The sequence below is a fragment of the Streptomyces noursei genome, assembly GCF_016917755.1.
Taxonomy (GTDB): Bacteria; Actinomycetota; Actinomycetes; order Streptomycetales; family Streptomycetaceae; genus Streptomyces; species Streptomyces yunnanensis.
Genome location: NZ_CP070326.1, coordinates 8683370 through 8739805, shown reverse-complemented (window position 1 = coordinate 8739805; position 56436 = coordinate 8683370). Strand labels below are relative to the sequence as shown.

Annotated in this window: 56 protein-coding genes and 2 pseudogenes (2 of these 58 only partly in view); 34 read left to right on the top strand and 24 right to left on the bottom strand. The window is 69.2% G+C overall.

The window, feature by feature from the left end; translation table 11 throughout:
• The 13 genes from JNO44_RS38040 to JNO44_RS37980 all read right to left on the bottom strand — a co-directional run.
• On the bottom strand, positions 1–137 hold the beginning of the coding sequence (locus JNO44_RS38040; protein ID WP_205368560.1) for a PP2C family protein-serine/threonine phosphatase. Its footprint begins 1117 nt before the window's first position; 137 of the gene's 1254 nt are visible here — the first part of the coding sequence; the start codon lies at positions 135–137; the stop codon falls past the left edge of the window.
• Between the two features lie 7 nt (positions 138–144).
• A complete protein-coding gene (locus tag JNO44_RS38035) occupies positions 145–609 on the bottom strand; it encodes an ATP-binding protein (protein ID WP_205368559.1) in 465 nt (154 codons plus the stop codon).
• A 13-nt stretch (positions 610–622) separates the two neighbouring features.
• Complete coding sequence (locus tag JNO44_RS38030) at positions 623–934, bottom strand: STAS domain-containing protein (RefSeq protein ID WP_205368558.1); 312 nt, start codon at positions 932–934, stop codon at positions 623–625.
• A 75-nt stretch (positions 935–1009) separates the two neighbouring features.
• Positions 1010–3115 (bottom strand): glycogen debranching protein GlgX, encoded by a 2106-nt coding sequence (gene glgX, locus JNO44_RS38025; protein ID WP_205368557.1) that lies wholly within the window; start codon positions 3113–3115, stop codon positions 1010–1012.
• Complete coding sequence (locus JNO44_RS38020) at positions 3112–3459, bottom strand: STAS domain-containing protein (RefSeq protein WP_240167853.1); 348 nt, start codon at positions 3457–3459, stop codon at positions 3112–3114. Before JNO44_RS38020 ends, glgX begins: the two co-directional genes overlap by 4 nt.
• On the bottom strand, positions 3456–5312 hold the full coding sequence (locus tag JNO44_RS38015; RefSeq protein ID WP_240167852.1) for an AGE family epimerase/isomerase: 1857 nt from the start codon (positions 5310–5312) through the stop codon (positions 3456–3458). Before JNO44_RS38015 ends, JNO44_RS38020 begins: the two co-directional genes overlap by 4 nt.
• Positions 5305–5775: a VOC family protein gene (locus JNO44_RS38010; protein ID WP_205368556.1), complete on the bottom strand. Its 471-nt coding sequence runs from the start codon at positions 5773–5775 to the stop codon at positions 5305–5307. Before JNO44_RS38010 ends, JNO44_RS38015 begins: the two co-directional genes overlap by 8 nt.
• Positions 5775–6377, bottom strand: a complete 603-nt coding sequence (locus JNO44_RS38005; protein ID WP_205368555.1) for a DJ-1/PfpI family protein — start codon at positions 6375–6377, stop codon at positions 5775–5777. Before JNO44_RS38005 ends, JNO44_RS38010 begins: the two co-directional genes overlap by 1 nt.
• Entirely contained in the window at positions 6370–7923 is a 1554-nt protein-coding gene (locus tag JNO44_RS38000; RefSeq protein WP_205368554.1) for a GMC family oxidoreductase, read from the bottom strand. Before JNO44_RS38000 ends, JNO44_RS38005 begins: the two co-directional genes overlap by 8 nt.
• Before the next feature lie 29 nt (positions 7924–7952).
• Positions 7953–8327, bottom strand: a complete 375-nt coding sequence (locus JNO44_RS37995) for a nuclear transport factor 2 family protein (protein WP_240167851.1) — start codon at positions 8325–8327, stop codon at positions 7953–7955.
• Positions 8328–8340: 13 nt separating this feature from the next.
• Positions 8341–8793, bottom strand: coding sequence for a nuclear transport factor 2-like protein (locus JNO44_RS37990; protein WP_205368552.1), 453 nt, complete (start codon positions 8791–8793; stop codon positions 8341–8343).
• A gap of 22 nt (positions 8794–8815) precedes the next feature.
• Entirely contained in the window at positions 8816–10453 is a 1638-nt protein-coding gene (locus JNO44_RS37985) for a thiamine pyrophosphate-binding protein (RefSeq protein ID WP_205368551.1), read from the bottom strand.
• 91 nt (positions 10454–10544) lie between these two features.
• On the bottom strand, positions 10545–11402 hold the full coding sequence (locus JNO44_RS37980; protein WP_205368550.1) for a type 1 glutamine amidotransferase domain-containing protein: 858 nt from the start codon (positions 11400–11402) through the stop codon (positions 10545–10547).
• A gap of 201 nt (positions 11403–11603) precedes the next feature.
• Here JNO44_RS37980 and JNO44_RS37975 point away from each other — a divergent pair, with 201 nt between their 5' ends.
• The 9 genes from JNO44_RS37975 (at position 11604) to JNO44_RS37935 (ending at position 19683) form a co-directional block, all read left to right on the top strand.
• On the top strand, positions 11604–12674 hold the full coding sequence (locus JNO44_RS37975) for an ankyrin repeat domain-containing protein (RefSeq protein WP_240167849.1): 1071 nt from the start codon (positions 11604–11606) through the stop codon (positions 12672–12674).
• A gap of 12 nt (positions 12675–12686) precedes the next feature.
• Entirely contained in the window at positions 12687–12995 is a 309-nt protein-coding gene (locus tag JNO44_RS37970; protein WP_205368548.1) for a muconolactone Delta-isomerase family protein, read from the top strand.
• Between the two features lie 31 nt (positions 12996–13026).
• A complete protein-coding gene (locus tag JNO44_RS37965) occupies positions 13027–13719 on the top strand; it encodes an EthD domain-containing protein (protein WP_205368547.1) in 693 nt (230 codons plus the stop codon).
• On the top strand, positions 13716–14174 hold the full coding sequence (locus JNO44_RS37960) for a nuclear transport factor 2 family protein (protein WP_205368546.1): 459 nt from the start codon (positions 13716–13718) through the stop codon (positions 14172–14174). Before JNO44_RS37965 ends, JNO44_RS37960 begins: the two co-directional genes overlap by 4 nt.
• A complete protein-coding gene (locus JNO44_RS37955; protein WP_205368545.1) occupies positions 14171–14593 on the top strand; it encodes a nuclear transport factor 2 family protein in 423 nt (140 codons plus the stop codon). The genes JNO44_RS37960 and JNO44_RS37955 overlap by 4 nt, the downstream gene beginning before the upstream one ends.
• Positions 14590–15486: an alpha/beta hydrolase gene (locus JNO44_RS37950; RefSeq protein WP_205368544.1), complete on the top strand. Its 897-nt coding sequence runs from the start codon at positions 14590–14592 to the stop codon at positions 15484–15486. Before JNO44_RS37955 ends, JNO44_RS37950 begins: the two co-directional genes overlap by 4 nt.
• Before the next feature lie 115 nt (positions 15487–15601).
• Positions 15602–15895, top strand: a complete 294-nt coding sequence (locus JNO44_RS37945; protein ID WP_205368543.1) for a UBP-type zinc finger domain-containing protein — start codon at positions 15602–15604, stop codon at positions 15893–15895.
• Entirely contained in the window at positions 15892–17646 is a 1755-nt protein-coding gene (locus JNO44_RS37940; protein WP_205368542.1) for an NAD(P)/FAD-dependent oxidoreductase, read from the top strand. Before JNO44_RS37945 ends, JNO44_RS37940 begins: the two co-directional genes overlap by 4 nt.
• A 198-nt stretch (positions 17647–17844) precedes the next feature.
• Complete coding sequence (locus JNO44_RS37935) at positions 17845–19683, top strand: APC family permease (RefSeq protein ID WP_205368541.1); 1839 nt, start codon at positions 17845–17847, stop codon at positions 19681–19683.
• Positions 19684–19739: 56 nt separating this feature from the next.
• Here the strand turns inward: JNO44_RS37935 and JNO44_RS37930 are convergent, their stop codons facing one another.
• The 8 genes from JNO44_RS37930 to JNO44_RS37895 form a co-directional block, all read right to left on the bottom strand.
• A complete protein-coding gene (locus JNO44_RS37930; RefSeq protein WP_338058619.1) occupies positions 19740–20561 on the bottom strand; it encodes a DUF6585 family protein in 822 nt (273 codons plus the stop codon).
• A 259-nt stretch (positions 20562–20820) separates the two neighbouring features.
• A complete protein-coding gene (kdpC, locus tag JNO44_RS37925; protein WP_205368539.1) occupies positions 20821–21462 on the bottom strand; it encodes a potassium-transporting ATPase subunit KdpC in 642 nt (213 codons plus the stop codon).
• An 18-nt stretch (positions 21463–21480) separates the two neighbouring features.
• Entirely contained in the window at positions 21481–23610 is a 2130-nt protein-coding gene (gene kdpB / locus JNO44_RS37920; protein ID WP_205368538.1) for a potassium-transporting ATPase subunit KdpB, read from the bottom strand.
• Positions 23610–25274, bottom strand: a complete 1665-nt coding sequence (gene kdpA, locus JNO44_RS37915) for a potassium-transporting ATPase subunit KdpA (protein WP_205368537.1) — start codon at positions 25272–25274, stop codon at positions 23610–23612. The genes kdpB and kdpA overlap by 1 nt, the downstream gene beginning before the upstream one ends.
• Complete coding sequence (kdpF, locus tag JNO44_RS37910) at positions 25274–25363, bottom strand: K(+)-transporting ATPase subunit F (RefSeq protein WP_205368536.1); 90 nt, start codon at positions 25361–25363, stop codon at positions 25274–25276. Before kdpF ends, kdpA begins: the two co-directional genes overlap by 1 nt.
• A 589-nt stretch (positions 25364–25952) precedes the next feature.
• The gene (locus JNO44_RS37905; protein WP_240167848.1) at positions 25953–26702 is read right to left on the bottom strand and encodes a DUF4118 domain-containing protein; all 750 of its coding nucleotides are present in this window, start codon (positions 26700–26702) and stop codon (positions 25953–25955) included.
• Between the two features lie 635 nt (positions 26703–27337).
• Complete coding sequence (locus JNO44_RS37900) at positions 27338–27871, bottom strand: GNAT family N-acetyltransferase (protein WP_205368535.1); 534 nt, start codon at positions 27869–27871, stop codon at positions 27338–27340.
• Positions 27868–29145 carry an NsdA family TPR-like regulatory protein gene (locus tag JNO44_RS37895; RefSeq protein WP_240167847.1) on the bottom strand — a complete coding sequence of 426 codons (1278 nt, stop codon included), beginning with the start codon at positions 29143–29145 and terminating at the stop codon, positions 27868–27870. Before JNO44_RS37895 ends, JNO44_RS37900 begins: the two co-directional genes overlap by 4 nt.
• 200 nt (positions 29146–29345) lie before the next feature.
• Between JNO44_RS37895 and JNO44_RS37890 the strand changes: the two genes are divergently transcribed.
• The 21 genes and pseudogenes from JNO44_RS37890 (at position 29346) to JNO44_RS37790 (ending at position 48902) form a co-directional block, all read left to right on the top strand.
• The gene (locus JNO44_RS37890; protein ID WP_240167846.1) at positions 29346–29756 is read left to right on the top strand and encodes a hypothetical protein; all 411 of its coding nucleotides are present in this window, start codon (positions 29346–29348) and stop codon (positions 29754–29756) included.
• Positions 29757–30254: 498 nt separating this feature from the next.
• On the top strand, positions 30255–31187 hold the full coding sequence (locus JNO44_RS37885) for a radical SAM protein (RefSeq protein WP_205368534.1): 933 nt from the start codon (positions 30255–30257) through the stop codon (positions 31185–31187).
• A 17-nt stretch (positions 31188–31204) separates the two neighbouring features.
• Entirely contained in the window at positions 31205–32338 is a 1134-nt protein-coding gene (locus JNO44_RS37880) for a methyltransferase domain-containing protein (RefSeq protein ID WP_205368533.1), read from the top strand.
• A gap of 676 nt (positions 32339–33014) precedes the next feature.
• Positions 33015–33323, top strand: coding sequence for a PadR family transcriptional regulator (locus JNO44_RS37875; RefSeq protein ID WP_205368532.1), 309 nt, complete (start codon positions 33015–33017; stop codon positions 33321–33323).
• A gap of 1 nt (position 33324) precedes the next feature.
• Positions 33325–33684: a DUF1048 domain-containing protein gene (locus JNO44_RS37870; RefSeq protein ID WP_205368531.1), complete on the top strand. Its 360-nt coding sequence runs from the start codon at positions 33325–33327 to the stop codon at positions 33682–33684.
• A 415-nt stretch (positions 33685–34099) separates the two neighbouring features.
• Positions 34100–35497 (top strand): serine hydrolase domain-containing protein, encoded by a 1398-nt coding sequence (locus tag JNO44_RS44140; RefSeq protein WP_240167845.1) that lies wholly within the window; start codon positions 34100–34102, stop codon positions 35495–35497.
• Positions 35498–35783: 286 nt separating this feature from the next.
• Positions 35784–35987: pseudogene (locus JNO44_RS37855) on the top strand (helix-turn-helix domain-containing protein); the annotation flags it as partial.
• Positions 35988–36143: 156 nt separating this feature from the next.
• Positions 36144–36516: pseudogene (locus JNO44_RS45375) on the top strand (transposase); the annotation flags it as partial.
• 471 nt (positions 36517–36987) lie between these two features.
• Complete coding sequence (locus tag JNO44_RS44930) at positions 36988–38190, top strand: ATP-binding protein (protein WP_338058599.1); 1203 nt, start codon at positions 36988–36990, stop codon at positions 38188–38190.
• 350 nt (positions 38191–38540) lie between these two features.
• Entirely contained in the window at positions 38541–38951 is a 411-nt protein-coding gene (locus JNO44_RS37845; RefSeq protein ID WP_205368528.1) for a hypothetical protein, read from the top strand.
• Positions 38952–39058: 107 nt separating this feature from the next.
• On the top strand, positions 39059–39820 hold the full coding sequence (locus tag JNO44_RS44925) for a hypothetical protein (protein ID WP_338058598.1): 762 nt from the start codon (positions 39059–39061) through the stop codon (positions 39818–39820).
• A 199-nt stretch (positions 39821–40019) separates the two neighbouring features.
• The gene (locus JNO44_RS37835; protein WP_205368527.1) at positions 40020–40598 is read left to right on the top strand and encodes an SAF domain-containing protein; all 579 of its coding nucleotides are present in this window, start codon (positions 40020–40022) and stop codon (positions 40596–40598) included.
• On the top strand, positions 40595–41419 hold the full coding sequence (locus JNO44_RS37830; RefSeq protein WP_205368526.1) for a MinD/ParA family ATP-binding protein: 825 nt from the start codon (positions 40595–40597) through the stop codon (positions 41417–41419). The genes JNO44_RS37835 and JNO44_RS37830 overlap by 4 nt, the downstream gene beginning before the upstream one ends.
• Positions 41404–42756, top strand: a complete 1353-nt coding sequence (locus JNO44_RS37825) for a TadA family conjugal transfer-associated ATPase (RefSeq protein WP_205368525.1) — start codon at positions 41404–41406, stop codon at positions 42754–42756. Before JNO44_RS37830 ends, JNO44_RS37825 begins: the two co-directional genes overlap by 16 nt.
• Positions 42735–43664 (top strand): type II secretion system F family protein, encoded by a 930-nt coding sequence (locus tag JNO44_RS37820; RefSeq protein WP_205368524.1) that lies wholly within the window; start codon positions 42735–42737, stop codon positions 43662–43664. The genes JNO44_RS37825 and JNO44_RS37820 overlap by 22 nt, the downstream gene beginning before the upstream one ends.
• A complete protein-coding gene (locus tag JNO44_RS37815) occupies positions 43661–44560 on the top strand; it encodes a type II secretion system F family protein (protein WP_205368523.1) in 900 nt (299 codons plus the stop codon). Before JNO44_RS37820 ends, JNO44_RS37815 begins: the two co-directional genes overlap by 4 nt.
• A 40-nt stretch (positions 44561–44600) precedes the next feature.
• The gene (locus tag JNO44_RS37810) at positions 44601–44795 is read left to right on the top strand and encodes a hypothetical protein (RefSeq protein ID WP_205368522.1); all 195 of its coding nucleotides are present in this window, start codon (positions 44601–44603) and stop codon (positions 44793–44795) included.
• A 2-nt stretch (positions 44796–44797) separates the two neighbouring features.
• The gene (locus JNO44_RS37805; protein WP_205368521.1) at positions 44798–45205 is read left to right on the top strand and encodes a TadE/TadG family type IV pilus assembly protein; all 408 of its coding nucleotides are present in this window, start codon (positions 44798–44800) and stop codon (positions 45203–45205) included.
• Between the two features lie 50 nt (positions 45206–45255).
• Positions 45256–45636: a TadE/TadG family type IV pilus assembly protein gene (locus JNO44_RS37800; RefSeq protein ID WP_205371252.1), complete on the top strand. Its 381-nt coding sequence runs from the start codon at positions 45256–45258 to the stop codon at positions 45634–45636.
• Entirely contained in the window at positions 45633–46082 is a 450-nt protein-coding gene (locus JNO44_RS37795; RefSeq protein WP_205368520.1) for a pilus assembly protein TadG-related protein, read from the top strand. The genes JNO44_RS37800 and JNO44_RS37795 overlap by 4 nt, the downstream gene beginning before the upstream one ends.
• A gap of 39 nt (positions 46083–46121) precedes the next feature.
• Positions 46122–48902: an AfsR/SARP family transcriptional regulator gene (locus tag JNO44_RS37790; RefSeq protein ID WP_205368519.1), complete on the top strand. Its 2781-nt coding sequence runs from the start codon at positions 46122–46124 to the stop codon at positions 48900–48902.
• 294 nt (positions 48903–49196) lie between these two features.
• Here the strand turns inward: JNO44_RS37790 and JNO44_RS37785 are convergent, their stop codons facing one another.
• Positions 49197–49565, bottom strand: a complete 369-nt coding sequence (locus tag JNO44_RS37785) for a hypothetical protein (RefSeq protein ID WP_205368518.1) — start codon at positions 49563–49565, stop codon at positions 49197–49199.
• Between the two features lie 608 nt (positions 49566–50173).
• On the opposite strand from JNO44_RS37785, the gene JNO44_RS37780 reads away from it, so the two are divergent.
• From JNO44_RS37780 to JNO44_RS37765, 4 genes are all read left to right on the top strand, one after another.
• Positions 50174–51253 (top strand): AAA family ATPase, encoded by a 1080-nt coding sequence (locus JNO44_RS37780; protein WP_205371242.1) that lies wholly within the window; start codon positions 50174–50176, stop codon positions 51251–51253.
• 121 nt (positions 51254–51374) lie between these two features.
• Positions 51375–53195, top strand: coding sequence for a VWA domain-containing protein (locus JNO44_RS37775; protein ID WP_205368517.1), 1821 nt, complete (start codon positions 51375–51377; stop codon positions 53193–53195).
• Positions 53196–53205: 10 nt separating this feature from the next.
• Positions 53206–53994, top strand: coding sequence for a DUF317 domain-containing protein (locus tag JNO44_RS44680; RefSeq protein WP_338058597.1), 789 nt, complete (start codon positions 53206–53208; stop codon positions 53992–53994).
• A gap of 162 nt (positions 53995–54156) precedes the next feature.
• Positions 54157–54501, top strand: coding sequence for a hypothetical protein (locus tag JNO44_RS37765; protein WP_205368515.1), 345 nt, complete (start codon positions 54157–54159; stop codon positions 54499–54501).
• Positions 54502–54597: 96 nt separating this feature from the next.
• Here the strand turns inward: JNO44_RS37765 and JNO44_RS37760 are convergent, their stop codons facing one another.
• Together JNO44_RS37760 and JNO44_RS37755 are read right to left on the bottom strand one after the other, a co-directional pair.
• Complete coding sequence (locus JNO44_RS37760; protein WP_205368514.1) at positions 54598–55566, bottom strand: helix-turn-helix domain-containing protein; 969 nt, start codon at positions 55564–55566, stop codon at positions 54598–54600.
• Positions 55567–55911: 345 nt separating this feature from the next.
• Positions 55912–56436, bottom strand: partial view of an extensin gene (locus JNO44_RS37755; protein ID WP_205368513.1) — the 3' portion only. It continues 351 nt past the right edge of the window; 525 of the gene's 876 nt are visible here — the last part of the coding sequence; its start codon lies off the right edge, out of view; the stop codon is at positions 55912–55914.

Below are 56436 nucleotides of genomic sequence, written 5' to 3'. Positions count from 1 at the left end.
TGCTCGTCTCCGGCGGCGCCGAGTGCTGCGTCCGGGGTGCGCACCGTGAAGGCGACCTTCTCATGAGCGAGGGCGCTCAGCAGGTCGGGGGGCGGGTTTCCCTCCGGGTGTACCAGGAGGGCTGTGGCATCGGACATGTCCGCCTCACTTCGGGGTGGGGTCGTCGCCGCACCGGTCGTCGGGACGGTCGTCGTGGTCATGGCGCCGGATCACCAGGGTGCTGCTGTTGTGATCGTCGGCGTAGCTGTGGCTGAAGTCGTCCAGGGAGGTGAGGGCCAGATGGATTCCCAGGCCCCCGATGGTGCGCTGTGCCAGGGGCAGCTGGGTCTGCGGTGGCACGCGGTTGGCGCCGGGGTCGAAGCGGGGCGCGTCGTCCTCCATACGGATCCAGACGGTGTCCTCGTCCATGCCGCCGACGATGCGCAGTTCGCCCGGGCTTTCGCGGTAGCCGTGCATGACCACGTTGGTGGCCAGTTCGTCGGCGGCCAGGCGTAAACGGTAGGAGGGCTCGTCCGGGAGCCCGGCCTGCCCGGCGAGGTCCAGCACGTAGCACGCGATCTCGTCGAGGGAGGCCAGTGTGGCCGGCAGGCACAGGGCGTTCAGCTGCATGGCCGGTTCGCCGTCACTCGTCGACGAGGGTGACGCTGCGGTCGAAGCCGGCCTGCCGGATCGTGCGGGCCACGGGCGCGGTGGCGCCGGCCACGGTGATCCGCACGTCTTCGCCCATCTTCTGCCGGGCGAAGACGAGGGAGCGCAGTCCGGCGCTGGCCATGTAGGTGAGGTGGTGGGCCTTGATGGCTACGTGCCCGACGCCGGCGGCCGCGGCCTTCTCGATCGTGTCGTGGAAGGCGGGCGCGCTGGCGGCGTCCAGTTCACCGCTGAGTTCGATGGTCGCGGTATCGGCCGAGGTGGTGACTGAAACGGAGAAGGGCATGGCGGGTCTGCGCTTTCTGTGCGGGCCGGTGGGGTTGTCCTCGGTACGGGTGAGGTCAGTGCGTCGGGGTCGTGGTCAGGGACGGGCGAGCAGGATCACCGTCGAGCGCGGCGCGATCCGGTAGTGCCCGGGGACCTCCAGGGGCATCTCCTCGCCCGGATCGCGGATGTCCTGCGTAGGCTCGGCGGCGGTGTCCACGACCAGGTGCCACTCCGTTCCGGGTTCCGGCCGCGGCAGTTCGAGGTCGTGGGGTTCCCAGTGGGCGTTCATCGCCACGTAGATCTGCTCGTCGCCGGAGCGCATCAGTGCCAGCAGCCGGCTCTCCGCGGACCAGTCGGGTTGCCAGGCCCGTACGCCGTGCCAGCTGATGTCGGCGGGCCCTGCGGCGTCCGGAGCGGGCCCGCCTGGGTGGCAGGGGCTGCGCAGCAGCGGATGCGCGTGCCGGAAGGCGATCAGGCAGCGGACGAACCGGTGCAGCTCCGCATAGGTGTCGCGCCGGTTCCAGTCGAACCAGGACAGCTCGTTGTCCTGGCAGTAGGTGTTGTTGTTGCCGGACTGGGTGCGTGCCGTCTCGTCGCCCGCCAGCAGCATGGGAATGCCCTGGCTGGTGAGCAGGACAGCCATGGCGTTCTTCATCTGCCGTATGCGCAGTCGCAGGACGTCCGGGTCGTCGGTGGGCCCCTCGACGCCGCAGTTCCAGCTGTGGTTGTCGTCGGCTCCGTCGGTGTTGCCCTCCCCGTTGGCCTCGTTGTGCTTGGTGTCGTACGAGACCAGATCGTGCAGGGTGAAGCCGTCGTGCGCCGTGACGAAGTTGACCGAGGCAGTGGTGCCGCGACCGGTGTAGAGGTCGGGTGAGCCGGCGATCCGGGTGGCCAGCTCGCCGACGGTGCCCGGGTCGCCTCGGAGGAACCGGCGCACCGCGTCGCGGTACTTGCCGTTCCACTCCGCCCAGCGGCCGTAAGCGGGGAAGGCCCCCACCTCGTAGAGGCCGGCGGCGTCCCATGCCTCCGCGATCAGCTTGCAGTGGCGCAGGACGGGGTCGTGGGCGAGCTGTTCCAGCAGCGGCGGGTTGGCCAGCGGGGTGCCGTCGGGTGCCCGGTCGAGGATGGCCGCCAGGTCGAAGCGGAAGCCGTCGATGTGGTACTGGGAGACCCAGTGGCGCAGGCAGTTGAGGACGAAGTCGCGGACGACGGGGTGGTTGCAGTTGACGGTGTTGCCGGTGCCGCTGAAGTTGTAGTAGTCGCCGGCCGGCGTGAGCATGTAGTACGTGGCGTTGTCGAGGCCGCGGAAGGAGATCGTCGGGCCCTGTTCGTTGCCTTCCGCCGTGTGGTTGAAGACGACGTCTAGGACGACTTCGATGCCGGCCGCGTGCAACTCCTTGACCAGCGCCTTGAACTCGTCGGCCTGCATACCGAAGCGGCCGGTCGCGGCATAGCCGGCCTTCGGGGCGAGGAAGCCGATGGTGTTGTAGCCCCAGTAGTCGAGGAGGGGTTCGCCGGTCGCCGGGTCGCTGCGCGGGTTGTCGTGCTCGTCGAACTCGAAGACCGGCATGAGTTCGACGCAGTTGACGCCCAGCTCCTTCAGATACGGGATCTTCTCCCGTAGTCCCGCGTAGGTGCCCGGGGCGGTCACCCCGGACGACGGGTGGCGGGTGAAGCCGCGCACATGGAGCTCGTAGACGACCAGGTCGTGGGCCGGGAGGCGCAGGGGCGCGTCGTCGCCCCAGTCGAAGTCGTCGAGGACCGTCCGGGAGCGGTAGGGACAGGGGCGGTCGCGATCCGGTTCGGCACCCCACTCGTCGCGTCCAGAGATGAGCCGTGCGTACGGATCGGTGAGGACGCGGGTGGCGTCGAAGCGGTCGCCGCGCTCCGGGTCGAACGGGCCGTCGGCGCGGAACCCGTACTCCAGGCTCTCGGCGTCCAGCCCGAAGACGGTCATGGCGTAGACGCTGCCGATGCGGAACGAAGGGGGGAATTCCAGCTCGGCCAGCGGTTCCCGCGCGCCGGGCTCGAAGAGGACGAGCCACATCCGGGTGGCGCGGTCGGAGTAGACGGAGAAGTTGATCCCGCCGGGAACGAGACAGGCGCCGAAGGGCAGCGGGCTGCCGGCCCGGACGTGGTGGCCGGCGATGCGGTGGGTGGGGTAGGCGTCGATGCGTACACGGTTGTCGGCGGTGGTCATTCGCGCAGGGCTCCCGGGTCGCAGGCGGCCTTGTCGCGGATGTCGAAGAAGCCCAGGAATCCAGTGGAGGACATCACGAACCGGACCTCCTCCGACAACCCGACCAGGATGGTGCGGGTCTGCTCCCGCAGTGCCCGCCGGTGCACCAGGAGCAGGGTGCGCAGTCCGGCGCTGGAGATGTAGGGGACCTGGGAGAGGTCGATGAGGGTGGTGCGGCTGCGCCCGATGAGCGGCAGGATCCGCTCCTGGAGTGCGGCCGAGGTCACGCTGGTGATCTCGCCTTCGAGTTCCACGACCGTGACGCCGTCCTGGTCGGAGGACCGGACTGCCACCTCGTGCATCATGACCGCGACTCCGTGGCCCGGGCCGGCTGAGCCGGCTGGAGGCGCACGCGTACCTTGATCCGGTCCGCGGACTGCGGCAGGCGCACCGTGAGCGCATTGGCGTCGTAGTCGTAGTACGGGTTGCCATCGGTCTCGACCTCGGCGATCCGCACCGACCCCGGGGGCAGCAGATCGGGGGCGACGCGCAGCACTCCGCCTTCCAGTCCGGCCGGATCCGGCTTGAACCAGAAGTCCATCGGCTGGCCGTGGATGAGCAGGTTGTTGTAGACGGCGGCGAGGTAGCACAGCTCGGTGGTGTGGTACATGCACATGGAGTGGCTGCCCTTGAGCCGTTCCGTGCCAAGTAGATACGGCAGGCCGGAGGCGAGCACGTTGAAGTAGACGGCGCCCTCGTCGTGGTCGAGGAAGAAGGCGTTGTAGAAGGACTCCGCCCGGCGTGCTTCGGACAGGAAGTCGTCCCGCCCGGTGATCCCGTTGAGGATCAGGTAGGCGAGGATCGCCTGCTCCTGCTGCCACCACGCCTTGCGGTCGTGCCAGGCGAAGCGGTGGGACGTCTCGCCGGCTCGGAGGATCCGCTCCACGACGTCGTACCACCCGCCGCGTTGGCGGTCGCTGCCGACCGCGGGCATCAACTCGCCTATGGAGACGGCCGTGTCGACGTATGCGGGCTTGGGACGCAGCGAGTGCATCCGCATCAGGTTCCAGGCGATCTTGAGGTTGTGGCCGACGACCGCACGGTCCTGCTGCCAGCCGTGGGTGGTGTCGGGCGACCAGTCGCGGTGGAACCGCTCCTGCACGAAGGGGCTGTTCTTGCGGTCCGGGAAGCGCTCGACGATGGTGTCGAAGGTGTACTCCAGCATCTCGGCGTGCCGGTCCTCGCCGGTGGCCAGGTAGAGGTTGACCAGGTAGGCGGGGGCATGGTCGCCCACCGAGTTCCAGTTCTTGCGCGACGCGTTCGGCCCCAGGGACTCGTGGTCGGGGCGGAAGAGGATCGGGTCGATGTGCGAGAAGTACCCGCCCTGTTCCCGGTCGAGGAAGAACCGGTCGAACAGTCGCAGGGTCCCGTCGACGTCGCTCCTGATCCGGGGGTCGGCGGTGATCCGGTAGGTCTGCACAGGTCCGGCGAGCGCGTAGATCTGCTCGTACGCGGGAATGGCGTCGTAGTCGTCGGAGAACTCCGAGGTGTACAGCTTCTTCTCGGTGTCACCATCGACGCTGACACCGTGGTACCAGTAGACGACGTCTTCCTCGGGGTCGACCACGCGCATGTGCTCGCGCAGGTATTCGGTGCCGCGCTCCGCGATCTCCAGGTACTCGTCCCGGCCGGTCAGCAGGAAGACCGTGGCCATGCCGTAGACCATCCGGGAGATGGTGTCGGTCTCCTGGACGTGGCTGCCGGTCTTCTCGCCGCCGAGCTTCAGCATGGTCCGGTACTGGGCGTAGTCCACCGGTCCGTCGCCGAACTGGGCCCGGCGGTGGAAGTCGGCGATGCTCACCAACTGCCGTGTCCACCAGTCGGTTTCCTCGAACCGGTAGGTGCCGGAGCGCCGACCGGGGAAGATCAGCCGCTTCGCCTCGATCAGGGTCCGGTCGCCCTGGGGGTAGAAGATCGCGTACACGAAGAGGAAGCGGCCGGGTTCGAGCATCGCATCGAGGTGGCTGCCGGCGTCCGCGTACGGCTCCTCCAGATTGCGCAGGAGTTCGGCGACCACCTCGTCGGTGAGCGTGACGTCGACTTCCCGTTCGTCCGCGGTGGCCAGGCGAACGCGTCGGGCCTCGGGGTCGTACGCGACGACCCGGCCGGCGATGGTGTCGGAGAAGGTGAAGTTCACCGCGTCAGGTATGTCAGGCATGGAGTGAGCCGTCCCTTTCCTTGAGGGGTGCCGCATCGAGGTCGATCGCGTCCTGGTCCCGGAATCCCTGGCCGACCTCGACGATCACGCCGTCGGGGTCGCGCAGCCACACGGACCGCCAGCCCGGAATGACGTCGTCGAAGGCCAGTGGCCCGAGCGTCACCTCGGCCTCGTCGCCCAGGGCGGCGAGGAAGTCCTCGACGCTGTCGGTCTGGAAGGCGAGGTGGCGGATGCTGCCGGGATGCGGCGGCCCGTCGGCCCGGCCGGGGGCATTCTGGTCCTGGCCGGCGGATACCTCGCGGGCCGGGAAGAGTTCGAGGTAGGCGCCGCCGTTGCGGAGGAAGACGATCTGCCGGTCGCCGACCGGTACCACACGCGCCCGGTGGAAGCCGAACCAGCGGGTGTAGAAGTCCTCGGTCAGCTGCTGGTCGCGGCAGTTGAGGCCGACGTGTGCCCAGTGCATCAGCGGGGCTTCCTCTGGATCAGGAGATCGATAAGGGTCCGGGCGAAGAGGTGGTGGTGCTCGCCCGTGCGGCCGGTGACCAGGTCGCCGTCGACGACGACGTCCTGGTCCACGTACGCGGCGCCCATGTTCCGTACGTCGCCGACCAGGTTGTTGTGGCAGACGACCTTGCGGCCGCGCACCGCCTGCGGGATGGAGGAGGCCAGCCACAGGCCGTGGCAGATGATCCCCTTGACCACCCCCGGCTCGGCGAACGCGCGGCGCAGCAGATCGGCGGCGGGTGCCAGGCGGTCCACGTCCTCGGTGTAGCGCAGCCGGTCGGCCACCATGCCGGAGGGCACGATCACGGCGGCGTACTCGCTTAGCTCCGCGGCAGTGAGCCCTTCCAGACCCCGGTCGACGGTGAACGGGGCCCGGTACTCGTGGCCGGTGAAGGTCAGGCCGGGCTGCCCCCACAACCGGGTGAGGAAGTCGACCCTGGCTCCCTCCTCCGCGAACCGGTGGCGGTAGTAGAAGATCTCGGGCTCGTAGAAGTCGCTCTCCATCAGCACCGCGATCCGGGTGCCGGAGAGAGGTCCTTCCCTGAGCGCCACATCAGTCATGGGTCACTCCCCTGATCAGGTCGGCCGCCTTTTCGGCGATCATCACGACGGCGGTGTGCGGGTTGCCGGACGGCACCGCGGGCATCACGCTCGCGTCCGCCACCCGCAGCCCCCGCACGCCGTGGACGCGCAGCTGCGGATCCACCACCGAGAGGTCGTCGACGCCCATCCGGCAGGAGCCGGCTTGGTGGTGGTAGCTGTCCGCGGTGCGCCGGACGAAGGCACGGAGGTCGGGGTCGGAGGTGAGCGCGGGTCCAGGCCGGAGCTCCTGCTTGTTCCAGGGGGAGAAGGCCGCGGTGGCGGTGATCTCCCGGGCCAGCCGCACGCCCTGTACGAGACGCTCCACATCGGAGCGGTCGGCGAGGTAGTTGGGGTTGACCAAGGGCCTGGCGAGCGGATCCGCGTGGGGGAGCCGGACCCAGCCGCGCGAGGCCGGGCGCACCACGCCGGGCAGGATGCTCACCGTGTCGGGGTGCTCCCCGGCGACGGAGTTGTCGAACGGTGTGTGGACGAAGGCCAGTTGGAGGTCGGGGGCGGGCAGTCCGTCCGCGGAGGTGGTGAACAGCGCGCTCTCGGAGAGGTTCTGGCGGGCCGCCGGAACCGCGGTGCGGGACTCGGTCATGACGGCCGTGAGCACATGGTTGTGGAAGTTCTCCCCTACTCCGGGCAGGGCGGCCGTCACCTCGATGCCGACGTCTCGGAGGTGGTCCGGTCCGCCGAGGCCGGAGAGCATCAGAAGCTTGGGGGACTCGATCGCGCCTGCCGCGAGGATCACCTCGCCCGCGGCGCATGCCTGGTGCAGGCCCGGCCGGACCGGCTCGCCGTGCGCGTCCCGGACCTCCCGGCCGTCGGTGCCAGGCTGCTCCGGACGTTGGAGATACTCCACACCCATACAGGTGTCCCCCTCCACGACGAGCCCGACGGCCTGGGCGTTGCAGCGCAGAGTGAGGTTGGGACGGCCGAGGGCCGGCTCCAGGTAGGCGGCGAGGGCACCGTGGCGCCGCCCGTCGACGACATCGAGGTGGTGCCACCCGGCGCCCTGCATGACGCCTGCGCTGAAGTTGAAGTCCGCCACCGTCTCATGGCCCAGCTCGGCGCAGGCGTCGAGGAAGGCCCGGGAGGCAGGGTTGGGGTCGTGGTGGGCCGCGGAGGCGGACGAGGGGACCGCCAGCCGCTCGAAGTACGGCCGAACGTCCTGGTAGGCCCAGCCCGCGGCGCCCTGGTAGGCCCAGTTGTCGAAGTCCGAGGGGTGACCGCGGACGTGCATCATGAGATAGAGGTTGCTGCTGCCGCCCACCGCGCGACCACGCGGTTCCCGGGTCACCCGACCGCCCAGGCCCGGCTGCGGAGTGCTGCGGTAGCGCCAGTCGATCCGGCCGCCGAGCAGTCGGAGCCAGGCGGTGGGGTCGTCCACCTCCCAGGGGATACGGCCGGTGCCGGCCTCCAGCAGCAGGACGCGTACCTCGGGGTCCTCGGTCAGCCGGGCGGCCAGCACGCTGCCGGCCGTGCCCGCTCCGACGACGATGTAGTCGAACTCTTCCTTCATGGGCCTCTCCGGGCGTTCCCTGCACGGTGCTAGCTCTGGGAGAGCACCTGGAACGGCAGCGTGTCGTGGTGGTTGGCCAGGTAGGTGATGAGCCCGTTCTCGATCCGGAAGTAGTTCATGGCCGCCGCCTCGATCGGTGCTCCCGAGGCACTGCGTGCGGAGATGTGGGAGACCACCGCGGCCTCGTCGCCGTCGACCAGGAAGTGCGAGGGGATGTTCTCGAAGGAGGAGTACAGCTCCTCCATGCCGGCCATCATCGAGCGGAGCGTGTCGCGGCCCTCGATCCGGCCGGCGAGCTGCTCGTCCATCACCATGTCCGCGGCGAACAGGTCGCACCAGCGGTCCCAGTCACCGGCGTTGGCATACACGTAGTAGCGGGCCAGCACGTCCCGGGTGTCCTTCACGCGCCTCATCTCCTCACAGGGCGGCGGAGCCCGGCATCGGCTCCAGCACGTTGCAGATATAGGACTTGATCCGCGGAGCCTCTCCGTTGCGGCCGGCGACCACGATCCAGGTCTGGTCGGCGTCGAAGCCGAGCCACTCGCTCCTGGCGGCCGGCGGCTGCCACGTCCTGGCCTGCCAGTTGACGCGGACACGGATGCGGGCATGGGCACCGTCGATGACGGTCCGGGTGCCGGCCACCGTGTGCTTCTCGTCGAAGAACCGGTGCGAGACGGCGGCGTACCACTCGGCGAAGCCTGCCTGCCCCCGAAAGGTGCCCTCGGGGAACCGCATCACCAGTCCGTGATCGACGACGAACTTCGTCATCTCGCCCAACTCGTCGTGGCGGTCGAGAGCGGCGTACCACTGCTCGGCCAACGCACGGACGGCCTGTTCGGTGAGCCCGCGGGCGGCGGGGGCCTCCGGCATGACAGGACTCCTCGGGTGTCGGTCAGATCTGGAGGTCGACCAGGAAGGGCCCCGTGGCGGCGAGCATCCGCGCGACCGCGTCCGCGGCCTCCTCGGGTTTCTCGATGCGTACGCCGTCGGCGCCCAGGGAGCGGGCCAGGTCGGCGAAGCGGATGTCGGGGCGGGACAGGTCGAAGGAGGACGGGAAGTCGTGCCGGGGGATGTCCCGTTCTTTCCAGTACTGCGCGATGTTGTCGTCGAGCAGCTGGTACTTGCGGTTGTTGCAGACCACGAACTTCGCGTCGATGCCATACCGGGCCGCGGTCCACAGGGCCTGGTAGGTGTACATCGCCCCGCCGTCGCCGGTGAAGCCGACCACAGTGCGGCCGGGGTGGGCGAGCTTGGCCCCCACCGCGCCGGGGATGCCGACGCCGAGGGAGCCGCCGCGGGTGAGGAAGTAGTCGCCGGGCCGGTCGGGGGGCAGGTGCTGGACCACGGTGGGCGAGGAGGTGAGGGCCTCGTCGAACACGATCAGGTCGTCCCCCGCGCGGCGGGCGAGTTCCCGCACGAAGCACTCCAGCGTCGAGCCGCCGGGCGGCACTTCGCGCAGACTGAGCTGTCGCGCTTCCTTGCGAACGGCCAGCCGCTGGGCGGCCGCCTTGCGCTGGCCGGGGCTCAGCCGGCCGGGCAGCTCGGCGACGAGCGCCGCGAGAGCCGGCCGCGGGTCCGCGACCACGCCGAGGTCGACCGGGAAGTTCTTGGCGATCTCGTAGGCGTCGAGGTCGATGTGGACGATCCGGGCATCGGGCCGGAAGGGGCTGCTGAGCCGGGGAAAGACCTCGGGGAAGAGGTATGTGCCCACGATCAGCACGGCGTCCGCCTCCGCCACCGCGGCGGCGCTCCGCTCGCCGAACATATGGCCCAGCTGGCCGCGGTGGAGCGGATGCGAGGCCGGAAAGTTCACCTCGGACGAGTCGACGCACCAGACGTCTGCACCCAACAGCTCCGCCACATCGGTGAGTTGCCGCTGAGCTCCGGCGAGGGAGACGCCGTCGCCGGCCAGGATCAGCGGGCGCTGTCCGGCCGCGAGCAGTCGCGCGGCCCGGGTCACCGTCTCCGTCGGCGGGGCGGAGACGGTGACAGGGACGGTGGAGGCGACAACGGGCTCGTCATTGAGCTCGTCGAGCACGTCCATCGGCAGGGCGACGAAGACCGGGCCTCGCGGCGGGGTCAGGGCGGTCTTCACGGCCCGGCGCACCACCCGCAGCAGCGAGCGCGGATCGGTCACCCGGGTCGCGTACTTGGTCACCGGGCGCGCCATGGCGACGAGATCGGCCGCCATCTGGGAGTCCATGGCGTCGTATCGCACCCCGGCGTCGCCGGCGATGGCGACGAGCGGGGTGTGCCCGCGCATCGACTGGTAGAGCATGCCGATCGCGTTGCCCAGGCCGACCCCGCTGTGCAGTTGCAGCAGTGCCGCCCGGCCCGTCGCCCGGGCGTAACCGTCCGCGATGCCGGCCGCAACGGTCTCCTGGAGCGCCAGCACGTACTGGAACCCCGGGGTCTGTTCGGCCGCGTCGAGCAGACCCTGTTCCACGGTTCCAGGATTTCCGAACATAACATCGAGACCATCGGCTTTAAATTGCTCGATGAGTTTGACATTCCCAGACTTGCCTGCCATCGCATACTCCCGTGGTCCGTCTTCCGGGTCTCTTGCCAGGTTGTTACGAGCCCGTGAATTCTCAACGGCCCCGCCGCAGGTGTTCGGTCTGCTACCAGCCGAAACGAGTGAGTCCGTCCTCCAGAACCTCGACCATTTTCCGGCCGGTCAGGAAGGAGTCGGGAGTGGAACGGCCAGTGATGAACGGAAAATCGACGATCACCGAGAGCGGCTTTCCGAAATTCCCGTGGTAGGCGCCATCGGGGCCCGTCGCATCGCGCAGGATGTACTCCAGGGGGTACGGCGGCGGGCCCATCACGAAGTCGGTACCGAGGAATCCGGTGCCGTCCTTGTAGTCGTACTCCTTGCAGTGGCCGGTGACGTGTTTGCCCCAGATGATGCTCCTGCGGTCGTCCCAGTCGCGGGCGAAGGCGAGGCAGGCGACGCCGTAGCACTCGGCACCGACCGGCTTGCCGGCCCGCACGAACGCCAGGATCAGGTCGTGCAGCCGCTCGTTGTTGGCGAGGTCGACGATGGGCCCGCTGCCACCGACGATGAGCAGTGCGTCGTACTGGCCCGCACCGGTGGCGACCCGCTCCAGCGACTGGTGGTACCGCTCCAGTTCACGGAGGTAATCGGGGGCGCTGGTGTAGGGGCGTTCGGGGATCCACCCGGCGAGGCTCAGCGGATTGTCGAGCCGGTTTCCGCTCTCCACCTGCCGGCCCAGCGTGGCGACTTCGGCGGTGGTCACGGAGCGGCCGAGCGGCGGGTCGACGTACTCCTCGTCGAGGCTCGGCGGAAGGGCGTGGGCGCGCTTTCCGGTGGGCGTCGCGAAGGTGACCCGGTATCCGCGCTCATCGAACTCGCGGAGCGGTCCCACCAATTCCTCGGCCCAGTATCCGTACTCGGAGAGAACGATCAGAATGTGCTTCACGTGAATCCTCCGACGTGGTCGGTCGATGTCTGGCATCGACACTGGTCCAGTGGCGAACGGACTGTCAAAGGAAATCGTAAGCAGTTTGTGAGGTCGCCATGACTTGGTGAGGTCGTGACCGCCGCACGTCAAGACTCCGCAGTAACAAGCGGGAGTTTGTCAGGTTGCCGCATGGGATAGCGGGGCTCCCGGCTAGCCTCCGTTCGCCGACTCATGCCGAAAGAAGGCAGGAAAAGGATGACGACTCCAACCCGCGAGGAATTCATAGCCGCAGTGCAGGACGGCGACGCCGAAAGAGTCTCCGCCCTCCTCCGCCGCGGGGCCGATCCGAGCGCCCGTGACACCGCCGGCGGGCTGACCGCCTTGATGATCGCGGCGGGACGAGGTGACGCGGCAACCGTACGGCTGCTCCTGGCGGCCGGCGCCGACGTGTACACCGCGGACTCCCGCGGCGGTGGGACGGCCCTGCACAAGGCCGTCCAGGGTGGCGATTCCGACACCGTCCGCGTGCTGCTGGATGCCGGCGCTTTCGTGGACGCCGTGGCGGCTACCACGGGACACACCCCGCTGATGGACGCCCTCTGGTACAAGTGGCCGGACGTCGTGGCCGTGCTCCTGGACCACCACGCGGGCCTGAACTTGTCGACGCACTACGGCTTCTCGATGCGGGAGCACTTCGAGTACGAGCTGAACGTCAACACCCGCGGCAAGGACAAACTGCTCGCCGCCGAACGCCTGCTGAAGGACCGTAACCAGAGCGACGCGGCGGCGGCAGAGGCGCAGAAGCTGATGGGCGCGGTGGTCGCCGGCGACCTCGACGCCGTGCGGCGCAGGCTCTCCGAGGGCGCCGAGGTGGACGCCCGCTTCCCGGTGGTCAACGGCTTCAACGACGGCCACACCCCCCTGCTGGTGGCCTGCCGGGACGGCCACGAGGAGATCGCCCGGGAACTGATCGCCGCCGGCGCCGACGTCAACGCCACCGAACCGACCTTCGGCGCCGTACCGCTGCACAAGGCCGTCTACAACGGCCATGCCGGAATCACCGCCCTGCTGGTCGGCGTCCCTGGCATCGACCTGGACTTCCAGGGCATCACCAATGGCTACACCCCGCTACACGACGCCCTCTGGCACGGCTACGAGGAGTGCGCACGGGTCCTCGTCGTCGCCGGTGCACGACGGGATCTCGTCGGCCACGACGGCAAGTCACCGGCCGACATCGCCCGCGAGAGCCTCGGCGCGGATCATCCGCTCACCCGCGGCCTGTCCACTACCACTGAGACGGTCGCCGTGGCCGCCCATCCTGCCTGACGAGGAGTCACCGTGCTGTTCTACGTGCAGATGAAGTGGAACCACGAGGGACGCATCTCCCTGGACGAACTCTGGGACGTCGAAGCCGAGGAGACGCTGCACGCCAAGGAGACGATCGACTCCGGCATGGTCGTCGGCATCTGGAAGGTCGCCGCACAGAAGCGGGTCATCGCGGTCGTGGACTGCGAGTCGGCCGAGGAGCTCGACAGGACGGCGCTCGGGCGGCTGCCCATGCGCGAGTACCTGGAGTTCGAGGTGGTCTGGCCGCTGCGCGACTACCTGGGCTTCGCCGACGACGTGAACGCCCACTACCGGGTCTGACCCGCCCAGCCCATCCACCGAGGAGAACCACGTGATCCACCAGATCATCCTTGCCCACCCCAAGCCCGGCATGTCAGAAGAGGAGTTCCAGCGCTACTGGGTCGAGCAGCACGCGGTCCGGTACGCGGTCAAGATCCCGCAGATCAAGCGGTACTGCGTCGACACCCGCATCCCCCGGCCCGGCGACGAGGACGACCCGCTGTGGAGCGGGGTGGCCGAGATCTGGCTGGAGAACGAGAAGGAACAGCTCGCCTCCCTGCAGAGCCCGGAGTTCCTGGAGGGCGCGCGCCTCGACGAGCCCCGTTGGGCCGCCTTCTGGCGCACCGTGGTGCTGGACACCGACGCCCATGTCGTCATGCCCGGAGACGGCGCCGACAACGCCCTGACCAAGGTCCTCATCCTCGTCAAACGCCGGGAAGGTCTGCCGCTCAGCGGGTTCCGGGAGCGCAGCCTAACCCGGCACGCCCGGCTGACCGAGAAGATCCCGGGCCTGCGCAAGTACGCCCAGAACCACACCCGTGACGCCTTCTACGGCGTGGGCGAGGCCGTACTGGACGCCGCCTACCAGCTCTGGTTCGACGACGTGCCCGCCTTCGAGGCCGCGCGGGAGACGCCCGAGTACCGGGAGATGCTCGCCGACCTGAGCCTGTTCACCGAGCCGCGTTACGTCCACACCCTGCTGCTCAAGGAGAACTGGATCACCGGCCGCGAGGGAGCCCGGTGAGCGACCTGGAACTCCTCGACCGGCTCGACATCATCGAGGTCTGCACCCGGATGTGCTGGCACACCGACAAGCGCGAATGGGAGCTGCTGCGGTCGGCCGTCTTCGCCGAGATGGTCCACGTCGACTACACCAGCCTCAACGGCGGCAAACCGGCCGACATGGCAGCGGACGAACTGATCGACGTCTGGCGGGCGTTGCTCTCCGGCCTGGCCTCGACCCAGCACCTGATCACCAACCACCTGGCGCGGATATCGGGCGACACCGCCGTCGCCACCGCGGACTTCCAGGCCACCCACCTGCTGCCCAACGCCCTCGGCGGCCCCCTGTGGACGCTCGGGGGGCACTACCGGTTCACGCTGCGGCGCACCCCCGAGGGGTGGCGGATCGACGGGCTGACGATGACCGCCGACTGGGCCAAGGGCAACCGGCAGATCATGGAAAGGACCATGCGATGACCCGCACCACCCGGGAGACCGCCACCGGCTGGTTCTCCGCACTCACCAGCGGCGACGCCGAACGCGCGCTGACCTACCTCGCCGACGATGTCGAATGGGTCAACTACGCGCCGGTGCCCGGCTACAACGACCGCATGCCGTGGATCGGCACCTATCACGGACCGGCGGCGGTGCTCGCCAGCCTGAAGGTGTTCCTGGACGTCGTCGCCGTCGGAACCGAGGAACTTGTGGACCTCGTCGTCGAGGGCGACCAGGCCATCGGCGTCCTCTACGAGAAGTCCGCGGTCAAGAAGACCGGCCAGTCCTTCGAGATCGAGTTCATCCAGCGCCTCACCGTGCGCGACGGGAAGATCGTGCGCTGGAAGTCCTACACCGACCCGTCCCAGATCCTGCGGGCGATCGACGGGAGGGCGGCATGACGCACACCGTACGGACGGAGCGGGTCACCTTCGACAGCGACGGCGAAACCCTGGTCGGCACCCTGTACCGGCCCGACGGCCAGGACCTCCGCCCTGCGATCGTCGTCACCGGCTCCTGGACGACAGTCAAGGAGCAGATGGCCGCGGTATACGCCCGACGGATGGCCGAGGCCGGTTTCCTCGCGCTCGCCTTCGACTTCACCGGTTTCGGCGAATCCGAGGGCCGGCCCCGCCAACTGGAGTCGCCGGTCCGGAAGATCGGCGACATCCGCAGCGCCGTCACCTACCTCGCCCGGCACCCGGCCGTGGACTCCGGACGCATCGGTGCCCTGGGCGTCTGCGCGAGCAGCGGGTACACCGCCGTCAACGCCGCGGACGACCCGCGGGTACGGAGCCTGGCGCTCATCGCGCCCTGGCTGCACGACGCCAACCTCGTACGGGACATCTACGGAGGAGCCGATGAGGTGCAACGGAAGACGGCCCTCGGACTCGACGCCCTGGCCCGGTACGAGAAGGGGGAGGCCGCGCAGTACGTGCCGGCTGTCAGTGTCACGGACCCCCAGGCCGCGATGTTCGGCCCCTTCGACTACTACCTGGACGAGAAACGGGGGGCCGTGCCCGCCTGGACCAACCGGTTCGCCGTGATGTCCTGGCCGCATTGGCTGACGTTCGACCCGCACCCGGCGGCGGCCCGTATCAACGTACCCACGGTGCTCGTGCACAGCCGGGACGGCGCGATCCCGCAGGGCGCGGAGAAGTTCTTCGCCGCTCTCGCCGCCCCGAAGCGGCTCGTCTGGACCAGCGGCACCCAGTTCGACTTCTACGACCAGGACGCCAAGGTCACCGAGGCCGCCGGCCTCGCGACCCGGCACTTCACGGAGACCCTGACGTAGCACGGCGGACCGGCCACCTCAGCGGGGCACAGCGGCGTTCGGCACGACACACACCGCTGTGCCCCGCTCCCTTGCCTTGCCCTCACCCCACCCCGCGGCTCTGCCGGAGGCCACCATGCCCACCTGCGCACACCTCGATCGGATCGCCCCCGTGGCGGCCACCGCGTCAGCGGAAGGCTGCCAGGAGTGCCTACGCTCCGGCGACGACTGGGTCCATCTGCGCCGCTGTCTCACCTGCGGCCACATCGGCTGCTGCGACTCCTCCAGGAACCGGCACGCCAGCCGCCACTACGAGTCCACGCGTCACCCCGTCGTCGTCTCCCACCAGCCGGACGAGACCTGGGGCTGGTGCTTCCCCGACCAGCTCTTCCTAGAGTTCACCGAGTCCACCGAAGGGACGTCCCGATGACGCCGGCCCCCGCTCCGGGGACGGCCACGAATGCGGCTGCGGCACCCACCGCGTCCGGAGAACTGCGCAAACCGGTGATCCTCGCGGTGGACGACGATCCCCAGGTGCTCCGCGCGGTCCGCCGCGACCTGCGCGGCGCCTACGCCGACCGCTATCGGATCCTGGGCGCGTCCTCCGCCGGCGAGGCACTGAAGGTCCTGGACACACTGGACGAGCGAGGCCACGATCCGGCACTCTTCCTCGTCGACCAGCGCATGCCCGACATGACCGGGGTGGACTTCCTGCTGGAAGCGGTGAGCCGTTTCCCCGATGCCCGCCGGGTGCTCCTCACCGCCTACGCCGAGACCGACGCAGCGATCACCGCCATCAACAAAGTGCGGCTCGACTACTACCTGATGAAGCCCTGGGACCCGCCTGCCGAACGGCTCTTCCCCGTCCTCGACGACCTGCTATCCGACTGGCTCGCCGCCTACCGCCCCGCCTATCAGGGCATCCACGTCGCCGGCCATGTCGTGTCGGCCCGCACCCACGCCGTACGCGACTTCCTCACCCGCAACGGCCAGCCGTTCCGCTTCCTGAACGTCGCAACCGACCCCGAGGGGCAACGGCTGCTCGCCCAGCACGCCACCGCCAGCACCGAACTGCCACTCGTCGCATTCCCCGACGGCACCGTGCTCCCGGCCCCCGGTAACGCCGAACTCGCCACCCAGCTCGGCCTCGCCACCACCGCCTCCCGCCCGCACTACGACACCGTCATCATCGGCGCGGGCCCGGCTGGCCTCGCCGCCGGCGTCTACGCCGCCTCCGAAGGGCTCTCCACCCTCCTCCTGGACGCCGACTCGCCCGGCGGACAGGCCGGTACCTCCAGCCTCATCGAGAACTACCTGGGCTTCCCGTCCGGCCTCTCAGGCGGCGACCTCACCCGGCGCGCGGTCAGTCAAGCAGGCCGCTTCGGAGCGGAGTTGCTGCACCCCGTAGAGGCCGTCGGACTGCGCCCGGCCGGCCCGGCCCGCATCATCACCCTCGCGGACGGCTCCGACATCAGCGCCGAGACCGTACTGCTCTCCACCGGGGTGTCGTACAACCGCCTGGACATCCCCGGCGCGGACCGCTTCGAAGGCGAGGGCCTCTACTACGGCGCGGCCACGACCGAGAGCAGCTCCTGTATCTCCCACCACGTCTTCATCGTCGGCGGCGCGAACTCCGCTGGTCAGGCCGCGATCCACTTCGCCAAGTACGCGGCCAGGGTCACCGTTCTCGTACGTGCCGGCTCACTGGAGGCCGGTATGTCGCAGTACCTGGTGGACGAGATCCACCGAACCACCAACATCGAAGTACGCGTGAGCACCCGGGTCCTCGCACTCGACGGCGACCAGCACCTGGAACGCATCACGCTCATGAACGACCGCACCGGAACCGAGACCGAGGAAGCGGCGCGCTTCGTCTTCACCTTCATCGGTGCACGACCGCGCACCGGCTGGCTGGACGGCGTGGTGGAGTGCGACGGGCACGCCTTCGTCCTCACCGGCCCCGACCTCCTCCACGCCGGCAAACCGCCTGCCTCCTGGCCGCTGGAACGCGACCCGCTTCTCCTGGAGACCAGCGTCCCCGGGGTGTTCGCGGCCGGCGACGTACGCGCCCAATCCATCAAGCGGGTCGCCTCGGGTGTCGGCGAGGGCGCCATGGCCGTCGCGCTCATGCACCGCTATCGGGCGGCGAGCGGAGGCGGGCGGCCGGAGCAGGGTCGGTGAGCGACGAGACCACGGCATCGCGCGCGAAGGCCACCATGAGATCCCTCCTGGGGAAGGCGCCGCGCGCGGCTCTCCACCGTCAGTCGATGTCACTGCCAGCAGAGTGGCCAAGGCCCGTGGTGGCTTCCCTCGTGGCTTTCGTCCGCCCGTTATGGTCGCCTGAACGTGGCGGGACGGAATGACGCGGGGTGGTGTGCGGTGTCTACCAGCGCCGAGGGTGCGGACGGCGGCCAGGCCGCCGCCGGCGGTGCGTTGGGTGAGCACGAGCGGGATCGGCTGACCGTGCCGCAGGGCCTGGCCGCGCTGTCACTGGACGCGCTGGCATCCGTGGCGTACGGGCCCGAGGCGATCGTGGTCGTGCTGGCGGTGGCGGGCGGTTACGGGCTCGGCTTCACGTTGCCGGTCACGGTGGCGATCGTGGTGCTGCTGGCGGCGCTGACGTTCTCGTACCGGCAGGTCATCGCCGCCTTCCCGAACGGCGGCGGCGCCTACGCGGTCGCCGGGCGGCATCTGGGACGGCGGGTGAGCCTGATCGCGGCAGCCTCGCTGATCATCGACTACGTGCTGAACGTCGCGGTCTCGGTCTCGGCCGGTGTCGCCGCACTCACGTCGGCGTTTCCGGCCCTCTACGCCGACCGGGTCTGGCTGTGCGTGATCGTGCTGGCGCTGATCACGGGTGTCAATCTGTACGGGGTGGCGGAGTCGGCGAAGGTGATGATCGTGCCGACCGTCGTCTTCGTCGCGGCGGTCTTCGCCGTAATCGTGGTCGGACTGCTGCGCGCACATCCTGTGACCGCGCCGTCGCACCCGGCCGCGTCGGCGGCCTCCGGTGTCGGGGTGCTGCTTCTGCTGCGGGCGTTCGCCTCAGGCTGTTCGGCGCTGACCGGCGTGGAGGCCATCGCGAACGCGGTACCGACGTTCCGCAGTCCACGGGTGAAGCGGGCGCAGCGTACGGAGGTGGCGCTGGGCGCGTTGCTCGGTGCGATGCTGTTGGGTCTTTCGCTGCTGATCAGGAAGTTCCACGTCGCGCCGAACAGCACCAAGACCGTGCTCGCGCAGCTCACCGATGCCTCGTTCGGCCACAACGCCGGCTTCTATGTGGTCCAGTTCGCCACGATGGTGCTGCTGGCCCTGGCTGCGAACACCTCGTTCGGCGGCATGCCGGTGCTGACCTCATTGCTGGCCCGTGACCACAACCTTCCGCACGTGTTCTGGCTGCGCGCCGATCGGCAGGTCTACCGGCATGGCGTGATGGTGTTGTCGGGAGCCGCACTCGTGCTGCTGATCGGTGCCGAGGGCGACACGCAGGCGCTGGTGCCCTTCTTCGCCATCGGCGTCTTCATCGGCTTCACCATCTCCCAGATCGGCATGGTCCGGCACTGGTACATCGAGCAGGGTTCCGGTTGGCAGGGGCGCGCCGCTCTCAACGCGCTGGGGGCGGCGCTGACGACGGTGGCGTTGGCCATCGAGCTGGTGGCGAAATTCGGTGAGGGCGGTTGGCTGGTCTTCCTCACGGTCGCCCTCTTGGTCGCGGTGTTCGAGTGGGTCCACCGGACCTACCGGCGGATCGGTGTCGGGCTGCATCTCGGCGAGGTGCCCGGGCCACCCGAGGAGCACCGCTCGCTGGTGATCGTCCCTGTAGGAGGGGTCAACCTTCTTACCCAGCAGGCCATCAGCGCGGCGATCTCGCTCGGGGACGAGGTGCGCGCGGTCACCGTCGTACACCCCGACGACCAGGACGCGAAGTCCGCCGGCGAGGTGCGCGACGCGTGGAACACGTGGCATCCGAATGTCCCACTGACCGTGCTGAGCAGCCGGACGCGATCGCTGACCCGGCCGATCGTGGACTACCTGCGCGCCCTCCAGGCCGAAATGGAACACGACCGCTTGGTGGTGCTGATCCCGGAGATGGAACTGCCCCACGTGTGGCTGCGCCTGCTGCAGAACCAGCGCGGCGCGGTCCTCGACCGCGCGATCCGCCGCTACACCGACGCGGTGATCTGCCGCCTGCGGTTCCGCATCGACGTCCCACGTTGAGCACGCCTCACACGCCGCACACGCCTTCGTTCGGCTTGTGAACAAGGAGCAGGATTTCACCCGTCGAGCGGCGAGTGTGCCTGGTGCAGCCGCTCGGCGAGCGTGCGGAACACGCGGTAGTTCGGAATCAGGCTGATCGGAAGCGTCTCCAGAGGACGTCTGCTGCCGGTGATGTGGATGCTGACCATTCCGGCCCGCACTCTGACCTCGGCTACTTGCGACCACGGGACGGCCCGGCGTCGCGTGCCGATCTCCGCGGACGACAGCCACAGGTACGTGAAATCGACCCGCTCTCCCGCGTCGAGGGCGGCCTCGGCCCGGGGCAGCTGAGCCGCGGTGACGCCCCGTTGGATCTCCTCGCCCCACTCCTCGGGGCGCTCCAAGCCGTGGCGGAGGATCACTTCGACGCCTGTCGTGTCGGTGAAACGGTATGTGTAGGCGATTTGGTCCGGCGCCGGGTTCGCGACGAGGTGCACGATCTTCTGCCGAACCGACGTCGTGTCGTACCGCGCCACACGTGTCCGACGCCGGTAGGTCACGAGAAGCCCGTGCTCGTACAGGTCCAGCCGGGTGCCACGGTTCCGGGCGGCCACCCGGCCCGACCACAGTGTGATGAGGAGGAGATGTCCGCCGATCATCAAGGTCCAGGTGGCGCCGAGGATGCCGAGCACCGGCACACCGGCGGCGAACCCCAATGCGGCCAGCACGCAACTCACCGCGGTGGCAATGCCTTCTATGCGGTGCCTCCGCAGATTCGGCCGCACCGGCAGGTACGTCCCACGGTGCCCGCCGAGCCCCGCACGGTCGGCTGCCAGCCGTACTGCCGGCGGGACGCCGGACGCGGCCGCATGCGGACCGCCGTGGGGAGGGTGCGTCATCCCTTCCGCCGAGCGCCGGTTCGTGCTCGGTTTCATGGACGACAGCGTGCCAGGCCGCCCGGGAGACGGCCGCGTGCCTTGACGGAACTCATGCGGACTCGGGTTCCCGGTGTACGGAAGCGGCAATTTCGCCATCACGGCCGCCGGGGACGGCCCCGGAGACGAGCACGCCCGCTGCACGCCCGCTCCGGATGCCGCGCCGTCCGGTCGTGCGCGGGCTCGCGGCCGACCGGACGGCATGACGAGTGCTGCCCTCACCTCACCGAAGCCGGGCCAGTGCCAGATTCAGCTCGATGACGTTGACCCGAGGTTCGCCGAGGAAGCCGAGGGCACGGTCCTGGACGTGCTGGGCGACGAGCCGGCGGACGACCGCCGCGCTCAGGCCGCGGGTCCTGGCGACCCGTTCGACCTGCTCGTAGGCGTATGCCGGGGAGATGTCGGGGTCGAGGCCGGAGCCGGACGCGGTGACCGCGTCGGCGGGGACGTCCTTCGGGTCGACCTTGTCGAACGCGGCCACCGCCGCCCTGCGGTCCTTGACGGACTTGACGAGATCATCGCTGTTGGGCCCGAGGTTGGAGGCGCTGGAGCTGGTCGGGTCGTAGCCGCTGTCCCCGGCCGAGGAGGGGCGAGGCTGGAACCACTTGGGGTCGGGCTTGGCCGCCTCCTTGGGATCGTCGGGATTCTTCTTGGGCAGGTTGAAGTTCTGGCCGAGCAGGCTGGAGCCGACGGTCTTGCCGTTCTGCCTGACCTGCGAGCCGTTGGCCCGGTCCGGGAAGGCCGCCTGGGCGACGCCGGTGACGAGCAGCGGATAGGCGATGCCGGTGATCACCGTGAACACCAGCAGCATCCGCAGCGCCGCGAGATGGTTCCGGACCACGGAAGGTAGGAAGCGGGATGTCATGACTGCCTTCTGTCTGGGTCAGCGCAGACCGGGGATGAACTGGACGGCCAGGTCGATCAGTTTGATGCCGAGGAACGGCAGGACGAGGCCGCCGAGTCCGTAGATCCAGATGTTGCGGCTGAGCAGCGCAGCGGCCGACGAGGGCCGGTAGCGCACGCCGCGCAGCGACAGCGGGATCAGCGCCACGATGATCAGTGCGTTGAAGATGATCGCCGAGGAGATCGCCGAGAGCGGGCTGTGCAGGTGCATGATGTTGAGCTTGTTCAGCCCCGGGTAGGCGGTGGCGAACATCGCCGGGATGATGGCGAAGTACTTGGCGACGTCGTTGGCGATCGAGAACGTCGTCAACGCACCCCGGGTGATGAGGAGTTGCTTGCCGATCTCGACGATCTCGATGAGCTTGGTCGGGTTGGAGTCGAGGTCGACCATGTTCCCGGCCTCCTTGGCGGCCGAGGTGCCGGTGTTCATGGCCACGCCGACGTCCGCCTGGGCCAGTGCCGGGGCGTCGTTCGTCCCGTCACCGGTCATCGCGACCAGCTTGCCGCCCGCCTGCTCACGCTTGATGAGCGCCATCTTGTCCTCGGGAGTGGCCTCGGCGAGGAAGTCGTCCACGCCTGCCTCCTCCGCTATGGCGCGGGCCGTCAGCGGGTTGTCACCGGTGATCATGACGGTCTTGATGCCCATCTTGCGCAGTTCCGCGAACCGCTCCCGGATGCCGGGCTTGACGACGTCCTTGAGGTGGATGACGCCCAGCACCTTGGCCCGGCCGCCGCGGCGCTCGGCGACCACGAGGGGCGTACCACCGCTGCCCGAGATGCCGTCGACGATCGACCGGACCTCGCCGGCGGCGTCGCCACCGTTCCGCTCGGCCCACGCGGTGACCGCGGAGGCGGCGCCCTTGCGTACCCGGCGGGTCAGACCGCCTTCGGTGAGGTCGACGCCTGACATGCGGGTCTGGGCGGTGAACGGCACGAACTCGGCGTTGCCCAGCTCGCCCTGATGCCGCTCGCGCCGCCCGTACTTCTCCGTGGCCAGGACGACCACCGAGCGGCCTTCGGGCGTCTCGTCGGCGAGGGAGGACAACTGCGCGGCGTCCGCCAGGTCCTCCACGCTCACGCCTTCGACGGGCAGGAACTCCGCGGCCTGGCGGTTGCCGAAGGTGATGGTGCCGGTCTTGTCCAGCAGCAGGGTGTTGACGTCGCCTGCGGCCTCGACGGCGCGGCCGGACATCGCCAGCACGTTGCGCTGCACCAGGCGGTCCATGCCCGCGATGCCGATCGCCGAGAGCAGGGCACCGATCGTGGTGGGAATCAGCGCCACCACGAGGGCGACCAGGACGACGATGGTCTGCTCGGCGTGGGCGTAGATCGCGAACGGCTGCAGCGTCACCACCGCGAGCAGGAACACGACCGTCAGCGACGCCAGCAGGATGTTGAGCGCGATCTCGTTGGGCGTCTTCTGCCGGGCGGCTCCCTCGACCAGCGCGATCATCCGGTCGATGAAGGTCTCGCCGGGCTTGGAGGTGATCTGCACGACGATCCGGTCGGAGAGCACCTTCGTGCCACCGGTCACCGCCGAGCGGTCGCCGCCGGATTCGCGGATCACGGGCGCGGACTCGCCGGTGATCGCCGACTCGTCGACACTGGCGACGCCTTCGACGACGTCACCGTCACCGGGGATGATCTGCCCCGCCTCGACGACGACGAGATCTTCGAGCTGGAGCCTGGTGGCGGGCACCTCCTCCTCGCTCAGGGTCGTCAGGCCCGGCCGCCAGTCCAGCAGGCGGCGGGCGACCGTGTCGGTCTTGGTCCGCCGCAGCGTCTCCGCCTGCGCCTTGCCGCGGCCCTCGGCCACGGCCTCGGAGAGGTTGGCGAAGACGGCGGTCAGCCACAGCCACGCGGCGATCACCCAGGCGAAGATGCTGGGGTCCTTGATCGCCGACAGGGTGGTGAGCAGCGCCCCCACCGCGACCACGAACATGACCGGGTTCTTGACCATGACGCGGGGGTTGAGCTTCCTGACCGCTTCGGGCAGCGAGGTGATCAGTTGCCTGGGGTCGAGCAGGCCGCCGGAGACCCGGTGCGGTTCCTGTGGTGTCTGCGGCGTCTCCTCGGGGGAGGACGGAGGCTCTACGAGTGTCAGGTGCATTACTGCAGCCCTTCCGCAAGCGGGCCCAGTGCGAGGGCGGGGAAGTAGGTGAGGCCGACGACGATGAGGATCACGCCGGTCAGCAGGCCGACGAACTGCGGCCGGTGGGTGGGCAGGGTGCCCGCGGTGACGGGCACGGGCTGCTGCGAGGCGAGCGACCCGGCCAGCGCGAGGACGAACACCATGGGCAGGAAGCGGCCGAGGAGCATCGCCAGGCCGAGCGCGGTGTTGTACCAGACGGTGTTGGCCGAAAGGCCCGCGAACGCCGAGCCGTTGTTGTTGGCGGCCGAGGTGAAGGCGTACAGCACCTCGGAGAAACCGTGTGCTCCGTGGTTGGCCATCGCGGCGCGCTCGCCCGGCAGCGCCATCGCGATGCCCGAGCCCACGAGCACGATCGCGGGGGTGGTCAGGATGTACAGCGAGGCGAACTTGATCTCCCTGCCCCGCAGCTTCTTGCCCAGGTATTCGGGCGTCCGGCCGACCATCAGCCCCGCGATGAACACCGCGACGATCGCCAGGACGAGGATGCCGTAGAGCCCGGAACCGGTACCGCCCGGGGCGATCTCACCCAGCATCATGTTGAAGATCGTCATCCCGCCGCCGCCCGGCGTGTACGAGTCGTGGAACGAGTCGACCGCACCGCACGAGGTCAGCGTCGTGGACACCGCGAACAGCGCCGACGCCCAGACGCCGAACCGCTGCTCCTTGCCCTCCATCATCCCGCCGGCGGCGTGCCCGGCGGCGCTGCTGACGCTGTGCAGTTCGTTGAAGGTGACGACGGCGACCGAGGCGGCCCAGATCAGGCCCATCACGGCGACGACGGCATAGCCCTGGCGGTTGTCGCCGACCATCCGCCCGAAGGTGCGCGGCAGCGCGAAGCCGATCACCAACAGGAGGTAGATCTCCAGCCAGTTGGTGAAGGCGTTGGGGTTCTCGAAGGGGTGGGCGGAGTTGGCGTTGTAGAAGCCGCCGCCGTTGGTGCCCAGTTCCTTGATGGCCTCCTGGGAGGCGACCGGACCGCCGGTGAGGGACTGCGAATCGCCAGCGATGGTGCTGATCGAGTGGACCGCGTGGAAGTTCTCGATCACGCCGTTGGCCACCAGGACAAGGGCGAGGACGAATGACAGGGGCAGCAGCACGCGCAGCACGATCCGGGTCAGGTCCACCCAGAAGTTGCCGACCCGGTCGGTCTTCTTGCGGGTGAAACCGCGGATCAGAGCGGTGACGACGGCAATGCCGACGGCGGCGGAGACGAAGTTCTGCACCGCCAGGCCGGCCATCTGCACCAGGTGCCCCATGGTGGACTCACCTGAGTACGACTGCCAGTTGGTGTTGGTGACGAAGGAGACCGCCGTGTTGAACGACAGGTCCGGCGCCACCGCCTGCATGCCGATGGACAGCAGCAGATGGTTCTGCAGACGCATGAACCCGTACAGGAACAACACGGACACCAGCGAGAACGCGAGCACACTGCGCAGATAGCCGATCCACCGCTGGTCGGCATCGCCGTCGACCCCGCCCAGCCGGTAGATCAGGCGCTCGGCGCGCAGGTGCTTCGCACTGGTGAGGATGCGGGCCAGGTAGTCACCCAGGGGCCGGTACGACAGGGCCAGCGCGCCGATCAGCGCCAGCACCTGCAACCAGCCTGCGAGAGTGTCGTTCACTAGAAGCGCTCCGGGAAGATCAGGGCCACTACCAAGTAGGCCAGCAGGAACACGGATACGACGAGGCCGACGATGTTCTCGGTACTCACAGGCGCTCCACCCCCTTCATCGCCAGCCCGACGAGGGCGAAGGCGGCGAGGGTGAGCAGGACGAACCACAGATCTGGCATGACACACATCCCAAGTGAGACAACGGGGACGGAGCCGCCAGGCCTTACCGGGTGGGGGAATTGGCACGGTGGCCAGAGCGGTGCCGGCGAGAACCGGCAGCGGTAGCGAAGCGCTTCGGCGCCCGCGGGAGAACCGCGTTAGCGACTTCCTGACGCGCCGGTCGAGTGGCCTGATATGTTCTTGACGCCATGTGGTTGCGTCAACACAGAATGTTCACCATTCTCTTAGGCCGACTGGCCGGTTTTGGGATCCGTCCTGCTGTTATGGCGACCGCCGGTTCACGGGTGACATCCTCCGCGGGGCAGCGGGCTCGATCCGAAAGGGCGGCCGACGTACCGGCAAGCGTCGCGAACCGGACACAGTGGCTCGACTCACACCTTGTCGGGCAGTGGCCGGCGGTCTCGGGGCTCCACCTCGACGACAGCGCGCGTCAGCCGCCTCGCGGTGCGGGACAGCCGACCCACGTCGCCTCCACCGTTCCACAGCGACGTTCGGCACGGAGCACCGCCTACTCGCCCCGCCCCATCCCCGCGGTGTCGAGCGCGGCACCGACGTGGTCGGCGAGGGTGACCGCGACCAGGCGCGCTTGCAACGGTGGCTTGGCTCCGGGGGCCGGCCGGAGCATGAAGCGGCCGTAGTAGTGCCCGTTGCCGTAGGTGCGCAGTTCGATCTCCTCGTCCGGGAAACCCAGCAGGTCGACATCCCACACCCTGCGTCCCGCGGTCACGCTGCCGTCCGCTTGCAGGCGTGCCGGGTGACCGAGCAGGGATCCGTACTCGAACCGGCATCCACGCAGCCCCAGCAAGTCTGTGAGCTGCCGTTTCACCTTCTCCACGACCTCGTCGGGCGCGGTGCGGGACTGCGCCAGCTCGGCGGTCTCGTGAAGCTGGGAGAGGTAATAGGCGTCAGTGACGGCGACCACCTGCATGCGCCTGGCCCGCGCGGCCAGCTGGGAGACCGCCAGTCCCACCAGGAGCAGCAGGACGGCCGTGCGGATGTCCGCAGCCTTTGTGATCGCGAACCGCTCGTAGGGCCGAGTGAAGAAGAAGTCAAACCACACGGCGGCCGACAGCGCCGCGAGGGCGCCGGCGAGGCGGTGTCCGTTGGCGGCCACGGCGACGACGACCACGACGAGGATCAGCGCCACGTCCGTGTTCGAGATATGCGTGCGGGCGGGCACGAGAACCGCGGCGACTGCCAGTGGAGCGAGCAGTCCGGCCATGACCGCGACGGTGTCCCGCTGCAGGAAGCGCTGCACGGTCCACCTCCTGTCTCCTCTCCAGAATCGCTGGCCCGGCGCCGATCGTCGAGCGGTCGGCGGATGGACGACGGATCGCAGAACAGACGGCGCGTCGGGCTGGGGCGGCGGTTTCCTGTACAGCACCAGGCACCCAGCCCGTCCCGCCCTCGGCTCGCCTCCCCACCATGCACGTCCCCTGCTCATTGATCGAATGAGCACGCCTGTGGCCATTCACGGCTCGGCGGGGAGACGAAGGCCGAGGGTGCGCCCCTTCGCCACCGCCCTGCATTCGCGACGGCATCACCTGCCGCCCCCTCCGCATGCGACACCAAGCGCGGCACTCACCGCGCCGTCTCCAAACCGGCGTCGACCCCACCGTGATCACCAGTGGATCGCCGAGACTCAGGCCACCCGCGCCCGCGCGGAAGACGACCACGCACCGCAAGTGCCGGCTACTCCACAGACTCGCGCATGATCCGCGACGAGATTGCCAGCCTCGTCCGACCCCTCAGCGCCCCACCCGCCGTCATCCGCCGTGGTGGCGGCGCCCGGATGCGGGTGAGCACGACCTTGCGGTTCAGCTGGGGTTGGCCAGGGCCCTGTAGGAGAGTGCCGTCCGGGACGAGTGGTGCGGGACGCTCGGCGCACGCCGGTCAGGCAGCGGTGCGCAGGTCCCGGAGCATAACCGCAAAGTTCGGGGAGTCCGGGAACGGCTGACGATTCCCGATCTTCCGATACCCCCACCCCTCGTAGAGCGCTTGCACTTTCAGGTGGTCGGGGTCGACGAGGAGCACGGCCAGGGCCTCGGGCCGGCTGGCGAGCAGGGCTACATGGAGCCGCTCAGCGGTTCCTGTCTTCCGCCACGCCGGCCGGACCATCAGCTCGGAAACCGAGAACGTCGAGGCGTCTGCCGGCGGTTCACTCATGTGCTCGCGCCACCACTCACGCCCTTCCGTCGCCGTGGCCCCGTAGGCGAAGCCCACCGGTTCGGAGTCGTCGTAGCCGATCACGCACGAGAAGCCGGGGTTGCCTCCCCAGTGGTCGACGAACCAGGGAAACCGCTGGGTGAACTCGTCGTCCTCCAGCTCGTCGGCGTACGCATCGGCATGTACGTCGAGGAGTGTTTGCCGGATGCCGGGCAGGTCATCGTGCCCGAAGTGACGGAGTTCAACCGTTGCGCCGGTCATGCAGGGCTCCATTCAGTCCGGTAGCGGTCGGCCCACTCGTGTGCGATGCGTGGGGGTGCCAGAGTGATCAGGTCGCGGTGGAAGGTGCCGAGGAGTTGGCGCAGGCGGCCGGGGAGCGGGTCCCCGGACATGATGGTGAAGACATCTGCGCTGGAGGCGCATGCCGGCTCGACGTCGCCTTGATGGAGCTGCGCGAGCGCGAGGCGCACGGTGGTGTGCGCGCGGTTGCGCCGGTAGGTCTGAGGGAGGGCGGCAAGTGCCCTGTAAGCGGCAGCCTCAGCCTCTGCGGGATCGCCGACGACGTCGCGAACCGTTGCGGTGAGGGAGTACAGCTCCGCGGGGCCGTAGAAAGCGATCCAAATAGGCCGCGGTTCCGTGGTGTCGACCTTGCCCATCGCGTCCTCTGCACGCCCCAGAGAGCGCAGGGCCCCGCGCCGGTCGCCACTGTTGGCGAGGCCGATAGCGGTCCGGGCGTGGGCAAGGGAGGCGTGCAGCGGTGACTGGCGCGCTATGGGCGTTGCTTGCGCGGCTTGAGCTGCGGCGACGGCCATGCCGTGGTCCTTCTGTTGCCTGGCGAGCATGGCCCGCAGGTTCCATACCTGCATGGCCATGTCCGAGTCCTGGGCCATGCCGGCGAGGGTCAGGGCACGGTCGAGATGCTTGCCGGCGGCGTCGAGCTGCCGGGCGTCGATCAGCGACCATGCCGCAGTCGCGGTGAAGTCGGCAGCGAGGCTGAACAGGCGTTGACGCACGCGTTGCGTGGTGGAACGGCGCTGGAGTCCCAGGGCTTCGTCCGCTCCAGCGAGGGCGGCGCGTTCGAGGGCAGTGTGTCCACCTCGCTCGGCGTCGATCGCGACGAGGGCTTCGACACTGTCACGGAGTCGGACCACGTCGGACGTTCCGACGCTCTGCGGGCGGGAGGCGATGAGGGGGACGGCGACGGCGGCGGTGGCCGCGCCGACGAACCGGCGACGGTGCACTGTGTCCTCCGATGGCGCTGCTGGGGGTACTGGGCTGGTGGTGCGCTTCCCCCGAGGCACAAAGCCCAGGTCTGCGACGGTTCGGCCGCTGATGGCCTCTAACGCGCGGCGCTGGCGCTCCTGGGGCCAGCGGTTCTCGCCGGACAGCCACCGGAACACTGTGCGTTCGCTGGTGGCGCCGAGCCGTCCGGTGAGATCGCGAATGGCGTGGTTCACGGCGTCGGTCAGTTCCCGGGCCGACATGCCGACCTCCGCCATCCAGGCAGCCAGGGCTGCATTTCTGGAATCGGCCATACCGCCACGGTATGCGGCGGGGACTCTCACGGAAAGTAAAGAGCTGGTCAGTTCGTCAGTCTGAGTGCGACCGGTCCGCGCAACTTCGTCATATCCGGCGTGCGGTGACGACGGGTTAGCTGTCGTGTAAGGCCCCGCACGCGCCCCGGTCTCCCGCCGGGCTCCGGCGGGGTGCCGTCCCCATCGCAACCGAGGCGACGATGACCAGTACGCGCGCTGCGCAGGAGAAAGCCGCTACCCCCGCGATCCCCGACCCGTCCGCTGCCGTGTTGTACGTGTGCGCGGAAAGGGGCCGGCTGGCCCCAACCCTCGCCGCCGAGCGGGCCGAGCAGGAAGGCCGCGAATTCGCCGCCACGCGCGGGCTCTGCCTCGTCGAGGTGGTGACGGACGTGTACGGGGAGCCCGAACCGTGCCACCGCGCCGGCTGGACGCGGGTACGCGAACTGGCGGCGACGGGCAAGGTCGGCGTGTTGATCGTCAGGTGGCCTGCAGCGATCTCTCCGGATGCAACACACGAGGTACGACATCGCGAAATCCGGTGGTTGCAGGATCGAGGCGTCCAGGTGCGTTATTCGTGGGCTCCGCTGACTGCGGACGGTGAACTCAAGTGAACTCCGGACAAGGTTTATTGGATCACCACGGCTCGATGTCGGTCACGTTGGACGCCCGCCTGCAGGGGGCATGGTGAGTGCCCCGCACGCCGCGTTGGCAGCTTCGATCCGGATATCCATTCGGCGACCGTCGACGTCGCCGGTGCTGCCTGCTGCCTGCTGCCACCCCATCGCCCTGGCCATCTGCAGTGCCGCACAAGCCCGCTCAGCCCCGTTCCCGGCCCCCGGATGAGGCACCGGAAGTCAGCACAGTGGTGCACCAACCAACTCCTGAGACCCCGGCGGGGGCCGGGTGGCACAGGCTCTGGCGCTTCGCTGGCACCACTACGTGACACCCCGTGGCCCCCTTCCCGCTCCGCCCACCCCATCGGGACGGCCGCGACCTCCGTGCGATGCATGCCCAGGCGAGACCGGCCTGCGGGATCGGGGCTGCGCCCCAGCCCCGAGAGGGACCGCCCTACCTCAACGCGCACCACTCGAACCAGAAGGGACACAGCCATGATGACCGCTCCGCAGGCACCCGCAACACCCGCACCACCGACGTTCCTTGAACTGGAGATCACCCAACGGTGTCAGCTCACCTGTTCCTCGCATTGCTATGCCCAGGCCGGGCCGACGAAGGGCCACGGCACCATGACCGGTGACGACTGGCGGCGCGTGATCACAGAAGCCGTCGCCCTCGGCGTCCAAAGGGTCCAGTTCATCGGCGGTGAGCCGACGATGCACCCCGACTTCGCTGCCCTCGTCGAGCACGCGCTCGCCGCCGGCCTCGACGTGCAGGTCTACAGCAACCTCTACCGCGTGCGAGCGGAACACTGGGAGCTGTACGCGCACCCAAGGGTGACCTTGGGGACGTCGTACTACTCCGACGACCCGGACGAGCACGACCAGATCACGGGCCGGAAGGGCTCCCACGACTCCACCCGCGCCAACATCGTCGAGGCCGTACGGCGTGGCATCCGCGTCAAGGTCGGCATCATCCACCTGCGCGACGGCCAGCGCACCGAACCGGCCCGCGCCGAGATGGCGGCCCTCGGGGTGGCCCGCGTGCACGTGGACCGTGTCCGCGGCGTCGGGAACGCAGCCAAGACGGCGGCGATCCCGTCCACGTCGGAATTGTGCGGGCGGTGCGCGGACGGAAAGGCCGCGATCCTGCCGGATGGCACCGTGGCACCCTGTGTGCTCGGACGTTTCCTTCCTGCCGGCGACGTGAAAACCGGCGGCTTGGCGACGGTGTTTACTGGACAGCGGTGGGCGCAGGTCGCGGCCAGTATCCCGCGCCGCAGCGGCAGTTGCGTACCGGACTCCTGCACCCCGAAGGAGGATTCGTGCCAGCCCTCCCCGGGCCTGGTGATGGCCTGCAACCCTGATCAGGACAGCTCCGACTGTGCTCCGGCCGAGACCGAAGCCTGTGACCCGGCATACGAGTAGGTAGGAGGCTCACTGTCATGGATTGGGAATCGTCGGCGCGACGCCTGGCGGCCGAAGTCGTCCGGCCCGAATCCCGCTGGTACGCGCCGATCGCTGGAACGCCGCGGCATGTGTTCGTGCCCCGCTGGTGGGGCCGAGGGAAGGAGCACTGGGAGCTGCGCGACGGCTCAACCGCCCCCGAAGCGTGGATGCGGGCGGTCTACGCGGACCGGACCCTGGTGACCCGGATCGGCCCCCACCATGCCGACGACGCCGAGCCCGGCGCCACCGTCGCGACGGGACACCCCACCTCGTCGTCAACACTGCCGAGTCTGGTCGTGCAGATGTACCGGCACGCCATGATCGCCGACGACTCAAGGGTGTTGGTGACGACCGGCACCGGCTACGGAACCGCGCTCCTGTGCCGGCGGCTCGGTGACCAACAGGTGACGAGCGTGGATGTCGACCCGCACCTGGTGGAAACAGCGGGCGGCCGGCTCGAATCAGTCGGACTACACCCGCACACTGCCGTCTGTGACATCACTGGCCCCCTGCCCGGGGAGTACGACCGGATCGTGTCCACGGTCTCCGTACGCCCCGTACCGGCCTCGTGGCTGGCTTCTCTGCGGCCCGGCGGGCGTCTGGTGACCACGCTCGCCGGGACCGGGCTGATCGTGACGGCGGACAAGACCGAGGACGGCGGCGCCGTCGGACGCGTCGCACCGGACGCGGCAGGCTTCATGCGCACCCGCCACGGCGACGACTACGAATGCCCCACGGATGAACTGTGGGAGAAGATCAAGCGGGCCGACGGCGAGACCGTCACGACGAGCCGGTACCCGCTGCTGCACGTGCCCGACTCGTGGGAGGTGATGTCGATGCTCGAACTCACCGCGCCGGGCATCGACTACCGCAGCATGACGAACGGCGACGAGCGGACGGTGTGGATGCTGCACCCGGACGGATCGTGGGCCCGCGCCACGGCCGTCGGGTTCCTGGCTTCCCCGACAGTGCACCAGGGCGGTCCCCGCCGCCTGTGGGATGAACTGGAGCGCATCCGGCACCGGCTCAACCGGGAAGGTGGATTGCCGGTGTACGGAGCCCGGGTACACCTCGATCCGAACGGCGCCCTGACCCTCTCCCGTGGCAAGTGGATGGTGACCGTTGGCTGACCCGGCGGCGGACGGTTCCCCTCGACACCGTTGAGCACGTTGCCCCCTGAGACTGGTTGACACAAGAACCCCGGTGGCCACGCATCCCGGCCGCCGGGCCATCCGGCCCCGCGCAGGCCCGAGCCCACAGGGGTCTGCCCTCTGTTCGGGCTGGGACGTCCTGCGGGGCGCCGTTCTCAGCTGGTGAGTGGATGAAGGGGATCGCTTTGCCTGCGGAAACGGGGCCGGTGACGCTGAGCCGGTTTCCATCGCACCTACCGATGGATGGTCAGGCATGCCAGTCCGGGCAGGACGCGCCCGGACAGGTCCTTCCACTCAGTGCACAGGCGCAAGCCATTCGGGAAGTTCTGGTTTTGGCAAGTTCTTACGTGCTGACATCGGCCTACCGGTAGTACGTGTGCCTGGTCACCCCGGACTTGTCGCGCCGACTCCAGCGTTCCGGCCGCCTGGTCGCCGGTAGCCCGCCGCATCCGCGGGGGCGAGTCCGAGAAGTGAAGTCTCTGGTGGGCTCGCTCGCGAGCCGAGGTCAGGCCATCTGCACCCACGTGAATGCGGCGCGGCTTGCGCTTCAGTAATTCAGTGTTGCTAAGTACCGGTAGATAGCGTTACTGCGTAGCTGTAGTCAGCAGCACTGAGTAGCTGAAAGGGGGATCCCATGAGCAAGTAGGTGACGGAGATGCTCAAGGGGACACTGGAGGGCATCGTCCTGGCGATCCTGTCCGGCCGGCCCGCGTACGGCTACGAGATCACGGCGTGGCTGCGGGGTCAGGGCTTCTCCGACGTCGCCGAGGGCACCATCTACGCACTGCTCGTCAGGATCGAGAAGCGCGGCTTGGTCGATGTGGAGAAGGTCCCGTCCGAGAAGGGGCCGCCGCGCAAGGTGTATTCCCTGAACGCTCAGGGACGTGAGTATCTCGACGAGTTCTGGGGGACCTGGAGCTTCCTCGCAGAACGACTGGAACAGCTCCGCGAAGGGGGCGGATGACATGTCTGACGCAGAAGAGCACGGCTTTCTCCCCAAGGTGATCGGGCCCAAGAGGCGCTGGTGGGCGTACAAGGCGCGCGTCAAGGAGCTTCCCGAGAACTACCGCACGGCGGTCGGCGCGATCGAGCGGTACCTCATGCACTTCGTGCCGGCGGACGACGACAGCGCGTCCTCCGCGTTCGAGGACCTTGCCGACCTGTTCGAGCAAGCCGCAGTAGACGGAACGACGATCCGTGATGTCGTCGGGGACGACCCGGCGGAGTTCGCCGAGGCGTTCGCGCAGAACTACACGAGGGGCGGATATGTCCCCGACCGTGCGCGGAAGCGGCTGACCGAGGCCATCGAGTGCGCCGCCGGCTAAGACACCGGAAAAGACCACACGACCGCCCGACCCCGGGCACGGCACATCGCGCCCGGGCCGGGCACCACCTTCTCGACCTCCGCACTTTCTCGACCTCTGCACCGTCTGCAGGGTCGGCGACAACGCGGCCACGCGGTCATGCCCGCCTGGCCGGCGAGTTCACGCCGCACTTTCAGTAGCGGCATCAGGACGGCGACAGCCGGTAGCAGCGCAATCGACGCTGCGGATGTCATGAACGGCTCAATCATGCGTGCGCACCTCGGGCCGCGAACCGGTCCACGCCGAACCCACCCACCTCGTGCCGCGCCCAGGGCTGCCCTGGAGCGCCACACCAGGACGGATCCGTCCTGCAGATCTAGCACCGGATGTATCCGAGCACCGCACACATCGAACGTTGCACGTGAGGAGATTCATCATGGGAACAGGCAACAGCGGCTTCTGCGAAGCAGGGTTGCGCAGGCTGCGCGAGGTACTGGCGCGGTATGTCGACTCCGGGAGGATTCCCGGGATGGTCGCCCTGGTCAGCCGGGGCGGGCAGACGCACGTCGAAGCGCTCGGGACGATGCGCCACGACGGGGGTGCGCCGATGCGCCGGGACACGATCTTCCGGATGGCCTCGACGACCAAGCCGGTCGCGGTCGCGGCGACGATGGTCCTGCTGGACGAGTGCCGGCTGCGGCTGGATGACCCGGTGGACCTGTGGCTCCCCGAGCTCGCCGACCGGAAGGTGCTCAAACGAGCCGACGGCCCGCTGGAGGACACCGTGCCGGCACGCCGGCCGATCACCGTGCGGGACCTGCTCGGCTCCACGTGCGGGCTCGGACTGGACATGACGGCACGCACCGCCCCGATGATGAGCGCGTTCTTCGAGCGGGGGGTCTACGGCCAGGACGGGTGGCTGTTGCCGGCGGTGGAGCCGGATGAGTGGATGCGCCGCCTGGGCACGCTTCCGCTGATGCACCAGCCCGGGGAACGCTGGCTGTACAACGTCAGCGACGACGTCCTCGGGGTCCTGGCCGCCAGGGGCTCCGGCCAGTCTTTCGAGTCGTTCCTGCGTGAGCGCCTCTTTACTCCGCTGGGCATGAAGGACACCGGCTGCTTCGTGCCCGCCGACAAGATCGACCGGCTGCCGCCCCTGCACGCCCCCGATCCGCAGACCGGAGAGTTCAAGGTGGAGGACCCGGCTGAAGGGGGGCACCACAGCAAGCCCCCGGCGTTCCCCTCGGGCGGTGGCGGACTGGACTCCACCGTCGACGACTACCACGCCTACTTCCGGATGCTGCTCAACGGCGGGATGCACGGGGGCGAGCGGATCCTCCTCGCCGCGCACTGGGCCAACCGGAACCCCGGCCGTACCGTGGGCGCGGTCCTGGTCGAGGGCGCACAACCGGACGACTGGCTGGACGAAGCCATGGAGCAGCGGATCCGGAAGCTGTTTCGACGACTGAGCCCGATCATGCTGCTGCTGCGCCCGACGGGCCTGACCCCGCGGATGACCGCCGCCCAGGTCGCGAACGGCAACATCGAGGCCGGGGTGATCGCCCGCGCGCGCAACCTGGGCCCCGTGCTGGACAACATCACCGTCCCGACCCGGTACGTGGTCGCTTCGGGGAAGTCCTTCGGAAGCAAGGGTGACGAGCAGGAACGGCACCGCGCCACCTTCCCCGCGGTGGCCGCCCGCAACTCGAACATCACCATCCACCCGAAGGTCGCCAGCACCCATGCTTCGATCCTGAAGAAGGACTTCCGCGCCGTCGCCGCGGCCGTACGCAAGGTCGCCGCCCCTGACCACGCCAGGGCCCGCCAGCGCTGACCAGGGACGGGTGGTCTGCCAGGCAGCGGCCTGCACCGGCGTCACGGTGCAGGCCGCGCGGTAGAACCGGCAGGTCGCCGTCGTCCAACCGCCCCTCACCGGCGCCGCTTCCCAGCCGCAGCGGGGATGGGCGGAGTCGGCGTGATGCACCCTACAACCGGCCTTCTTACGCCAGTACCGTGGCTTGCTCACGCGGCGGGATACGGGACCTCGGGGGCTTGCCCAGTGGCGGGAACGAAATGACGCTCGGAAAAAAGATCGGTAAGGTCCGCAAGCGCAAGGCTGGCCGCAGCGGGACTTGGCCACGGTGATCGACAATTCAGAGAGCTGGGTATCCCAGGCCGAGCGGGACGTGATCCCGGTCAACAGCCTGGAGACACTGCGTCACATCTCCGATGTCCTGGGCGTTCCGCTGCCCGAACTCCTCGGCGCCGCACCGCCGTCGGGACAGCCGCTGCTACCAACTCGCGAGGGTCCACAGGGTTGGTAGCAATCTTGGTCCCGAGGAGGGTGACGACCCCGTGCGACGCCGTGAACTTCTGGCCGCTGCAGCCGTGGTCTTCTCCTCCCCTTGGCCAGTGCCACACCCGCTGAGGCCAGCACGCTCTACTGTAATGATCAAGACCCAGAGCAAAGGAGAAGCGACCATGGCCGCAAGGGCGAGCCGAAGGGCTTTAGGGAGAGGGACTTCGCCCGCCTGCTGGACGCGGTCCACCAGCAGCTCGGCGGCCCCATCGTGCTGGCGTGGGATAACTGCCCCATCATGCCGATGCCTCGATGCGCGAGCCGATCGCGGCCCGGAGCTGGCCGACCGTCTTCCGCTTCCCTTCGTACGCGCCTGACTTGAACCCGGCCGAGGGCGTGTGGGGCCCACCTGAAGAAACAGCCTGGGCAATCTGGCCCCGTGCAGCATCGACGAACTTGCCGCGCTGGCCCGCACACGCCTGAAACGGATGCAGTACCAGTCCGGGTTACTCGACGGTTTCGTCGAGACCAGACTCGTCCCAGCCCCACCGTGACGTCACGACCGGCTGAAAACCTCAGCATCTCTGGTCGCGGACCATGGCTGTCACACCTGGGATCAGGGCGAACGCTGCGCGCATGTGCCAGGGACCGGCCGCCACCGCAAGCACTGACCCTGCAACACCATGACGGCACGCGCCCCGCCGGCGGGCGCCGTCACAGTACGCGGCATCAACTGGTGGCGGCTGGTGATCGCCACCGACGATGCTCTCCACACGTTGCGAACCGGCCGTCAGCCAGGGCTGACGGGGAACAGAATGGTCAAGGCTTGTCCAACCTGCAGCTCTGGGAAGGATCTGCAGTAGCCTTGGCGGCACCTGACAGTCGGCCACCGGAGCAGAACCCACTACTCCTTGCTATGTTCCGCCTACCGGTGGATGATCATACAGGACATGCCGGGTAGAATTTGACCCGAGAGGTCTTTCCACTCAGTGCACAGTCGCGAGCCGTCCGGGAAGTTCTCGTTGATGCTCCAGCTGGTGTGGTCGGTCTCGCCCGTGGTGTTTGCCGGTGTCCAGCCTCGGAGGTTCCGTTTCCACTTCCCGTTCTTGTCCCGGAGCGTCAGGAACGCCTGGGCTTGGATCCGGTGGGGTGTTCTGGCCGTGGTCACACTGTCCACGTGCAATCCACTGCCGTACACGGTGATCCGATTGCCCTGCCGGGTCGCAGATCCTGTGGCCTCTGCTGGCGGCACAGAAAGCAGCACGGAAAGCACGGCTAGAGCGGCTGTAGTAATCACGTTTCTTCGCATACCGAATGAACGGAAGAATCGATCTCTCAGTCTCGCACCCAGTCGAAGATCCTCCTCCGGCGTGAAGCTCGAAGAGCGGTATGACGGGAGCGATATCGTCACTTTGTCGGGACGGTCCGGAGTGTTTCCCGCTGGCCACCCTCACCGTCTCGTGCGGATGCGCGTCATATCGCCACCGATCGCCATAACTAACAAAAGACCTCTTGATCAGCGGCTTCCGCTCTTCATTAGCGGCGAGGTTCGGTGGTCGCGTTCCAGCCGCGATCACCGTGGAGGTCATCCGCATGACTCCTATTCTGTTCGTCGCCGCATCCCTGACGTTGCTGTTCACCCACACCGGTCCCACGGCGTTTGCCGAAGTGAGCATGAGTGTTCGGCCCGGACGTGGCCGCCACCGCCCTGTCGCCCGAGGGCGGCACGCCGCGCGAGGGGGGCGACGATGACTCCGACGTTGCCCCACAAGGACGACGTGGTTCGAGTGCTGTGGCGCTGGACGAGCGCCACTCCCCATGCGCTACCGCGGGCCCGAGCCACGCTGCGCTGCGCATTGGTTCAACTGGGGCATGGAGGTGAGCCACTGGAGGATGCCGTGTTGGCGGTGTCCGAGCTTGCCGCCAATGCACTCGAACATGCTCCGGGCCCGTACGAGATGCGACTGCGTTTCACCGCTTCGGACCTGATCTGCGAAGTTGCGGACAGAGATCCTCGGTTGCCGACGGTCCCCGCATTTCCGGCGACGGGTCCGTTCGAGGCCGACCCATCGAGGCGCAGTGGCGGCCTGGACGCCTTGCTCAAGGTCATGTCCGAGAGGGGGCGAGGACTCCACGTGGTTCACCAGCTCACTTGCGGAGCCTGGGGTTTCGCCGCCGACAGGGGAGGACGGATGAAGGTGGCCTGGATGGCGATTCCGGGCTGCTAGGGCCGAACGCTCGGCTCCGTGGCTTGCCGCCCCGAGGCGGCAAGCCACGCGCTTCGACCCGGAGCACCGCAGGGAAGTGTCGTGCCTGTCACGGGTCCGTCAAGAAGGGAGAGAACCTTCCCGATCCGAGTGGAAAGTGCGACGCAAGCATTTCCAGCTTGCAATTGATCACGCAGGGTGGTTATTTGTCGGCTCTGAGTGACGAAAGGTGGGGGAGCATGACGTTTCATGGACGAGTGAGGTGGCAACTGCGCTGGGGCTGCGCAGTCGCCGCTGCGATGGGCCTGGTAGGTGGGTGCACTGGAAGCCCACACGATGCGAAGCCGTCCAAAGGAACCGCAACGACTGGGGTGGCTCGCACACCGGGCACCCCGAACGGGGATGCGGTTGCCGCCTACCGGGCGATGTGGAGCGACCTGACCGCAGTCTCGGCAGCCCCCGACCCGCAATCGCCGCGCCTCGAGGACCATGCGGCGGCCGGCGCTCTCGAGTTGATGAAATACGGCCTCAGGAAACAAGTGAAGGAAGGCATTGTAGCCAAGGGCGCTCCACGGCTGGCTCCGACAGTTGTTTCCGCGCGTGACGGCAAAGTCGTCATCCGTGATTGTGTCGACGGTACCGACTGGCTGCAATACAAACGGAACGGCGATCTGAAGAACGACGTGCCTGGTAGCCATTCCAAAGCCGACGCTACTGTGCGGCAAGCCAAGGGTGTCTGGAAGGTCACTGATCTCTACATTGGCGCATCCGGCTCATGCTAATCAGGGACAGCGGGCTGAACAGCCGGGCCTGCGGCGTGGCCGTTTGGTGGGGAATCCTTGCGGCCTCACTCTCAAGCTGGCCTGCACAAGCAGACGGGAACGCGAACATGTTCGGCGGAGTGACGTGCGCTCCAGGGGTTTGCAGCGCAGAAGCGAAGAGCGTCAAAAGGCAGCCGGGACATTCCGAGAAAGGCAGGCCGGAGGCCCGGCCACCAAGCGAGCACACGGAGCCGGACGATATCGGAGCGAAGAGCCCTTCAGGCATCGACGCTTATGACTGGCAGCATGGCTTGGCCAAGATGGGCCTGGTAAACGCTGGAAAGGGGCTCCTTCCGCGTGTCGATGGCGAAGAGTCGGACGATCCACAGGCTGACGCAAAAGAGCACGTGCCGGTGCGGGTTGTGGTGCAGCGGGCGGTGTCGCGGTTGAAGTTGCCGAAGCCGGCGATCCATACCAGCCCGCGTGAGGACTTTGCGCAGGTGGTCAATGTGCCGACGTGGATGTGGGTGGAGCACGGCGCATGGGGGCCTGTGACGACGTCGGCGGCTGTGGAGGGGGTGGAGGTGACGGCGACGGCTCGGCCGCGCAGGGCGGTGTGGTCGATGGGCGATGGCGGGAGTGTGGTCTGTCTGGGCCCGGGGACGCCGTACTCGGCCCGGTTCGGGCCCAAGGCGTCGTCGCCGGACTGCGGTTACACCTATCGGCGGGCGTCGACGTCCGAGCCGGGGAAGGCGTTTCCGGTGTCGGTGCGGGTGGTCTGGGATGTGGAGTGGGAAGGGGGTGGGCGATCAGGCGTGGTACCGGGCCTGGCGATGTCGGCACAGCGGCGGTTGGAGGTGGATGAGGTGCAGGCCGTCGTGACGGGCTGACGGCTGGAGTGGGCGGGCGGTGGGCTGCTGCTGTGCCGTTCGTCGGAAGTTGGACGTTCTTGCTGCGGGGTGAATCGTGGGTACTTCCTTGTCTTCTTCAGTCCCCAGGAGTGCTGGGGACGGTGTGCCGGGGGCGCGCCAGTCAGGTCCGGAGCGAAAGCCGCTTGTGACCGGTGGTCGGCGGCGTCGACTGGGCTGGGTGTGGGCGGGCCTGGGGGCGGTGGTGGTCTCGGCGGTCGGCTTCACGATGGTCGCCAACGTGGTGGGGCACCGGGATCGGGTGCTGGCGCTGGCGCGTGACGTGCCTGTGGGCCGGGTGCTTCAACCGGCTGACCTGCGGGTGGTGGAAGTTGCTGCGGAGGCGGGCGTCGTGCCAGTGGCTGATCGGGGCACGGTCCTCGGGCGGAGGGTGAAGGTGCCTTTGGTGGCCGGTGCATTGTTGGCGCCCGGGCAGGTGGGGACACCCGTCACCTTTCCGCCGAAGGGCTCCTCCCAGGTATCGCTCGCAGTGGAGCCGGGCGCGGCGCCACCGGAACTCGCTCGCGGAGAACGAGTGGCGGTGCTGCCTGGCCCAACTGGAGGCGGTGCGGCGCAGACCGACGACGACCAGGCGTCCGCTCCGGTGATGGGGACGGTGACGGGGGTGCGGGCACCGGAGTCGTCGGGCGGGCCACGGGTGGTGACGGTGCTGGTGGAGACCGGGGCTGCGAAGCGGGCGGCGCAGCTGGAGCATCCGCGTGTGGTGGTGCTGCCGGCACAGGGGCGTGAGGCTCCATGAGGCGTTTGGTGGTGGTCGGGTCGGTCTCGGGCGCGCCGGGGGTGACGACGGTGGCGTTGGCGTTGTCTGCCGCGTGGCCGTCTGAGGCGGATGGTGGGGTCCGGCCGGTGATGGTGGAGGCAGACGGGTCCGGTGGAGACCTGATGATGCGCTTCGGGCTACCGCCAGCGCCCTCACTGTTGGACGTGGCGGCCGCGGTGGGGAAGCCGTATCCAGGGTCCTTGCTGGGTGCGGTGACTGAACTTCCCCTTGGGGTACGGGTGGTGGCTGCGGTGCCGGGGCGCGGCCCGTGCACGGAGGCGGTGCGGTTGCTGGCCGGTGAAGGCGGGCGGCGGGTGCTGCTGGGTGGGGAAGGCGACCAGGGCACGGTGTTGCTGGATGTTGGGCGGATCGGAAGCGACGTTGAGCCGCTGCTGGGGGCCGCTGATCAGGTGGTCCTGGTGGCGCGGGGTGGCGCGGAGCCACTGACGCATGTGTCCGCGTACGGGCTGAACACGGAAGCGTACGGCAGCCGGTTGACGTTGGCCGTTGTGGGCCCGTGTCCGTATCCAGCGGACGAGATTGCGCAGTCGCTCGCCATCGAGCAGGTGGTCTTCCTGCCGTGGGATATCAAGACCGTAGCCGTGATGAACCGGCGGCGTGCGGGACGACTGCGGACGACCGGGTTCCGGGTGACGCCGCTCATGGCCGCGACCTGCAAGCTGGCCCGGCAACTGGCCGACTACCGATCGCAGAAGATCACGATGACGAATGCCGAGACACAGCGGTGTCCGGTCCCGGTCGCGGGTGATGAGGGAGTGCCCTCGTGGGCGAGACGCTGATGCCGCCGGGCGTGATCCCGGCACAAGGCGAGCAGGACCTGGTGCTGCTGGTGCGGCAGCGGGTGGCGGCCCGGCTGGCGGAGTATGCCGGTGAGCGGGAGGCAGCGGGGCTGCCGGCGGAGAGCGAGGCGGCGCGCCGAGCCACCGTAGATCGCCTGCTGGCCGAGGAACTGGGGGCCCAGCGCCGACTGGCCCTCTCCTACGGCAGTCGGGTCGTCGACGCGGCCGTCGAGGAACGGGTCACTCAAGCGGTCACGGATGCGTTGTTCGGAACGGGGCGTCTGGAGCGGCTGCTGGCGGACACCACGCTGGAGAACATCTGCATCAACGGCTGCGATGTCGTCTGGGTCAAGGATGCCTCCGGGACATGGCGTCGCGAGAGTGCCGTGGCGGCCTCGGATGCCGAGCTGGTGGAACTCGTGCGCACCCTCGCGGCCAGTACGGGCGACGAAGAGCGTCGCTTCGACCGAGGAATGCCTCGGCTGAACCTTCAACTCCCCGATGGATCGCGGCTTTTCGCGGTGATGGCAGTGACTGGTCGGGTGTCGCTGACGATCCGCCGCCACCGCTTCCCGGCAGCCTCGATGGCCGAGCTGGTGCGGCTGGGTGTCTGTGATCAGCAACTGGCGGCCTTCCTGACCGCGCTGGTGCGGGCGCGGAAGAACATCGTGATCGGCGGCGGGACAAATGTCGGCAAGACCACGGTGTTGCGGGCCTTCGCACATGAGATTCCGCCCGAGGAGCGGCTGGTGACGATCGAGGACACTTTCGAGCTCGGTCTGGATGCCGATCCGGTGGCGCATCCGAATGTGGTGGCCATGCAGGCACGGGAGCCGAACATCGAGGGGCAAGGTGGTATCGACCAGGCGGAGCTGGTGCGTTGGGGGCTGCGGATGTCCCCGGACCGGGTCATCGTCGGGGAGATCCGCGGTGCCGAGGTCATCCCGATGTGCAACGCCATGTCGCAGGGCAACGACGGTTCGCTCTCCACCATTCATGCCTCGACCTCGCGCGGGGTGTTCACCAAACTCGCCTCCTACGCGGCGCAGGCTCCGGAGCGGTTGTCGCTGGAGGCGACGAACCTGATGGTGGCCTCCGCGGTGCACTTCGTTGTGCATCTGGGCTGGGATGTGGCGGGGCGACGGGTGATCGATTCGGTGCGGGAAGTCATCGACGCCGACGGGGCGCAGATCGTCTCCAACGAGGTCTACCGGCCCGGCTCGGACGGCAGGGCCGTTCCCGCGGCCCCGTTGCGAACGGAGACACTCAACGATCTGGTCGCGGCCGGACTGGAGCCCCAGGTCACCGAGGCACCATGGTGGGGAGCGGCCAGATGACCACCATCCACTGGGGTCCCGGCACGGTGACGGCGGTGGCGGTTGCTTGCGGCACGGTGTGTGGCCTGGGGCTGGTGGCGATCGGCTACGGCGCCGTACGACGGGCGGTGCGCGCGGAGCAGGTGGGGCTCAGGCGTCGGCTGCTTGGGCGGCTGCCTGCGGACTGGACCTCGCGGCGCTTCGCGATCGCGGTAACAGTCGGAGTGGTCGTGGGCGCCTTGACGGGCTGGCCGGTGGCGGCGGTACTGACCGCGGTGGCCGGCCTGACGCTGCCTGGGTTGCTGGGCCCGGACCGGGCGGCGGCCCTGCGTACGGAGCGGATGGAGGCACTGGCCGCCTGGACGGAAATGCTGCGCGACACCCTCTCCGCCGCAGCCGGCCTGGAACAGGCGGTACTGGCTACCGCCGACATCGCGCCGACCGCCCTTGAGGACGAGTTGCGGAAGCTGGCCGCCGCAGTCCGATCGGGACGGTCCCTTCCCGTTGCCCTGAGGGCGTTCGCCGCGGACGTGGATGATGCGCTGGCGGATGTGGTCGTGTCGGCGCTGGTCATGGCGGCCGAGCAGCAGGCGGGCCAGTTGGCGCCACTGCTGGGCGAGCTGGCGGAGTCGGTGCGCGAGCAGGTCGCCATGCGGCAGCGCATCGATGCCGGCCGCGCGAGTGTACGGACCGGGGTGCGGGTCACCGTCATCGTCACGTTGGGGATGGCGGTGGGCATGGTGGTCTTCAACCGCCCGTACCTGGATCCCTTCAACACGTTGACCGGGCAGGCGGTCCTGGCAGCGGTGGGCGGGCTGTTCGCTGCCAGCTTCACCTACCTGTCCGCGATCGGCCGTATCGACGACCCCGTCCGCCTGATCACCCCAGCCGTCGCCGGGTCAGGTCCGGCACCGGGAGGTCGACCGTGATTGTCATGCTGCTCGGGGCGCTCCTCGGCGCCGGGGCGACCGCTGTTGTCTACGGGCTGCGTCCTCCCAGGCCCGCGCTCGCCGATGTCCTGACCGCACTCAACACCCCTGTGCAGCCTGTGTCTTCGTCGGAGCGGGGCGCGGAGGAGATGGAGTGGGCGACCCGGTTGGGGCGGCGTGCGGTGCCGTTGGTGCGGGCGCTCGGATTCCCCACGAAGTCCTTGCGGGCGGACCTCGCAGTCTGTGGCACGGACGAGGAAACGCATCTGGCGGGCAAGGCCACCTGTGCAATGACCGGGCTCGTCGCTCCCTGGGCCGGCGTTCTGCTGCTGCGCCTGGGGGCGGATGTCGCGGCCGGATGGTGGGTACCGCTGTCCGGCTCCCTGGCCCTTGCGGCAGCGCTGTTCTTCGTCCCCGACCTTGGTCTGCGCAAGCAGGCGCAGCGGCGACGCCGCGAGATGCAGCACACCCTCAGCCTCGTCCTGGACTTGACTGTGATCGCGCTGGCCGGCGGCGCGGGCGTCCAACAAGCCCTGACCCAGGCCGTCGCCGCACCGCAGGGCTGGGCAGCCGGCACCCTGCGGCACGCCCTGCACGTCGCGCAGCTCACCCGCACCAGCCCCTGGACCCGCCTGGGCGAACTCGGTCGGCAGCTGGGCGTCAGCGACCTGGTGGAGCTCGCCTCGACACTGAGCCTTGCGGGCAGCGAGGGCGCCAAGGTCCGGAGCTCACTGGGGGCGAAGGCGCGGGCGATGCGGCGGCGCAGGATCTCCGAGGCCGACGGGGTGGCGCAGGCGGCCACCGAGCAGATGTCCGTGCCGGTGGTCGGGCTGTTCGCCGCCTTCCTGCTGCTGATCGGGTACCCCGCCCTCGCTCACGTGCTGTCCGCCACTTGACAGCTCCGAAACGCACAAGAATCGAAGAGAAAGTCAAGTCATGTTCGATGTGAAGACGATGGCTCGCCTGCTGCGGGCCCACCTGGCCGAGGTGCGCCGGCACGCCCGCAGCGACGCTGGCTACACCACCGAGACCGTCCTGATCACCGCCCTGCTGGTCATCCTGGGCCTGAGCGTGGTCGGCATCATCGTCGCCAAGGTCACCGCCAAGGCCAAGTCCATCGACCTCGGGTAGACATGACCGCTGTCCCACGTGGGTTGCGCGACGATCGCGGGGCGGCGTCGACGCAGCTGGTGCTGGTCGTCCCCGTGCTGCTGCTCTTGGCCATGCTGGTGGTGCAGTTCGCCCTCGTCTGGCACGCCCGGCACATCGCCCAGTACGCCGCCGCACGGGCCCTGGCCACCGCACGAACCAAGGACGGTACGGCGGCGGAAGGTCGGGCCCAGGCCCGGCGCAGCCTTGCCGCGCTGGGCAGCCGGATCCTGACCACGCCTTCCGTAGCGGTCGACCGCACCTCGACGCAGACCACGGTCCGAGTCCGGGGAACGGTAATGGCCGTTGCCCCGGGCCTGCACCTGCATGCCTCCGGTACCGCTGCCGGCCCCACCGAACGCCTCACCACCCCCGCCGGGGAGCGGCCATGACGCCCCAGACACGTCGTGCTCGTGATGCCGATGATCGGGGTTCGGCGTCGGTGGAGCTGGTGCTGGTGACCCCGCTGCTGGTGCTGGTGCTGCTTGTCGTCGTGGCTCTGGGGCGGCTTGCCGACGCACGCCTCGTCGTGGCGGACGCTGCCCACCAAGCCGCCCGTGCCGCTTCCCTGGCCCGCACCGAGCACGCCGCCCGCGCCCAGGCCGCCCACGCGGTGACCACCGCGCTCAAAGAAGCTGGGGCCACCTGCACGAGTCCTGTCGTCCGCATTACGACCGGTGGCCTCACCCCCGGAGCCAACGTCACGGCGAAGATCTCCTGCACCGCTGCTCTGGGAAACCTGACCCGCACTGGAATGCCCGGCCGCGTGCGGCTGGCCGGCACTGCCTTCTCCGTCGTCGATACCTTCAGGGGCACCTCATGAGGCACTGGCTCCGAGCACACCTGGGCGTCGCCGGTGCCAAGTTCGCTCAGGGAGACGACCGGGGGCAGGCGACGGCGTTCGTGGTGGGTGTTGCGGCCGCGTTGTGGTTGTTCGCCGGGATCGTCGTCGACGGGGGCCTGGCCTTGGCCGGCAAGGCTCAGGCGCTGGACGTGGCGCAGGAGGCCGCCCGGAGCGGCGCCCAGCAACTCGACGTCGGTCGGCTGCGCGACCATCGCGAGGTCCGGCTCGTGGGTGTCGAGGCTGCCCGGGCTGCCCGCGCCCATGTCGCCGCAGTCGGGGACGCAGGCAGCGCGACCGTGAAGGGGAGCGCCGTCACCGTCCACGTCACCCACCGCTACCGCACGCAGATTCTCCAGCTGGTCGGCCTGCGCACCCTCACCTTGCATGCGACCGCAACCTCGTACGCCGAAGGCACCACCCCATAAAGATCGTTCACCACATCCGCCGCGGAGGGCGCACCGGCCATGACCCATCGCACCGCACTACGCGAGCGCCTGACCGCGGCCGTCACGGCCCTGGGCACCTTTGCCGTCACGCTCACCCTGCTGGTCGGAATGCCCTACGTGCTCTGGCAGGCCGCCGGCTTCCCCTGGCCCGACCGTGTCCACTCCTGGCATGAGGTGGGCGAACGGCTTGCTCAGCCGGTCAGCGATCCTCTGGTCATCGATCTGCTGGCGGTGGTGGGCTGGGGGTGCTGGGCCGCTTTCGCCTTCACCGTGATCCGCGAGATCTGCTGGTACACCGTGCACTTCCCACAGCTGCTGCACGACCGGCGGGCTCACCACGAGCATGTCGCCGCCTTGTCGCTCAAGGGCTCGCTGGCCGCGCTGTGTATCGGCACCCTCGTTGTAGCCGTGCTCAGTCTCTGGCGCCCTACGCAGGCCGCCGCACAGCAGCCCTCCACGGCGAACACGGCGTCGCAACGGCTCGTCGCGACGGCCCCGCTCTCCCCGTCGATCGAGGGACCAGCCCCGGCCGTGGAGAAGTCTCTTCCGGGGGCTCCTGGGCCGCATGTTGGCGCCGAGGTGGTGCGGCACGTCGAGTACACGGTGGCCGAAGGCGACACCTTGTGGGACATCGCCGAGGCGCACTTGGGCGATGCCCTCAAATGGCCCCGCATCTACGCACTCAACAAAGACCGCCTGCAACACGATGGTGCCCGGCTCCACGATCCGGACCTGCTCCAGTCCGGCTGGCGACTGGCCATCCCCGCCACCGATCACACCCCCACTTCGCCGGCAACCCTCCCGATTCCCGCCCGCCCGACACCGCATACCGAACCATCATCATCTTCCACGCCGACTGCCGCTGCGCCGCCGGCACCCGACGGGAAACCTGTGGCCGATCAGCAGGCCGCCAGCGATCAGCACACCGTGGAGGAGCGCCCTGCCACCACACCGAAGCACAATGCCGTCGCTTCGGACCGGAGTGCTGAAGTGAAGCGGGGACCGGCAGCGGTCGGCTTCGGCGAGGCAAGCCTGATCGGCATCACCGCAGCCGCCGGGCTCCTGGTCGTACGCCGCTACTGGTACCTGCACCAGCGGCGCCGACGTGATCCGGAGGCAGCCGTACCGGCTCTGAGCCCGCTGGTCGACAAGGCCGCACAGGCTGCCCACGCGACAACGCAATCTGCTTGCCGACGTGATCCGGACTCCTTGATCGTCCGCCGCACTGCTCCCCAACAACCCCGCAACGCGGACACGGTGACCATCGGGATGCGCGACAACGCCGAGGTGCCGCTCGACGTCCTGGCGACGGCCGGTGGCTGCACCTGGACGGGACCGGGCGCCGAGGATGCCGCTCGCGCCCTGCTGACGGGCGTCCTCACCGCCGCCGAACGCCAACGCCCTGGCCCTGCCCACCTCAAAGCCGTCGTCCCGCAAGACCTTGTCGACTGCCTTCTGCCTGGACTGCCACCGCAGTTCACCGCCTTGACCCAGGCCGCCAATACCGCGCAGGCAGTTCGCATGGCCGAGCAGCACCTGGTCGCCCACGCTCACGCAGATCACGACCGCGACACGTCGCCAGTCGAGTCGGCGGCAGACAACGGTGCCGACGAGGCCGGTCCCGGCTCGCTGATCCTCGTCGTCACACCCGACGCCGCTCACGCCGGGCAGATCCAAGCCGTGGCGGCCCGCAGCCGCCCCGGCGTCCTGGCGGTCCTCGCCCTCGGCACCCCACTGCCCGGCGCAGAACAATGGCGCATCGCCACGGACGGCACCACCACCAAGCCCAACTCGAAACCCCAACATCCAGGCCAGCTGGAGCTGTTCCGCCTCACGCCCGAAGCCGGCCGGGACATGACCGAGGTCCTCCTCGGCGCCCACGGCCAGCGCCCCCACCTGCGCGTCCTGCCCAACCAACAGCCACCCTCACGGCAAAGCCAGCCACAACCCTCCTCCGCCGAAGAGCCAGAGCCCGAACCGGGCTCTGTCCCGGACCCGCAGCCCACTTCCACGTCCCGGTGCCAGCAGACCAAGCCCGTCCGCCTCCACGTCCTGGGCCCCGTCACGCTCTACGCCCAAGGCCACAAAGAACCCGTCGGCACCAACCTGCGCCCCGAAGTCCACGAATTCCTCGCCCTGCTCGCCGCCCACCCCACCGGCCTCCTGGCCTGCGATATCGCCGACAAACTCCACCTCGAACCCGGCACCGAGCACAACGCACTGAAAAACCTCCGCCGCGCCGTACGCCGCACCCTGCGCACCACCACCGAAATCACCGGACAGGAATTCATCCTGCGCCAAGGAGAACTCCACAAACTCCACCCGGACCTCGTAGAAACCGACCTTGAGGATTTCACCCGCATCCTCAAAAAAGCCTTCTCGGCCACCGCGGAGCCCGGCTGCGACACCTTGGCCGTCGTGCGCGAGGCTTTGAGCCACTACCACGGCCCCTTCGCACAAGGCGCCGACCATCTGTGGGCCGACACAGTCCGCGAACACCTCACCACCCAGGCCACCGACGCCGCCCTCCGCCTGGCCCACCAAGCCGAACACACCACCGCCGACCCGCAGCAACGGGATGCCGCCCTGACGCTCCTGGAACACCTCGGAGCGCTCCACCCCGACCACGAGCGGCTAGCCCAACACGCTATCCGGCTGTACCAGGCCGCCGGCCGCCACGACGCCGCCCGCCATACCTACACCCGCCTCGAACGCCACCTCGCCGATCTCGGCCTCGAACCCGACCCCGCCACCCAAGCCCTCATCGCACCTCGGACTCCCACGCGCCAAATGGGGTGAAATCGCAGCTCAACGTGCCTGCGAGCCACCTCGCCGCGGCCCAAAAGGCCCGTTGGCGTTCCCCCCGTCGTTCCGGGGGCCGATCCCCCCGTCGTTCCCGTGTACGCGCTTGGATACGACACCCTCACCCGCCCCGTAACCGCGGGCCAGAGGGCCAGCGAGCCACCCGTGGGCGAGGGCGACTGTATTTCTGTGCAGCAAAGCATCCCGATCTACCTGTGACCAGCGCCCGGCCCACCGGCCCCGCATACATGCTGGCGCCCGCCTCTGCGCTCTCGCTTCCTCCCACCTCAATCAAGTCCCTTCTCCTTCCCTGGCCGGCGAACCGGACAGCTTCGGGTCCATAGAGGCGCGGCGGCGCCCAGGCGTAGCCGAGGGTGCCGCCGCGCCGGGGGCCGCGCCGGGGGCCGCGCCGGGGGCCGCGCCGGGGGCCGCGCCGGGGGCCGCGCCGGGGGCCGCGCCGGGGGCCGCGCCGGGGGCCGCGCCGGGGGCCGCGCCGGGGGCCGCGCCGGGGGCCGCGCCGGGGGCCGCGCCGGGGGCCGCGCCGGGGGCCGCGCCGGGGGCCGCGCCGGGGGCCGCGCCGGGGGCCGCGCCGGGGGCCGCGCCGGGGGCCGCGCCGGGGGCCGCGCCGGGGGCCGCGCCGGGGGCCGCGCATGCAGGCACCTGGGAAACGGTCGTCAATTCCACGAACCACGACGCCTTGCGTCGTACGCCCGGAAATTCCCCTGAATTCCCGTCGTGAATTCGCGAGAAGTCCAGCATTATCAAGCCAAATCCGGCTTCAGCTGGAATGTGGATCGAGCTATATTTGAATTGTTCCCGGGAAATGGGAACGGGAAATCCTGCCAATTCTCTCGCGGAGGATATCCGCGCAGGGGTGAAGTGCGGCCAAAAATAATTCCGGCCACCGCCGCCTGAAGGCCGCCGTACACCGCCCCCACCTACGCCTGAAAAGACGGAGCTGACCCATGCATCCCTCGGACGACAACGCCCCCGTAATCCCCCGCATCCCCCGGCCCAGACAGCCGATCGAGCCGTTGCCCCAGCCGCCCCGCTCGCCCCGGCCCCGTGTGCCGCGCCAGGCGCCGCCCGCCGACAAGTAGCCGACCCGCCACCTTCCGGCACCACGAACGGAGCCGCCCATGAGCACCCAGCCCCCACCAGCGTCCCAGCCCCAGTCCCAACCTCAGATTCAGGCACCGCCCACACCAGCGGCTCCAGCCTCCCTGGCTGTGTCGTCGAAGGCGCGACCGGGTGAGTTGCGGGCCCGGGTGGCGAAGATCCTGGCGGACCACGCCGGTTCGATGTTCAGCGTCACCGAGCTGGCGAAGACGCTGGGACATTCGGGAGGCGCGGTCGGCAACGCCTGCGACACCCTCGTATGCCGGGGCGAGGCGGCACGAGTCGGCGAGAAACCCCGTATGTACCGAGCCACTCCGCAGACCGCTGCTGCCGCCCAGGCCACCCCGACAAACCCACCCAGTCCGACTCCGGCCGTGCCCGCACCACGGCCAACCGCCCAACCGCCCAAGGTCGCACCGCCGCCGGGCGGGAAACCGCAGCCCATCACCCGCCCGAACGGACAGCAGTACCACCCCCGCGCACTGGCACAACTCCCGGACGTCGAAGCCCTGCGCAAGCTGCGGGAGGCGGGGGTTGCAGTGTTGTTGTACGGGCCGCCGGGGACGGGGAAGACCTCGTTGATCGAGGCCGCATTCCCGGACCTGATCACGGTGGCCGGGGACGGGGACACCACGGTCGGCGACCTTGTCGGCGAATACACCCAGGACTCAAGCGGTGGCTACGAGTTCATCTACGGACCGCTGGTCACCGCGATGCAAGAAGGACGCCCACTGCTCCTGGACGACGCGACGCTGATCTCCCCGAAGGTGCTGGCCGCCCTGTATCCGGCGATGGACGGGCGACGCCAGATTCAGGTCAAGGCGCACAAGGGCGAGACGATCAGCGCCGCCGACGGCTTCTACGTGATCGCCGGTCACAACCCGGGCGTGCACGGGGCAATGCTGACCGAGGCCCTCGCGTCGCGATTCAGTGTGCAGATCCAGGTCGGTTCGGACTACGACCTGGCCGCCTCGCTGAAGATCAACCGCACGGCGGTCCGCATCGCCCGCCACCTCGCCACCGGTCAGCAGGCAGGCGAGGTCGGCTGGGCACCGCAGCTACGAGAGTTGATCGCCTTCCAGAAGATCGCCGATGTCCTGGGCACCGAGGCCGCCTTCGCCAACCTGGTTGGCATCGCGCCCCTGGAAGACCGCGATGTGGTCGCCGAGATCGTCACCAAAGCCCTCGGCCGCCCCGTCACCGCCCTGGCTCTCGGCCGCCAACTTTGACACGCCCCGGCCCGGTGCACCGCCGGGCCGGGCCCACAGGCGCACAGGCCCACCTCCCGGCCACCCCAGACACCACCACCGCACACCCCGTACGTCACGTACACGAAGGGAACACCCAGTCATGGCTGCCCAGTTGCACAACCACGTCCCACCGGCCCCTCCCGCCCTGTCCGAGGCCGAATGGGCCGCCGCACGCTGGGAGGACGATGGCGGCAACCTCACCGAAACCCGCCCCACCGCACAGCGTGCCCACTGGCTGCGCATCGCCGCCGCCCTCAGCACCCGGCTGCCGGAACTGACCGGGCGTGAGGACATCCTGGTCACCTGCGAACACGGCACTCGCTCCGGCGCACCGGCCGCCTTCTACCCCACCACCGCCCAGCTGGAGATCGACACCGCCCTCTTCGCGCCCCTGCACCCGGCCACCATCCGCCCCGCCTGGCCCGGCGACGAAGACCGTTACCCCGCTGCATGGGGCGCCTTCGTCCACGAAGCCGCACACGCCGCGCACAGCCGCTGGTACGCCCCGCCACCGCTGCGCGGCACCGCCCTGGAAGCGGCGGGGCACATCCTGGAGGAATCCCGCGCCGAGTGCGCACACCTGCGCCGCCGCCCCGGTGACCGCCGCTACGTGCGGGCCACCGTCCGCACCCTGGTCCTGGACGACTTCACCGGCGCTGCCCTCGCCGACCGGTGGCAGGCGGCCCTCGCGGCGGGGCTGGTTCTCGCCCGCCGGGATGCCGGAGTCCTCGATCCGGACGAAACCGAAACCCTGGAGAACACCCTCACCGGCATCCTCGGCCCCGACCTCCTTCACACCCTCGCCGCCATCTGGACGGCAGCCCACACCACCGGCGACGAGGACGGCGCGGCGATGATGGAGCACGCCCGAGCCTGGTGCGAGGCGCTCGGCACGGACGCCACCGGCACGCCACCACCCTCGAACCCCACAGATGCTCGTTCCGGTGAACTGGCGGAAGCCGTAGGCAAGGTTGTTAGCCAGGTTCAGGCGAACGAGGCCGCCCAGGTCGCCGCCGAAGCACGGGGCGCCGCCGCCCGGGCAGCCCGCGCACAGGCCAAGGCCGACCAGGCCGCACGCGCGCGGCAGGCCGCAAAGACGGCCGAGAAGGTCTTCGCCTCCAACGCACGCCCCTTCACCCCCGGCGACCCCGGCAAGGGCCGCAAACGCTCACCGGTCACCGGCGCCCGGCCCCCGGCGGCGGGTGAGAAGGCGGCCGCCGGACGGCTGGCGAGAGCATTGCGGGCCGCCGCCTACCGGGAACGGACCACCACTGTCACCGCATCCGCTGCCCCGCCCGGACGCCTCAACATGCGCCAAGCTCTGGCCCGGGATGCGCAACGCGCAGCTGGCGCTACCCCCATCGCAACCCCCTGGATCCGCACAGTCCATCGCCCCACTCCCACCCCGCCCCTGCGGGTCGGGATCGCCGTCGACGTGTCGGGATCAATGCACAGCGCCACCGCCCCGATCGCTTCCGCCGCGTGGATCCTGGCCAAGGCCACCGCACTGACCGACCCCGACTCCCGCAGCGCCACCGTCGCCTACGACCGGTCCGTCACCGCCATCACCGCCCCCGGCCGCACCCCCAAGGCCGTCACGCAGTTCAGCGCCAAGGGCCGGGGGCACTGCCTCGCCGAGGCCACCGACGCCCTCACCGCCGCCCTCGACCTCACCCAACCTGGTGCGGGCCGCCTGCTGGTCATCGCCTCCGACGGCTACTACAACCCCGACGAAGCCGCCAGCGCCGCCACCCGCCTCACCGCTCTCCGGAATGCAGGATGCGCGGTGCTCTGGCTCACCTTCGCCCCCAACCCCCGGCCTCTGCCCGGCGCCACCGTGGTGGAACTGACCGATCCGGCCCAGGCCGCCACCGCCATTGCCAAGGCTGCTACCGCCGCTCTGGCCACCGCCAACACGTGACCTGACCGCTGTGCCGCCCCGGCACTCCTCCGGGGCGGCACCCGCTACTGGCTGCCGGTCCGGGCCGTACCCGGGCCCCGGACACATCAACTCGTTGGGGCCTGGTACCGACTCCACGCCCGTGATCACGATAGAGAGGCGCGTTCGTGGTGAAACCTCACCGACGTACACCTACTGCTCCGCAACACCGCATGGGCCCGGACGCCACGGGTGCCGAAACCTCGTCCAAGCCCTGAGCGTTCACGGCTGGCGTTGCCAAACTCTGGGAGGCAGCCTCGTACTGAGCCATCGTGAGCCTGGCGGGTTGCTGGAAGCCCTCCACACCCCCGAAAGCACCCCTCGCCAACACCGCAGGACACTCACAACCCGTTGGGAACTCACCGCTCGCCCCGGCCCGGGCGAACCTGCGGCATGGACGCTGCGCTTCAGCTCCCAAGCCCCGCCCCGACTTCCCATCGCGGTCGCCACCGCCTTGATCACTGCCGACGGCGCCCCGGGCACGGACAGGTGTCCGCACTACCTGCTGGCTGCTGGGCAGCCCGAGCAGGCCATCGCCCCGTTGGTGGACGCCGGGTGGTTTTGTGACCCCGTCGAACACGACGCCTGGTACGCGCCCGACGGACACGCGGTTGTTCTCGCCCCGCGCCCCGATGAGCTCGGCCACGGAGCAGTGAACTGGCTGTTCGCTGCCCACCGCGCGCCCGAGAACACCCCACTCTGGCGTGCCACCGCCCACCCCCGAACGCCCACCCACGTCATCCGCGCCCTATCCGCCGAGATCGCGATCCCACCCTCGTGACCTGCGGGGAGAACTCCTCGAGGCCACTGGATCCGCCCCACCAGTCACCCTCGCCTGCCCACGGCCCGCTCAGGAGCCTTGCTGCCACCGCGGACGGCTCATCCCACACGCGCACCGGACAGGCCCGAACCGCCAACCCTCGCCACCAAGGAGGAACTCATCATGGAGTCCGCCCGAGATCACGTCGTTCACCAGCTACTGACCGAAGTCATGGACCGCCTCACAGTGCGCCCCGACAGCGTCTGCCGGCCCCTTCATGAACTGCTCGCACAGTCCGCCGTCGACCTCTACGACCGCAACCTGCTCGGTGACCAACCACTCTCGCTGGGCAGCGTTGTCGACGAGGCCGCCGCATGTCTGCTGAACCTGGCCAACCCCCAGCGCGCGACACTGCGCTACGACGAGGACCTCCTCAGCCGGCTCAGCGGACTTGACCGTCTTCCACGGACCGAGCGCATCTGTCTGCTGGACGCCGCCGTCCGTCGCACCGCCCCGGCAGCCACATAGCCGTTGCGTGACGTCGCACGACCATCAACGCAGCCAACGTGGCTGGGCGCGCCCCGCATGGTGTGCGGGGCGCGCCCAGCCCGATTTGGTGGCCGGTTACGGGGTGGTGTCCGGTGTGGTGGGTCGGGCGAGTCGGAAGGTGCGGGGCTGGTCGGTGACCTGTTCTGCGATGCCGAGTCCGACCAGCTTGGTGAGGGCGTTGGCGATGGCACCGGAGGACTTCTCGATGACCCTGCTGATCCGGGTGGCGGTAAACGCCTCGTCGGGGTACGCCTGAAGGTGATCGATGACCATCTGCCGCAGCGCTCCGGGCACGAGCCGCCCGTTCATGGGCGATGCCGGTACGGCCGGTGTTGTCTGCGGCTCGGTGGCGTGTTTCGCGCCGGTAGTCGTGGTGTCGCCCTCGCCATGAGCGTTGCGTTCGTCGTTCTGGTCACCGTCACCCTCGTCGCCGCTGTTCTCGGTGTCCTGCGGCGGCTCGGTCTGTCGAGTGCTGGGTTCCTGTCCGATGGCCGGAGCCGTCTCCTCTGGTTCGGTGGCCGGGGAGGGGGCCGGTGCCTCGTCTGCCGAGTCGCCCTGCGAGGTGCCGGGCTCGCCGTCGGTGGTGGGGGGTGCGTTGTCCGGTTCCGGTGTTGTTGCGGTGGCCGAGGGGTTCTCCTCGTGTGTGTTGCCCGCGTCTTCGGTGGTGCTGTCAGCGTGCTTGGCGGGATCGTCGGGTGTGGTTCCGGACTGGGGCTGCGTGGCGGTGTCGTCCGGCTCTGAGGTGTTGGTGGGTGCGGGTGTGGGGGTTGCGGGGTACCAGAGGTCGGGCATGCGGCGGGGGCCATCGTGCCCGCCGGGGGTGCGGGCGGCGAGACCATGCTTTTCCAATGAGGTCAGCCATCGGCCCGCGGTGGAGTGGCCGACGCTTGCGGCGCGGGCGAGTTCGGAGACCGTGACCGGTTCGGTCAGGCCCATCAGCTCGGTGTAGACGGTGGCGGCTGCGCCGGTCAGGCCGAGCGGTACGGCCATGGGTTCGGTAGTGGGGGTGGGCTGCGGTGTGGGTGTGGTGTTGGTGTCGGTCATGTGGGGCCTCGTCCTGTGAGTGGGTGGTGCGTGGTTGAGGTCCCCGGCCGGGGGCGGTCCGCGTGGCGGTCCGCGGTGTTCGCTGGCGCGTGCGCAGCGCGTTGATCCGGGCGAACGTGGTCGTAACGAGGGCGAGTTCACGGTTGTGGAACCCGCGGTCGTCGTCGGCCACGACCATGGACGCTCGAACCGTGGGGGAAGTCAAGCGGCGGATTCCGCGGCATCGTCCCTGGTCGGGGTGGGGGGTAGCGGATCGAATCCGGGGCTATGGCTCGGAGGGGCGGTCCCGGTGGGCGGGTGGGCGGTGAGCCGGTCGGTGCCGGGGCGGGGAGGGGGCGGTCGGGGTCATCCGATCGGGGGTGGGTGGTTGGTGTGCCGGGTTTGGAGTTGGTTGTGGAGTCGGCGGGCGCGTTTGGAGCCGACGCCGAGTTCGTTGCGTAGGCGCCAAGCGTTGACCGGTTTGCCGGTGGTGGCGCGGCTGGCGTCGTCGAGGGCGAGGGCGTGCGGCCATAGGTCGGCGTCTGCCGCCCCGGTTCCGACCGGTGGGCGGTTGGGGGGCGGGGGCTGGCCGTTGGGGGTGTTGTCGCCGGTGTCGGGCCCGGCTGGGTGCCCGTCTGCGGCGGCGGGGATGTCGACGGCCTCGCTCGGACAACTATCGGATTCGTTGAGCGGTCTGGACGTGTCCGGCTGGGGGGCGGTCGGTGGGCGGGCGGCCGGGGCGGTGGGGGCGGTGGTCGGTCGGGGGACGGGAGCGTTGGGCGGTTGTGGGGAGGTGAGGTGGTCGAGGAGGTCGGTGATGGTGCGGCGGTAGGCGGCGATGGTTTCGGTCAGGGCGATGAGGAGGAGGGCTGGGGTGAGGTGGAGGAGGAC

Excerpts from the sequence above, each read along its gene's own strand:
- JNO44_RS37990 (WP_205368552.1), bottom strand. The coding sequence starts at position 8,793 with ATGCCGGAGGCCCCCGCCGCCCGCGGGCTCACCGAACAGGCCGTCCGT.
- JNO44_RS44925 (WP_338058598.1), top strand. The coding sequence starts at position 39,059 with ATGTTCGGCGGAGTGACGTGCGCTCCAGGGGTTTGCAGCGCAGAAGCG.
- JNO44_RS37950 (WP_205368544.1), top strand. The coding sequence starts at position 14,590 with ATGACGCACACCGTACGGACGGAGCGGGTCACCTTCGACAGCGACGGC.
- JNO44_RS37790 (WP_205368519.1), top strand. The coding sequence starts at position 46,122 with ATGACCCATCGCACCGCACTACGCGAGCGCCTGACCGCGGCCGTCACG.
- JNO44_RS37795 (WP_205368520.1), top strand. The coding sequence starts at position 45,633 with ATGAGGCACTGGCTCCGAGCACACCTGGGCGTCGCCGGTGCCAAGTTC.
- JNO44_RS37820 (WP_205368524.1), top strand. The coding sequence starts at position 42,735 with ATGGTGGGGAGCGGCCAGATGACCACCATCCACTGGGGTCCCGGCACG.
- JNO44_RS37805 (WP_205368521.1), top strand. The coding sequence starts at position 44,798 with ATGACCGCTGTCCCACGTGGGTTGCGCGACGATCGCGGGGCGGCGTCG.
- kdpC (WP_205368539.1), bottom strand. The coding sequence starts at position 21,462 with ATGACATCCCGCTTCCTACCTTCCGTGGTCCGGAACCATCTCGCGGCG.
- JNO44_RS38005 (WP_205368555.1), bottom strand. The coding sequence starts at position 6,377 with ATGACTGATGTGGCGCTCAGGGAAGGACCTCTCTCCGGCACCCGGATC.
- JNO44_RS38010 (WP_205368556.1), bottom strand. The coding sequence starts at position 5,775 with ATGCACTGGGCACACGTCGGCCTCAACTGCCGCGACCAGCAGCTGACC.
- JNO44_RS37900 (WP_205368535.1), bottom strand. The coding sequence starts at position 27,871 with ATGACCGGCGCAACGGTTGAACTCCGTCACTTCGGGCACGATGACCTG.
- JNO44_RS37985 (WP_205368551.1), bottom strand. The coding sequence starts at position 10,453 with ATGGCAGGCAAGTCTGGGAATGTCAAACTCATCGAGCAATTTAAAGCC.
- JNO44_RS37880 (WP_205368533.1), top strand. The coding sequence starts at position 31,205 with ATGGATTGGGAATCGTCGGCGCGACGCCTGGCGGCCGAAGTCGTCCGG.
- JNO44_RS38015 (WP_240167852.1), bottom strand. The coding sequence starts at position 5,312 with ATGCCTGACATACCTGACGCGGTGAACTTCACCTTCTCCGACACCATC.
- JNO44_RS37980 (WP_205368550.1), bottom strand. The coding sequence starts at position 11,402 with ATGCCAGACATCGACCGACCACGTCGGAGGATTCACGTGAAGCACATT.
- JNO44_RS37895 (WP_240167847.1), bottom strand. The coding sequence starts at position 29,145 with ATGGCCGATTCCAGAAATGCAGCCCTGGCTGCCTGGATGGCGGAGGTC.
- JNO44_RS37870 (WP_205368531.1), top strand. The coding sequence starts at position 33,325 with ATGTCTGACGCAGAAGAGCACGGCTTTCTCCCCAAGGTGATCGGGCCC.
- JNO44_RS37875 (WP_205368532.1), top strand. The coding sequence starts at position 33,015 with ATGCTCAAGGGGACACTGGAGGGCATCGTCCTGGCGATCCTGTCCGGC.
- glgX (WP_205368557.1), bottom strand. The coding sequence starts at position 3,115 with ATGACCACCGCCGACAACCGTGTACGCATCGACGCCTACCCCACCCAC.
- JNO44_RS37945 (WP_205368543.1), top strand. The coding sequence starts at position 15,602 with ATGCCCACCTGCGCACACCTCGATCGGATCGCCCCCGTGGCGGCCACC.
- JNO44_RS37890 (WP_240167846.1), top strand. The coding sequence starts at position 29,346 with ATGACCAGTACGCGCGCTGCGCAGGAGAAAGCCGCTACCCCCGCGATC.
- JNO44_RS38020 (WP_240167853.1), bottom strand. The coding sequence starts at position 3,459 with ATGATGCACGAGGTGGCAGTCCGGTCCTCCGACCAGGACGGCGTCACG.
- JNO44_RS37775 (WP_205368517.1), top strand. The coding sequence starts at position 51,375 with ATGGCTGCCCAGTTGCACAACCACGTCCCACCGGCCCCTCCCGCCCTG.
- JNO44_RS37830 (WP_205368526.1), top strand. The coding sequence starts at position 40,595 with ATGAGGCGTTTGGTGGTGGTCGGGTCGGTCTCGGGCGCGCCGGGGGTG.
- JNO44_RS37765 (WP_205368515.1), top strand. The coding sequence starts at position 54,157 with ATGGAGTCCGCCCGAGATCACGTCGTTCACCAGCTACTGACCGAAGTC.
- JNO44_RS37940 (WP_205368542.1), top strand. The coding sequence starts at position 15,892 with ATGACGCCGGCCCCCGCTCCGGGGACGGCCACGAATGCGGCTGCGGCA.
- JNO44_RS44140 (WP_240167845.1), top strand. The coding sequence starts at position 34,100 with ATGGGAACAGGCAACAGCGGCTTCTGCGAAGCAGGGTTGCGCAGGCTG.
- JNO44_RS38030 (WP_205368558.1), bottom strand. The coding sequence starts at position 934 with ATGCCCTTCTCCGTTTCAGTCACCACCTCGGCCGATACCGCGACCATC.
- kdpB (WP_205368538.1), bottom strand. The coding sequence starts at position 23,610 with ATGCACCTGACACTCGTAGAGCCTCCGTCCTCCCCCGAGGAGACGCCG.
- JNO44_RS37885 (WP_205368534.1), top strand. The coding sequence starts at position 30,255 with ATGATGACCGCTCCGCAGGCACCCGCAACACCCGCACCACCGACGTTC.
- JNO44_RS37975 (WP_240167849.1), top strand. The coding sequence starts at position 11,604 with ATGACGACTCCAACCCGCGAGGAATTCATAGCCGCAGTGCAGGACGGC.
- JNO44_RS37930 (WP_338058619.1), bottom strand. The coding sequence starts at position 20,561 with ATGACGCACCCTCCCCACGGCGGTCCGCATGCGGCCGCGTCCGGCGTC.
- JNO44_RS38035 (WP_205368559.1), bottom strand. The coding sequence starts at position 609 with ATGCAGCTGAACGCCCTGTGCCTGCCGGCCACACTGGCCTCCCTCGAC.
- JNO44_RS38000 (WP_205368554.1), bottom strand. The coding sequence starts at position 7,923 with ATGAAGGAAGAGTTCGACTACATCGTCGTCGGAGCGGGCACGGCCGGC.
- JNO44_RS37810 (WP_205368522.1), top strand. The coding sequence starts at position 44,601 with ATGTTCGATGTGAAGACGATGGCTCGCCTGCTGCGGGCCCACCTGGCC.
- JNO44_RS44930 (WP_338058599.1), top strand. The coding sequence starts at position 36,988 with ATGCTCCAGCTGGTGTGGTCGGTCTCGCCCGTGGTGTTTGCCGGTGTC.
- JNO44_RS37955 (WP_205368545.1), top strand. The coding sequence starts at position 14,171 with ATGACCCGCACCACCCGGGAGACCGCCACCGGCTGGTTCTCCGCACTC.
- JNO44_RS37760 (WP_205368514.1), bottom strand. The coding sequence starts at position 55,566 with ATGACCGACACCAACACCACACCCACACCGCAGCCCACCCCCACTACC.